This is a genomic window from Alloalcanivorax marinus (assembly GCF_016785095.1).
In the GTDB taxonomy this organism is placed as follows: Bacteria; Pseudomonadota; Gammaproteobacteria; order Pseudomonadales; family Alcanivoracaceae; genus Alloalcanivorax; species Alloalcanivorax marinus_A.
Genome location: NZ_JAEKJB010000002.1, coordinates 227,295 through 284,965 on the forward strand (window position 1 = coordinate 227,295; position 57,671 = coordinate 284,965).

A 57,671-nucleotide genomic window follows, 5' to 3' on the forward strand; every position below is an offset into this window, starting at 1 on the left:
CAACTACCGCCGCTTCGAACTGGAGGAGAGCCTGCGCCGCTGGTACGCCGTGGAGGACCTCACCGGCTGGAGCCTGCCGGAGGACTTCCGTCGCAACGGCGCCATTCACCACTGTTACGCGATTCGACATGCCGATGACTAAGACACCGGAGATGACTAAGACACCGGAAGTGACGCTCTACACCACCAAGGGATGCCATCTGTGCGAAAAAGCACGCGAGCTGGTGCTGACCGTCAACCCTGATACCCTCATTCACGAGGTGGACATCGCCGAGGATGATACCCTCATGGAGGAATACCAGACCTGGATACCGGTGCTCCGGCGCGGGCCTCTCAGGGAACTGGTCTGGCCCTTTGGGCTGCTCGAGGTGAACGCCATGTTGTCCGAATCCGGCAGCCCCCACAAAGCCTGAAAGGAGAGCCCCATGCCCATCGTCGACCCGGACCCGAAACGCCTGCCGGACATCCTCAAGAGCATTCCCGCCGACACCCCCATCGTCATGCTCAACCTGTTGCGCTTCCGCGACGTGGCCCGCTACAAGGACGGCGACGCCGATTACGACGGCCGCGAAGCCTACCGCCGCTACTCCAAGGTGGCGTTCCAGAAAGTCCAGGGCGTGGGCGGCGAGCTGGTCTGGTCCGGTGACACCCTGGCCGGCGTCATCGCCCCGGAAGAGGAGCACTGGGACGAAGTCCTGCTGGTGCGCTATCCCTCGATCCAGGCGTTCGCGAAAATGCTCGCCGACCCGGAGTACAAGGAAGCCACCAAACACCGCACCGCTGCCCTCGCCGAAGCCCGCCTGATCTGCAACCAAGAGAAATAGGCTATAAGCAAAGAACCAACCACTGCTTGCAGGTTATAAAAAAACCGCTACCATCCGGCCAATGCTGGACCACCAGACCGCTGGAGCCTTGGCCGCCCGATGACACCGGAAATGATCTATACCACGCTGGTGGTGCTCGCCGTGCTGGCGGCCCTGGCCAGCAACCGGGTGCCCGCCGAGGTCACCATGATGGCCGCCCTGGTGCTGGTGCTGGTGGGCGACGTGATCACCCCGGAGCAAGCCCTGGCCGGCTTCGCCAACCCGGGCCTGATGACCGTCGCCGTGCTCTACGTGGTGGCCGCCGCCCTGCGTGACACCGGCGCCATCTTCTGGGTCGCCCATAAGCTCCTCGGCCAGCCGAAAAGCGCCCTCGGCAGCCAGCTCCGCCTGATCGCGCCCACCTCCCTGCTCAGCGCCTTCCTCAACAACACCACCGTGGTGGCGATGATGATCCCGGCGGTGCAGGAATGGGCCCAGCGCCTGCGGCTCTCCGCCTCGCAGCTGCTGCTGCCGCTCAGCTACGCCGCCATCCTCGGCGGCACCTGCACCCTGATCGGCACCAGCACCAACCTGGTGGTCGACGGCATGATGCAGGAACGCGGCCTGGACGGCTTCCACATCTTCGATCTGGCCTGGGTCGGCGTGCCCCTGCTGATCGCCGGCAGCCTGTTCCTGCTGCTGTTTGGCCGTCGCCTGCTGCCCCACCGCCAGGGCATGGTCGAGCAGGTCGAGCGCGCCCGGGAATACCACGTGGAGGTGGTCCTCCCGGAGGGCAGCCCCCTGCACAACAAGACCATCCAGGACGCCGGCCTGCGCAACCTGACCCACGGCTACCTCACCGAAATCCAGCGCGGCGACAAGCTGTTCACCGCCGTTGGCCCGGACATGCTGCTCCAGGCCGGCGACCAGCTCGCCTTTATCGGCGCCCCGGACTGCGCCCGTGAACTGCAACGCATCAACGGTCTGGTCCCCGCCCACGGCGGCGCCCACAAGCTGCGCCTCAACAACCACCAGCGCTGCCTGGTGGAAGTGGTGATCGGCCCGGAATTCCCCGGCCTCAACCAGAGCGTCAAACAAGCCGGCTTCCGCACCCGCTACCAGGCCGCCATCCTCAGCATCAGCCGCGCCGGCCGTCGCCTGCCCGGCAAGGTCGGCGAGCAGATCCTGCGCGTCGGCGACACCCTGCTGCTGGAAACCGGCAACGCCTTCGTCGAGCAATACCGCTACCGCCGCGACTTCATGCTGGTCAGCCCGCTCAGCGACTCCACCCCGCCGGACTTCAGCAAGGCGCCGCTGGCCACCGCCATCCTGGTGGGCATGGTCGGCGTCAACGTGCTCGGCCTGCTGTCGGTGCTGGAAGCCGCCTTCATCGCCGCCGGCCTGCTGCTCGTCACCCGCTGCGTCACCGTCAACCGCGCGCGCATGAACGTCAGCGTCAACCTGCCCGTGCTGGTGGTCATCGGCGCCGCCTTCGCCCTCGGTACCGCCCTGGAAGAAAGCGGCACCGCCGGCTGGATCGTCGACGCCCTGATCGGGCAGGGCCTCGACAACCCCTGGCTGGCCCTGCTCGCCATCTACCTGATCACCGCCCTGTTCACCGAAGTAATCACCAACAACGCCGCCGCCGTCCTGGTCTTCCCCATCGCCAACGGCGTCGCCGCCCAACTCGGCGTCAGCCCGCTGCCCTACATCGTCGCCGTCATGTTCGCCGCCAGCGCCAGCTTCATGACCCCGCTCGGCTACCAGACCAACCTCATGGTCATGGGCCCCGGCGGCTACCGCTTCACCGACTACCTCAAGATCGGCGTACCCATGTCGATCCTGGCGGCGGCGGTCAGTACCACCCTGATCCCCCTGGTGTGGGCGTTTTGAGGCGCCCATTCATGTAGAATCCCCGCCCGGGAACGAAATCGAACACACAAGGAGACCACCATGTCGGACAGCCCCTACCAGAACCGCAAACACGACAGCAAAGCCCAGGTCGTCTGGCACCAGAGCAGCGTCGGCAAAGCCGACCGCGCCAAAGCCAAAGGCCAGGCCCCCAAATGCATCTGGCTCACCGGCCTGTCCGGCTCCGGCAAATCCACCCTCGCCAACGCCCTGGAAGTGGCCCTCACCGAGCAAGGCAAGCACACCTACCTGCTCGACGGCGACAACGTCCGCCACGGCCTCAACAAGAACCTGGGCATGAGCGACGAGGACCGTACCGAAAACATCCGCCGCGTCTCCGAAGTCGCCAAGCTCATGGTCGACGCCGGCCTGGTGGTGGTCACCGCCTTCATCAGCCCCTTCCGCGCCGACCGCGACGCCGCCCGTGCCCTCTTCGAGGACGGTGAATTCGTCGAAGTATTCGTCGACGCCCCCCTGGAAAAGTGCGAGGAGCGCGACCCCAAGGGCCTCTACAAGAAAGCCCGCGCCGGCGAGATCAAGGAATTCACCGGCATCGACAGCCCCTACGAAGCCCCGGCCAAGCCGGAAGTGGTGATCAACACCGCCGACAACGACATCGAAGCCTGCGTGAAGCAGCTGATCGCCGCGATTGGGGTGTGAATTGAAGGGCAGCCCCCTTCTAAAAGGCGCCAGTGTTTATCTGGCTGCAAGTGTACTTAGCTCGGCCATCCCGTTCCTGCTGCTGCCTATTCTTACGCGTCATCTGGAACCGGCTGAGTACGGTCAGGTAGCAGTTTTTCAAGTATGGATAGCATTCCTGTCGTCGCTGGTGCCGTTGGGTACGCACGGCGCCGCGACCAGGATGCATTATGACCACGATGATCCTGATCGCGCGATGGGGGAATTCATCGTTTCTTGCTTGCTCATCGGTGGCGCGATGGCGACTCTTCTTCTTATCGTGTCCCTTGTTCTGGGAAGTTGGCTGGAGAGGCTAATTGGATTGCCCCGGGTTTGGTTGATGGTCGGCGTACCGTACGCGTTTTCGCAGTTCGCTCTTCAGCTAAGGCTGGGGCAATGGCAGGTGCGTAGTCAGCCTCTACGCTACGGCAGTTTACAGATTACGCGGAGCTCGATTGATGTCGTGTTGTCCATAATACTGGTCGTGGTCCTGGGCTTTGGCGTTGCTGGCCGTATTGGCGGCGCGACGTTCGCCGTGGCGCTTTGCGGTCTGATTGGGTTGGCATGGTTGTACAGGGATGGTTTGATCAAATGGGCATGGCGCCCGGATTTGATCAAGGAAGCGCTTGATTTCGGCGTACCCCTGACCCCACACCTCCTCGGTGCATTCCTGCTGCTCATGGTCGATAGAGCCATCATCAGTTCCCGTCTAGGGCTTGATGCGGCGGGTTATTACCTGGTCGCGGCCCAGTTTGCTCTGGTGGTTGGTATTATCGCCGAAAGTATCAACAAGGCCTATGTACCCTGGCTGTTCGCTCGATTAAAACGTAATCTTGCCGCTGAAAAGGAGGCCATTGTCCGGATTACCTATGGCTATTACTGTTTGTTGGTTTTTGGCGTTGTTTGCACGTTCTTTTTCGGCGGACCAATCCTGAAGTTCATCGCGGGGGAGCAATACGCTCAGGCCTCGGTGGTGCTCCCTTGGTTGGTGATGGCCCAGGCTATACGTGGCATGTATTTCATGCAGACCAGCTACATTACCTACTCCAAACAAACGGGAGCATTGGCACGGATAACTATTCTTTGTGGTGGAATTAATGTCCTCTTAATGTTCAGTTTGATCGATCTTTATGGTTTGCGTGGGGCAGGTTGGGCAGCCTGTCTGAGCATGTTGATACAATGGCTTGTGACCTGGAGGGTCGGTCATCGTCTGACTCCCATGCCGTGGTTTGGTAAAGAATGATGATGGGATTGATTCGTGGTATTCGAGATTTTTTTCGCTTGCTGCAGCGACGTTTCCGGGAGTATCGCGTCGCCCGGCAATGCGGTTCTCACCTTGGGAGTATTCGGGTAGGTGGACCAACCAGCCTCACCGGTAATACTCATCTCGGCCAAAATGCCAATTTCAACGGGTTGAGAATCAATGGCAGAGGAAAGGTCGTAATTGGTGATAATTTTCATTCAGGCCGTGAATGCCTTTTTATCACCGATGTCCATAACTTTGATGGCGGTACCGCGATTCCTTACGACAACACCTATATCGTCAAGGACATTACCATCAAGGACAATGTATGGCTGGGAACACGGGTGATCGTGCTGGGTGGTGTCACCATTGGTGAAGGGGCCATCATCCAGGCGGGAAGTTGCGTGGTGTCGGACATCCCGGATTACGCTATTGCCGGAGGCCATCCCGCCCGTGTGTTCTCTCAGCGAGATCAGGAACACTACGATCGTTTAAAAAAGGAAGGGGCGTTCAACTAAGCACGTGAAAGGCGGTGCTTTTGCCTGTATCCGGAAAAAGGAAGAATTGCATGTTCGATAACGCATCCGTACTGGTTACCGGCGGCACCGGCTCGTTCGGTCACACCTTCGTGCCCATGCTGCTGGAGCGCTATAACCCACGTAGGGTGATCATCCTGTCCCGCGACGAGATGAAACAGTGGGAGATGGCCAAGAAATTCCAGGGCGACGACCGGGTCCGGTTCTTCATCGGTGACGTGCGGGACAGGGATCGCCTGTATCGGGCACTGGACGGTGTCGATTATGTGGTGCACGCCGCGGCCACCAAGATCGTGCCGACCGCCGAGTACAACCCCTTCGAGTGTGTCAAGACCAATGTCATGGGTGCCATGAACCTGATCGACGCTTGTATCGACAAGGGCGTCAAGCGGGTGGTGGCGCTGTCCACCGACAAGGCCAGCAGTCCGATCAATCTGTACGGCGCCACCAAGCTCACCTCCGATAAGCTGTTCGTGGCGGGGAACTCTTATGCCGGTGGGCACGAGACCCGTTTCGCGGTAGTACGCTACGGCAACGTGATGGGCTCCCGGGGCTCGGTGATCCCGTTCTTCATGTCGATCCGGGATCAGGGCACCCTGCCGATCACGGATGAGCGCATGACGCGCTTCATGATTTCCCTGGAGCAGGGCGTGGAGCTGGTCTGGCACGCTTTCGAGGACATGGAAGGTGGAGAGATCTATGTTAAGAAGATTCCCTCGATGAAGGTCACCGATCTGGCTCGTGTGGTGGCGCCCGAGGCCCGCCAGGAAGTGGTCGGCATCCGCCCCGGAGAGAAACTGCATGAGCAGATGATTGGTGCCGAGGATGCCTATTACACCTATGAATACCCGGAGCATTTCAAGATCCTGCCGGCTATCAATAACTGGGACAAGGATGCCAACCGCATCAAGCAGGGTAAGAAGGTGCCGGAAGGCTTTGTCTATTCCAGCGACAATAACCGCGAATGGATGAGCGACGATGAACTGCGTGCCTGGATCGACACCAATCGGGAAAAAATCGGGAGCATCTGAATGATTCCCTACGGCCGCCAGGATATTCGCCAGGCAGACCTTGACGCCGTGCGCGAGGTGCTGGAGTCCGACTTCCTTACCCAGGGGCCGGTGGTACCGCGCTTTGAGCAGGCCGTGGCCGACAAAGTGGGCGCCGCTCGCGCAGTGGCCGTGAACAGCGGCACTTCCGCCTTGCATCTGGCCTGCCTGGCCCTGGGTCTGGGGGAGGGCGACCGTCTCTGGACCAGCCCGATCACTTTCGTGGCGTCCGCCAATTGCGCACGCTACTGCGGCGCCGAAGTGGACTTCGTCGACATTGATCCGCGTACCTATAACCTCTCCGTGGCGGCGCTGGCGCGCAAGCTTGAGCAGGCCGAGCGGGACAACCGCCTGCCCAAGGTGGTGGTGCCGGTGCACCTGTGCGGCCAGTCCTGCGATATGGCCGGCATCGCCAAGCTCGCGGAGCGGTACGGGTTCCGGGTCATCGAGGATGCCTCCCACGCGGTGGGCGGTCGCTACAAGGGCGACTACATCGGTAACGGTCGCTACAGCGACATCACCGTGTTCAGTTTCCACCCGGTGAAAATCGTCACCAGCGCCGAGGGTGGTATGGCGCTCACCACCGACGCGGCGCTGGCCGACCGTATGACCCGGTTGCGCGAACATGGCATCACCCGCGACCCGCAAGCCATGGTCGGCGAGCCGGATGGCCCCTGGTATTACCAGCAAGTGGAGTTGGGGTTCAACTACCGCCTCACCGAGATACAGGCCGCTTTGGGGCTGTCGCAACTTGCCCGCTTGGATGAGTACGTGGCCCGTCGCGAGACGCTTGCGCAACGCTATGACGAGTTGCTCAAGGCATTGCCCCTGGAGCGCCCCTGGCAGCACCCGGACGCTGTTTCCGCCCGGCACCTTTATGTGATCCGGGTTCAAGCCGGGCGTCGCCGCGCCGTCTTCGAGTCCCTGCGCGCCGCTGGCATCGGCGTCAATGTGCATTATATTCCGGTACACACCCAACCCTATTACCGGGCCCTGGGTTTCAGCGCCGGCGACTTCCCGGAAGCGGAGCTTTATTACTCCGAGGCCATCAGCCTGCCCCTCTTTCCGACCCTTGAAGAAGCGGACCAGGGCCGGGTAGTGGCGGCGCTCAAGGAGGCGTTGTCGGCATGAGCGTGGCGATCATCCCGGCCCGGGGCGGTAGCAAGCGCATCCCCGGCAAGAACATCAAACCCTTCCAGGGCCGGCCGATGATCGCCTGGTCGATTCGCGCCGCCCTGGAAAGCGGCTGCTTCCAGCGGGTGATCGTCTCCACCGACGATGAAGGCATCGCCAAGGTGGCCCGGGAGTGGGGCGCCGAAACCCCGTTCATGCGTCCGCCGGAACTCGCCGACGACCACACCGGCACCTTGCCGGTGATTGCCCACGCCCTGGAATGGCTAACCGATCACGGCGAGACCGTGGAAACCGCCTGCTGCCTTTACGCCACCGCCCCATTCGTGCGCCCCGAGGACCTGCGCGCCGGGCGCGACCGTCTCGATCGGGGCGACGTGGACTATGCCTTCTCCGTCACCCGCTATGCCTTTCCGATTCAGCGCGCCTTGCGCGTCACCCCGCAAGGCCGGATAGGCATGTTTCAGCCGGAGCACTTCTCCACCCGCTCCCAGGACCTGGAAGAGGCCTGGCACGACGCCGGCCAGTTCTATTGGGGGCGAGCTCTTGCCTGGCGTGAGCAGCGTCCGCTGTTCAGCGAGGCGGCGGCGCCCATTGAACTGCCCCGCTACCGGGTCCAGGACATCGACACCCCGGAGGACTGGGAGCGTGCCGAGTGGCTGTTCAAAGCCATGCGAGCCGGTCATTCATGAAGGCCCTGTTTCGGGTCGACGCCGCGCCCCATATGGGGAGTGGCCATTTGATGCGGTGCATGACGTTGGCGATGGCCTGGCGCGCGCGGGGCACGGCCTGCCACTTCCTTTGCCGGTGCCAGCCGGGGTTCTCGAGCCGTCCGCTGGAAGAGGCCGGCTTTCCGGTGAGTATTTTGCCGGCGCCGGAGGAGAGTTCCTGGCTGGGTGTCAGTGAACAACAGGACGCGGCGGACAGCCTGCCCATCATCACCGACATCGCACCGGACTGGCTGGTGGTCGATCATTACGCTCTGTCCACGGATTGGGAAGTCCGTGCCCGAGACAACACCGACCGTTTGTTGGTCATCGATGATCTGGCGGACAGGCCCCATTGCTGCGATGTGCTGGTAGACCAGAACCTCGGTCGCGATCAGAGCGATTACCAGGCACTGTTGCCGTCTTCCTGCCAAGTGCTGACAGGGCCGGCCTATGCGATGCTTCGACCGGAGTTCGCTCTTAATCGATCCGCCAGCCTGGCGCGCCGCGCCGATTCCCGCTGTCGACACCTGCTGATCAGCATGGGGGGAAGTGATCCCGGCGGTGCCACTGGCCTTGTGCTTAAAGGATTGAAAGAGTGCCGTTTGCCGGATCTTGAGCGCATCACGGTGATCATGGGGAGCATGGCTCCGGGGCTGGAGCAGATTCGCCAACTGGGCAATTCCTTGCAGTGGCCGGTGGACATGGCGGTGAACGTCGCGGATATGGCAAGCCGAATGGCCACCGCTGATCTGGCCATTGGCGCCGCCGGAAGCTCCGCCTGGGAGCGTTGTGCCTTGGGACTGCCAACCGTGATGGTGATCCTGGCCGATAACCAGAGGGTAGGAGCCCGTGCCCTTGAAGAGAGTGGCGCCGCCGTCACCCTGGGCGGTGTTGACGACATTGCCGTTGACCTGCCTGCTTGCGTAGAGTCATTGCAGGCCCCGGAGCGCCTCCAGGCGATGAGCCGGAAGGCGGCGGCGGTAACGGATGGTTCAGGCGTGAATCGAGTCCTGGACACCCTAATCGGATCTTGATCTGTTACCACATTGCCATGGTCATCCTTACATGCGCCGACGCTATCACTAAGACATATGACCATGAGGGGTGTTGCGGCTCGTGACGGAGCGGGTTTGCTACGTGTCGCGACAACACTTTTCGCAGGAATGGGAGAAACCAATGAGCCAGGATGTTCTCATACGACCGCTTCAAGAGCAGGATATCGATGATGAGTATCTTTCATGGTTTGTGAATGAAGACGGCCATCTGGATTACTTCACTGGTTCTGGTCGGGTTTTTACAAAAAAAATGGTAGTGGACGACTTTCGAGAAGGGCTGGCGGGGAAAAATTGGTTCTATTATATGATAGAGAGTAAAGAAGGGGTCAGGATCGGCAATGTTAAAATTGGGCCTATTGATAAAAAAAATAAAACCTCCGACCTGGTGTGCCTTATTGGGAATCGGGGTTTCTTGGGAAGGGGTATTGCAAGTAAAGCGATAGCGATGGCAAATGAAATCGCGTTTGAGGAATATGATATTCGTCGGTTACAGGGTGGTATGTTCGAAGGAAATATAGGGTCTATTAAAGCCTACACCCGGGCGGGGTGGTTCATAGAGGCGCGGATGAGAGGTTACTACTGGATTGACGGTGTCTCTCAGGATCGGGTGTGTGTTGCATGCCTGAATCCGCGCTATTTCAATGATGTCGACGATAATCAAGGTAATTAAATGGGTCTGCCAACTGATAACCCGTCCATTACGATAAATGGGCGCCGAGTAGCGGAAGATGAATCCCCCTATATTATCGCCGAGCTGTCCGCTAACCATAACGGTAATTTGGAGAACGCCAAGCGCATCATAGAAGAGGCTGCTAATGCGGGCGCAGATGCAGTTAAACTTCAAACCTATCGAGCCGATACCATTACGTTGAATTGCGACAGTGATGCTTTCAGGATTAAGGGAGGGTTATGGGACGGTCGGACTCTATACGATCTTTACGAAGAAGCACATATGCCCTGGGAATGGCACGGGCCGCTATTCGATCATGCACGAAAATTTGATATTACCATCTTCAGCTCACCATTCGACACCACCGCCGTGGACTTGCTTGAGGACCTGGGCGCGCCGGCCTACAAGATCGCATCTTTCGAAGCGGTGGATCTGCCGCTGATCGAATACGTGGCGGCCACCGGCAAGCCAATGATCATTTCCACCGGCATGGCCGACGAAGAGGAAATCCGGGAAGCCATCGATGCCGCCCGGGGCGCCGGCTGCACCCAGTTGGCGGTGTTGCACTGCGTGAGCGGTTATCCGGCGCCGGCGGAGGACTATAACCTGCGTACCTTGGCGGATATGCGCGAGCGTTTCGGCCTGGTTACTGGCTTGTCCGATCACACCCTGGACAACACCACGGCCATCGCCAGCGTGGTATTGGGCGCCAGCCTGATCGAAAAACACTTCACCCTGGACCGCAGTGGCGGTGGCCCGGACGACAGTTTCTCCCTGGAACCCGCCGACCTGGCCGCCCTGTGCCGGGACAGCAAGACCGCCTGGCGCGCCCTGGGTGAGGTGGACTATGGGCGCAAGTCCAGCGAGCAGGGCAACGCGCAGTTCCGGCGCTCGTTGTATTTCGTGAAGCCCCTGCGCCGGGGCGATACCCTCACCGCCGACGCGGTGCGCAGTGTGCGCCCGGGCTATGGCCTGGCGCCCAAGCATCTCAAGGCTCTGCTCGGGCGAACCCTGAGCCGGGACGTGGACGCCAACACGCCGGTGGATTGGGACGCGGTGGAGCCTTGAGAGCCGCTCTTCGCGCCGCGCGGGCCGTGCTGCGCCAGGAACCGGAGTGCTGGCTGGCCTACCTGCACGGCCGTCAATTGGAGAATCTGCCCCACCTGACCCGCACTCCACCGCGTCAGGTCGGGGCCTGGCGGCGGGTGCTGCTGGCGCTGCGTTTCATGGTGCGTGATACCCGGCCCGGCGCCGGGCCCGCCGGCAGGGCACGCTATCTGTTCTATGCCGGTTCCGCCAATCAGGCCCACGCCCTGGAAGGCACCCTGACGGCACTGCGGCGGCGCGGCGAGGAGGTGGTGGCCCTGGGGCTGGGGCATCGCAGCGCTGGCGAAGCCTTTCCCTTCCGCCCGTTCAGCGTCACCGATCTGCTCGGCGGGCTGTGGTTGTTGGCGACCCGGCTGCCGGTCCTGTGGCGTCAGACCCGGGAAGCTCACCCTCTCACCCGGGCCTGGTATTTCGATTTGCTCTGCCGGTGCCCGATTCTGCTGGTGCATTTTCACCGGCTGCTGCGCCTGCACCGGCCGGCGGTGGTGGTCACATCCAACGATCACAGCGTGGACAATCGCTGCCTGCTGGCCATGGCTCACCAGTTGGGTATCGCCACGGTGTACTGCCAGCACGCTTCGGTGAGCCCGCTGTTTCCCGCGCTTAGGGTCAACGTGGCCCTGCTTGACGGCGCCGCCGCACTGGACACTTACCGTCGCTGCGCGGTCAACCGCCCGCCGGGTCCGTTCAGCGCGCCGCGTCCCTGTGTGTTTCTTACTGGCCAGAAGAAGGCGCTGCCCGCCCGGGCTTCGGGCCCGGGCATTGGCATCGCGGTGAATACCCTGGATGACACCACCCGGGTGCGGGCTCTGCTGGAAAGCCTGCGTGGCCGGCCGGTGATTCTGCGCTGGCACCCGCGCCAGGCAGCGGAGCAGGTGGCCGATTTCAAACGTATCCTGGCGGATACGGGGGGCGATTTCAGCGATCCGTCGGAACAGCCGGTAGGCGATTTTCTCTCCCGGCTGCGTGTTCTGATCGCCGGGGATTCGAGTATCCACCTGGAGGCCGCCCTGGCAGGCGTGCGCCCTCTGTATTATCCCATTACGCCCACCGATACTGACGACTACTACGGCTACGTGGCCGCCGGCGTGGCTAACCGGGCCCGAACCCCGGATGAACTGATCGCCTGGCTGGACCAGAATCGGTCACGGCCCGCCGTGGACGGCGACAGCCCGGTGCGCCATTACAGCCACACCTTCGGCACCGAATGGGAGGGCCGCGAGGGCGAGCTGGCCGCCGATATTCTCCAGACCATTCCGGACGCGGACCGTTACCCGGACCTGTTCGGTTACCAAGGCCCGCTCCGGTCCTGAGACCGGGTTCGTTGACTCCCCCCGACCGGCGCGGCATCTTGGCAAGCGCCATGACTCCTTACTCTTCGCGCCTTGCCGGCGATCCCGCCCGTTTGCTCCCGGTTCTTGTCGGGTGCCTTTGTTATGGCCTGCTGATGGGCGCGGCGAGCGCCGCGGTGCCTTCCCTGGAGCTGTGGAGTCAGGATGCCCGCTACCCGTTGGCGTCGTTGGAGCATTCCTCCGGTTTCGTGGCGGCGCCGCCCGGGGTGGCGCTGGCGGACGCTCCGGCCATCCCGCCGGAGGGGCGCGCATTCGGGCTGGCGCCGGATTTCCGTCAGCATCCTCGCTACTGGCTCTACACCCGTGTGGTGAACCGTTCCGAGCAGCGCGACTGGGTGCTGCACGTGAGCAACTTCGGCTTTCGCCAGCCCGGGGTGTTGCTGCTGGACGAGGACGGCGGGCGCCGGCGGCTCGGTTTCGAGCGTACCGGCCCGGGCGGCGATGCTCACATCAATGTGCTGGGGCGAGCGGTGGAGCTGACCCTGGCGCCGGGGCAGGCCCGGTCCCTGGTGGTGGAGCTGAGCGCGACGCATCCCACCTGGCATCCCTATGTCGCGGTGATGAGCGCGCCGGAGTATCAGAGTTGGAGTACCGGCTTGAACATCGCCTTCCTGGTGGCGGTGGGGGTGATTGTCGGTCTGGCGGCGTTGGCGGTGGTGTGCGGCGCGCTTAACGGTGAGCGTGCGTTTTTCTGGGGCGCGCTGTCGTCGTTGCTGATGCTGGCCTATTACCTGGAGCACAGCAGCCTGCCGGCGTTGCTGTGGCGCTCGGACTATCACAAGGGCGGACTGTTCTGGCTGCTGGTTTCCTCGGCGCTGCTGTCGCAGCTGGCATTCGCCGCCAGCTTTCTGCGCGTGGCGCGCGGGGGCGGCTGGTACCGGGCCTTTCTGGGCGCTGGGCTGCTCACCTTGGTGGTGGGGGCGCTGGCGTTGACGGTGCCGTTCGAGGCGCGGGTGTCCTTGTATGTCTTTAACTACGTGATTTTGGCGGTGGTGATCCTCGGTTCCGGCATCGCCCGGGTGCGTGCCGAGGGGCGCTATTACGTGATCTACCTGCTGGGCTGGTTCCCGCTGGTGCTGTCGCTGCTGCAGGTGGCCGTGGTGATCCAGGGATCGTCGGCGCCGGCTCGGGTGATCACCGAGTCCTACAAGATGGTGATCGTGCTCTACATTCAAATCCTGCACATGTTTCTGCACGCGATGGCGTTGATCCTGCGGGTGCGGGCGCTGCGCGAGGAGAAGCTGCGCGCGGAATTCCTGAGCCGGTCCAAATCCCGCTTCATTGCCCAGAGCAGCCACGATCTGAGCCAGCCGTTGCACGCCATGGGCCTGTTTCTGGGGCACCTGCGGCCCTATGTGCGCGATGCCGAGGGGCGCGGCATATTCCTGCGGCTGAAGGCCGCTCACCGGCGCATGAGCGGCTCATTCCAGTCGATCATGGATCTGGGCAAGCTGGAGGCCGGAGCGATCCGGCCGGTGTCCCGGGCGGTGCCGCTGGCCCCGCTGTTGCGGCGGCTGGCCGACGAGTACCGGCCATTGGCCGAGGACAAGGGCCTGCGGCTGCGCCTGCGTGCCCGCGCCGTCACCGTGCAAAGTGATCCTGAGTTGTTGGAGCGGATGCTGCGCAACCTGATCGGCAACGCCATTAAATACACCGACACCGGCGGTGTGCTGGTGGGCGTTCGCCAACGGCGGGGGCGGGTGGTGATCCAGGTATGGGACAGCGGGCGTGGCATCGGTGGCGATGCCCGCGAGCGGGTGTTCGACATCTATCAGCGTTCCGACCAGGGCGGCGGGGAAGAGGGCGCTGGCATCGGCCTGTCCATCGTCAAGCATCTTGCCGAGTTGCTGGATCATCCGCTGAGCCTGGTCTCGGCGCCGGGCCGGGGCAGTTGTTTCGCGGTGGCGTTGGCGCCGGCTTCCGCGCCGCCGGCCCGGCAGCCGGGGCCGGACCATGGCGCGCCTCGCGTGCTGCTGGTGATGGTGCCGGGCCCGGCCCGGGATACACTCGCCGCGCGCATGGAGCGGTGGGGCTGCCGGGTCACCACGGCGCTCTCCCTGACGTGCGCCCGGACGGCGCTGGCCGAGGGCGCGCCAGCGGCCCTGGTGCTGTGCGAGCCGGCTTGCCTGGATGGCAGTGTGTCCCTGCCCGGCGACCCGCTGGCGGTATGCCTGGGAGAGCCCGAGGGCGGTGTGCCGCCGGGCTGGCTGCTGCTGGACGCCGCGGCACCGCCGTCGCGGTTACGAGCGCTGCTTAACGCGGCGTTGCGTCGCGCCGACCCTCCGCCGACCGCGGGTGAGCCGGCCATGGGAGCAGCCGATGACGGTTAGCATACTGATCACCGAGGATCACGAGCTGTTCCGCGATGGGCTGAGACGGCTGGTGGAAGAGGCGGTGCCCGGTGCCCGGATCATCGAGGCCGGCGATTACGCCGCCGCCCGCGCCGCCCTGGCGGCCCATCCTGATCTGGATCTGCTGCTGCTGGACATGCAGATCCCGGGCACCCGGGGCCTGGACGGCCTCAAGGCGATCAAGGGTGACCATCCGGCGCTGCCGGTGGTGGTGATCTCCACGGTGGATCATCAGGCCAGCGTGCAGGGCATGCTGGCCGCCGGTGCCGACGGCTTCATCGGCAAGGCGGTGCCCAAAGCGGTCATGATCCAGGCCCTGCACGCCATCCTCGACGGTGAACTGGTGGTGCTCGGCGCCCGTGAGGTGGACCGCCCGGTGACCCTTTCGCCCCGCCAGTCCGCCACCCTGGAGCTGCTTGCTCTGGGCCTGCCGAACAAGGAAATCGCCACCCGGCTCGATATCGCCCCGGCCACCGTGCGCGAGTATGTCTCCGACCTGCTCGCCCTGTTCGAATGCGACAACCGCACCCAGGTCGTCCTCAAGGCCCGCCGCCTCGGCTTCATCCTCGACTGATCCCGCGATCGGCCCTTGCGAGCCCGACGTGCCGGTTCTACTCTCGACCGTGTGATCTGGAGATCTGTATGCGTTTGAGCGAAGAGCAACGGCAGCGAATTCAACAACTCGTGCAGGCGCACCTGGGCGGCGGCGTCGCTGTGTCGGTGTTTGGTTCGCGGGTGGATGATCGCCGTAGAGGGGGCGATCTGGATCTCTTCATCGAAGCCGACCGCACCGTATCTTTATTGCGGCGAGCCGCCCTTAAAATGGCATTGGAAGAGTCGTTGCGCTTGCCCGTGGACCTGGTTATCACGGAAGCCGGGAAGCCGTTGAGCTCGTTTCAGTCGCTGGCCAAGGCCCGCGCCAGACCCTTGCTGGAGGCTTCCTGATCATGAACGTCCTTGACGAAGAGCGGCGCCATCTATCCCACCTGTTGGAAGCGCTGCAACGTTGCGCCTATTTTCTTGATTACTCAGAGCGCAAGATGGCCTGGCCCCTGCTCGGGGCTGACCTGGCGGCGAAGCGTAAGGATACCGAGTTGTTCGAAACGTTGGCGGCCATCAATGAGCGCTTTGCCAAGCTCCAGGATACCTTGGCGGTGGCCATGCGACACACGGCTCTATTGATGAGCGAAGAGTCGGACAGTTTCCTTAAGGTGCTGTCGTTTTTCGAAAAGCTGGGCGTGCTGGAGTCCTCGGAGGAATGGCAACAGAGCCGCATGGCGCGGAATATCGCAGCCCACGACTACGAAACCAATTACGAAGCCATCGCCGAGCATTTCAATACCCTGGAATCACTGAGTGGCATGTTATTCCGAACCGCCCGTAATCTTGTCGCGCGGGCCGAGGCGGATTTGGGGATCCAACCCGCCACCGGCGACTTCACCCGGGAGTTCGAGCGCCTTTTTGATTAACACGGGCACTCCGCTTCAGTCGCGATGGGGTGTGGCGTCAGACGTCGCCAAGCATGATCTCCCAGGCGTCCTGCAGCTCGCGGATGGCGCGCTCATCATGGAAGATCGCGCCGTTGTGTTCGCGCAGGGCGTCACGCCAGTACTGGCGCAGGGCCGGGTCGCCGGCGATGCTCACCGCCAGCTCCACATAGTGCTCCGGGTCCCGGGCGATCAGGCCGGTCAGGCCCATGCGCCGGTACAGGCCGCCGGTGAAGGCGCCGCGCAGCAGTGGCGAGGGCAGGGTGATCAGTGGCAATGCCATGCCCAGGGCGTCGAAGCTGGTGTTGGCGCCGCTGTAGTGGGGCGGGTCCAGGGCCACGTCCACCACGTCCAGCAGGCCCAGGTAGCGCTCTCGGCTCTGCCGTGGCAGCAGGGTGACGCGCTCCGCCAGAGCGCCCAGGCGTCGTTGCAGGCGCCGGCGCAGGGGCGCGGTCTCGGCGCCTTCCAGGCTGCCGATCAGCAGCACCCGGCCGCGCCGGTCGCGTTCCAGGATGGCCGCCGCCAGCGGGTCGAAATCCGGGTGGATCTTGCGCGGGTTCTGCGCGCACAGATACAGACGCTCGCCGTCCGCCAGGCCGAAGTCGGCCCGCGTCATGGGCCGCTCCGGCGGCATCGGCGGCTCGGCCCAGGTGAACATATTGCCGGGCATGGTGAGCAGGGTTTCCCGGTACAGGTCCTGAGCGTTGTCCGGCTCCGCCAGGTCCGAGGACAAAAAGAAATCCATGCCCGGGATGGCGCTGGTCAGCGGCCAGGCCCAACTGGTGTATTGCAGGGGCGCCGGCCGGAACCAGGGCAGGAAGTAGTTGAACGAGTCCGAGCCCACCTCCCAGTGGTAAAGCAGATCCAGCCGCGCCGCGCGCAGTTGCCCGGCGGCCTCATCCACCCGCGGGTTGAGCGCTAGCCAGTGGAGGCCATCGTCGCCCAGCGCCGCCCGGGTCCGGTGGAGGGCAGGGCGGGTCACCGCCACCACGATCTCGAAGCGTTGCCGGTCCAGGCGCGGCAGCACCTCCCGCACGCTGCGGATAAAAATACCCTCGTGCCCATGGTTGACTACGAAGCCGATGCGTCGGCGCTCGCCGCCGGAGCGCGGCGCCGGCGGCTCGAAGGCCGGCAGGCGCGGCGCCAGCAGGTCGGCGTGGGCGGTTTTCAGGGCGCGGTCGGCGCGGCCCTGGTACATCAGGGTGGGCGGCGGCTCGGCGCCACTCAGGTGCAGCAGGGCCGGGTCCAGCTGGCCGGGCCGTTCCCGCCAGCGCCCCAGGGTGGCGGCGTAATCGTCCCGCCAGGCGTCGATGGCGGCGTTGTCGTCGAACACCTCCGGGCGCAGCAGGTCCGCGTGCAGGGCATGCCACCAGTGAGCCGGGCGCAATCCGGCCACGCGCCGGTAGGCCGTGGCGGCCTCGTCCACGCGGCCCTGGCGTTCCAGGGCCACGGCCAGGTTGAGATGAGCATCCGGGTAGTCCGGGTTCAGCGCCAGGGCGTCGCGCAGCGGTGCCTCCGCCTCGCCGGGGCGCAGCAGCAGAATCAGGGCGCTGGCCAGGTTGTTGAGGGTGCGGGGTTGGCGTGCTGGCGGCAGGTGCTGAAGCGCGCGCCGGTAACTGGCCACGGCGTCCTCTTCGCGGCCGCTGTCGAGCAGGGCGTTGGCCTGGTTATACCAGCCGTCGCCATGGTCCGGCTGGCGGCGCAGCGCCTCGCGGTACACCGCCAGAGCATCCTCCAGGCGGCCAGCGCCGCGCAGGGCCAGGGCCAGGTTGAAGCGCGCCACGGGCAGATCCGGCAGCCGCGCCACCGCGTTTTCCAGCACCGTCACCGCCTCGTCGAAGCGGCCCAGCCGGCGCAGAATCTCCCCGTGGTTGATCACCGCCGCCGGCACCTTGGGGTAGCGCGCCGCCAGCGGCGCCAGCAACGCCAGGGCCTCCTCAAGCCGGCCGGCGCCGGCGTGGTCCAGGGCGCGTTTGAGAATGTGTTCCGGGTTTTCGTTCATGGGCGGCCACTATACCGTCATCCGCGATTCCGCCGCCTCCCGAACAACACCAGAGCGAGCAGCGCAAGCAAACCGGTGGAACCACCGCCACCACCACCGCCGCCGCCATCCCCGGGCGCGTCTTCCACGCTCAGGGTGCGTGCCCGCAGCGTGGAAGGGCCACCATCCTCCTGGGCGAACCACACCACCGTGGCGGTGCCATCGCCGAGCACCACCTCGGTGTTCAGGGAATGATCCACCGCTTCCGGAATGGTGGAGGTCGCCACCACCGCCGCGCCGTCGTCCAGGGGCGCGCCATCGCGGAACGCCATCACCCGGCTTTCGCCGCCGTTTTCGTCGGGCAGGGCCTGGCTCCAGCCCACCACCACCAGGCCGTCGCCGTCGGAGGCCAGGGACGGCCCGCCGGTATCCAGGCCGCCGGTTGGCACCGCCAGCGTCTCGCCGGGGGTGCCGTCGGCGGCCCAGTGCCGGCCCTGCATGGTCAGGGTTTTGACATGGTCCGGCCACACCTCCTGGGACCACATCGCCAGGAAGCCGCCGTCCTCATCGGCGGCCAGGGCCGGCTGCCTCTGGTCCAGGCTGAGGCCCGCTTCGCTACCATCATCCAGGCGGAACGGCTCGGCCTCCAAAGCGGTACCGTTGAGATTGAATCGGCGCCCCAGAACCACATCGCCGCCGGCCGACGAAACATACGCGGACCAGGCCGCCATCAGGGTATCGCCTTGCAGCGCCAGGGCCGGGGCTCCGTTCTGCGCCTCGCCGAGAACGAAGAAGTCGCCCATCGCCGTGCCGTCCGCGTTGAACGCCAGCGCCCGGTATTCCGGCGCCGCGTCTTCGTGGTACCAGGCCAGCAGGAAGCGGCCGTCCGCGTCCATGGTGACGGCGGGCAGGCATTGGTCGCCACTGCCGGCGTTCACGTAATTCTGCTCGTCGGTCAGCGAGCCGTCCCCGGCGATCCGCGAATAGGACACAGCAATACAGTCGTCGTTCAGCGCGAGGGACCAGGCCGCCACCAGATCGCCGTCGTCGTCGGCGGCCAGAGCCGGGTCGCGCACGTCGATGGAGGAGGCGTTGCCCGCGTCCAACGACATCACATCGCCGAGCAGGTCGCCGTCGGCCTCAAAGCGCCCCAGTTTGATGATCTCGTGGTCTTCGTCATCGGCCTCGTACCACAGCACCGCGAAGCGACCGCCTGGCAGGGCCGCCACCTCGAAGTCCTCGATCTGGTAGCCCTCCGGCGCGGCGTACAAATCCACCGTTGGAGCGGCGTCGTCGAGCAGCGAAGCGGCGCCCACCGGCGCGCACAAAACGGCGGAGCACACCGCCACGGCCAGCGGCGTGCGCTGGAAATTCAAGTAAGACACGGAAATTCACCCCCGGAGTAAGGTTGCAAAAACACGCTTACTCTAGAACCGCCCCCGCGCCGGCAGTACCCGACAAATGTCGGGTGCATTGTTACAGGACATCCTGCGGATACCGCAAGCCATGCTTTGTCGTCCGTGAACGGCGAGTAGGATGAAAAGGTATATCCTGGAATTGTTGTCAATTGACAACAAAAGGGGAGAGAGCGATCCTTTGCAAGGAGGCGATGTGAGCCGGAAAAAGCACCCCAAGCGTGTATTGGAGCTTTCTGTTCGTTACGCGGAGCAGCATGGATGGCGTGTCAGGCCCACGGGAAAGAGCGCCCATGCCTGGGGCATTCTTGAATGTCCGAATAACGATGCCGGCTGCCGATGCGGAAGATTTTGCCGTGTCAGTATTTGGTCGACGCCGGCTAATCCGGAAGCGCATGCCCGGGCTTTACGCAGGGCCGTGGATGGTTGTCTGTACAGGCGGTCAGGAGCAGATGATGACGATGTATGAGTTTCAGGTGCATTTCGAGTTGCCATTGGAGCAGCCGGATTCCGAACAATGGCTGGATGCTCTCTTCGAAGCGGGATGCGACGATGCGATCGTGGGCTTGGCTCGGCCCGGCTATTTATCGTTGGATTTCAGCCGCGAAGGTGAGCAAGCCATGACGGTCGTTCATTCCGCCGTGCGGGATGTACAAACCGCGATCCCGGGGGCGCATCCACAATCCGTCGGCCCTGATCTGCTCAACCTGTCAGGCATCGCCGAGTGGTTATCAGACAATCGCATTGCCATCACGCGACAAGCAATGCGCAAGTATGCGTCGGGGGAGTTGCGCCGCTCTCGTTCACGCTTTCCGGCGCCGAGAGTCTTTGATTCCGTGCCCCTATGGCATGCCCATGATGTTCTGGCATGGATGGAACAGAACGGAAAATTAGTGAAGGCCGATCAAGCGGCGGTGAAAACGATGCTCGATCTTACCGGGGTCAGTAAAGCCATCAATGCAGCTGCGGAATTCCTGAGATTGCGGGCAGGAGATCCGGTGTTGGCGGAGCAGGCCTGGAACATCATGGAAATTCAGACGGCGTTACGGGCTCATTCGGCGGAAGGTTGACGCCCCGGCGGTTGCCATTGGTGGGCGCCGACGCCGGGGGCAAGAATCCGGCGGTAAGCAGGGGCGGCAGGGCGGTGGTGATATCGCTGCTGCCGCCACTGGCTCGTGTACGGTTCCGGGCCGCGACGATGCTACCGGCGGGTCCGCCGCCCCGCCATCAGCAACATCAGGCCAAACATCCCGAGGAAGTTAGCGCCGCCTCCACCGCCACCGCCACCGCCCGCTGCCGGATTCGAAGCGGCCTCCGGCAGCGTCAGCGAGCGTGCCCGGATGCTGTACTCCAGATCGGCGTTCTGTTCGTACCATACGGCGGTGGCGGTGCGGCCGTTAAGCACCACCTCCGTGTTCGGCGAGTAAAAATAATCCCCCTGGGTATAGGACCCGACGGTAACGGCGTCATCGCCCAGGCGTTGACCGTTCTGGAAAGCCGTGACCCGGCTGAATCCATCGGCGTGGTCGAGACGTGCGCTCCAGCCCGCGAGGATCAAGCCTTGCTCATTGGTGGCCAGTGAAGGGGCAACCGCGTTGCCGCCCAGGGTTTCCATACCATCGCCGCCTATATTGTCATCGCTGAACACGAGCTCCGCGCGGGCGGTACCGTCGGCGGCCCAGCGCTGGCCGTGCTGGCTGTCCACGAGCTCATCGTTGAGGGCTCGCGTCTGGTGCCACATGCCCAGGAATCCGCCGGCGGGGTCCTGAACAAGTACCGGTGAGGTTTGAATCACGGCGTGGTCCGGGGCGCCGTTATCCAGGCGGAAATTCGCGTTGCCCAGGGCGGTGCCGTTCTGATTGTAACGGCGTGCCATTACCGGGTAGTCCGGCCCGACATCCGCGGTCCAGGCCACAGCCAGGGTGTCGTCCCGCAAGGCGAGAGCTAACCCTGGAAAGATGGCGAGCGCTGGCGCCACCTCGAAGGACGGGGCGATGGTGGAGCCGTCGGCATTGAACGTCTGGACCACGTACGCCGGAGAGTTGGTGGCTGATTCATGGCGCCAGCCGAATGCGTAGCGACCATCGTCGTCCATTGTGACCCGAACCTGGCAGTCACTTCCGGAGCCGGCATCATGGGACAGGGACTGTGGACTTGCGATGGTGTCGTCGGCGTCGACGCGAGTGTAGCCCAGAGTGCCGCAGCCGCCATCGTTGAAATCCCAGGCCACGACAAGGTCGCCGTCGTTGTCGGCGGCCACCACCGGGTTGTTTGGACCGCCGCTAGAGGACGGAGAACCGGACAACAGTTCCAGGACGTCGCCCTCGGCGTTGCCGTCGGCGTCAAAGCGAGCAAGCCGCACGTGGTAAAGGCTCGTGTCGCTGTCGTACTCGGACCAGACCAGCGCGAACAGGCCGTCGGGCAGGCCGGCCACGTCGAAGCCATTAATGCTGATGGCCTCGGTCGGGGCGTACAGCTCCACCATCGGCGAGGCGTCGTCGAGCAAGGAAGCGGCGCCTGCGGGCGTGGACAAAACGGCGGCGCCCACCGCCAGGGCCAGCGGCGTGCGTGAAAACACGGGCAGTGACATGAGAATCCCCCTCAGGATCAGTGTTGTTATGAGCGGGGGATGGTGGCAATAAATTGCACAGGTAGCGGTTAACCGGCGCACGGTTTTGGGGCGCCTTGGTGAGATCGCGACTGAAGCGGAACGCCGCCCGGCCGCTCCTACAACAGTAGATCGCGGTAGGAGCGGCTTCAGTCGCGATGGCCCGGCGAGCGCCGGGCCGGGAGGGGGTTACCGTCGAACGCGGCGGCGTAGGGCAAGCAGGCCCAGGCCGAGCAGGCTGAGCAGGCCGGTGGTGCCGCCACCGCCGCCACCGCCGGAGCCGCCGTCATCGGAGCCGCCGTCGTCACCGCCGCCACCTTGGGCGTCGGACACATTCAGCGAACGGGCTTCCAGGGTCTGCCCGTCGGCGCCGTACCAGGCCACCAGGGCGGCGGTGCCATTGAGGGCGACGCGGGGCGCGCCGTCGGTGCCCAGAGCGGCCAGGTCGGCGAACTCCCAGTCCAATTCACCCAGGCGCTGGCCGTTGGCGTCGAAGGCGATGGCCCCGGCCTCGGGTGCCTGGCCGGCGGGCTGGTAGCTCCATACCGCCACCATCTGGCCGGCCGCGTTGGTGGCCACGCCGGGCTTGCTGAAACCTTCCTCCGCCTCGGCGGCCAGCAGCAGAGCGTCACCGGCGCTGCCGTCGGCGGCCCAGCGCTGGGCGCGCAGGGAATAAGCCTCGCCCGCCTCGGCGTCCGGAGCATGCTGGCGCCAGGCGCCCACGAAGCCGCCTTCCCGATCCCGGGCAATGATGGCGCCGGATTGGATCACGCCGTCGCCGAAGTCGGCGTCGTTGTCCAGGGCCATATTGCTGTACTGGTCGCTGCTCAGGTTGATGGATGAGTTGCGCAACAACTGGGTCTGCCCGCCGTTGTGAAAGGCGATGGCCACGGCGCCTTCGCCCTGCAGGCTGGCATGGCCCAGCCGTACCCCGTTGGTGGAGGCGTAGCGGTAGACCTGGTCGCTGATCGGGGTGCCGTCCGCCATGTAGGGGCGCAGGCCCAGTTGCTCCATGGGCTGGCCGCTCACGACGCTGGTCCAGGTCACCAGGAAGTCGCCGTCATCGTCCATGGCCACGTCCAGGGCGCAGGCCCCCATGACGTAATTCTGGTAAGGCACCGCCGGCTCCGCCACGGCGTCGTCCGCGCTTACCCGGGTGAAATGCAGGCCACCGCCGCATTCCTCGGGGAACTGCGAGGTACTGCTGCTCTCCCAGCCCACCACCAGATTGCCGCTCTGGTCGGCGGCCACGGAGGGGCGGCCCATGCTGCGCGAGCTGGCCTGTTCATGGACCAGGAAGGCATCGTCCAGCGGCAGGCCTTCGTCGTCGTAGCGGCGGGCCATCAAGCGATCCTGGGCGCTGTCGTCGTGCTCGGCCCACACCGCCACGAAGCCGTCCGGCGTGGCGGCCAGGTCGAAGCCGGTGAAGGTAACACTGCCACTCAGAGCGCGCAGGGTGAGGGTATCGTCGGTGGCGCCGCCGGCCGGTGCCGCCAACACCAAGGAGACCGCCGCGGCCAGAGGCGCGCGCCGGAAGTAAGGCAAGGACATGAGAGTTCCCCGAAACAAACATATATCGTTGCGGGAGCCGCGATCCTTGCCCCCGCGCGAGGACAAGACGTTACCGTGAATCCGCCGATCGCGCGGTTAACCGGCGCACGCTTCCGGGGACCCCAGCATGCGCCGGATCAAAACGGTTACCTGGGCGAGCGCCTGATCCTCACTCATCTCCCCATGGGGGTTATACCAGTACGCCATGCGGTCGCACTGGCTGAGCACGGCCAGGGTCACCACCTTGGGGCTGACGGGACCGTCGTCGGGTACGTAGTCGCGTACCAGATCCTGCACCTGATGGCGGTAGCCCGCCATGCGCTCGCTAAAATGGCGAGCGGCGTCGTCGGGAAGGAACATGCGCGCGAACTGAGGGTCGATCAGGCGGTCGTTGGCGCGGGCGATGAGCCGGTGGCGCATCTTATAGCGCGCATGGCGGTCGATCACCGTGAAAAGGCGTGATCCCCGGGGCACCGCCTCAATCCCATCGAGAATATAGGAGAAAAAATCGTCCATCCCCAGATCGATGGCTCCGACCAGGAGCGCTTCCTTGGAGGGGTAATAGTTATAGAGCGTGGGCGCCTTGAGACCGACCCAACTGGCCAGTGTGCGCATGTTGAGATTCTCGTAGCCCCGCTCCGCGAACAGGGCGATGGCGGCCACCAGAATACGGCTTTGCATGGTGCCGCCGCCCGCGCGCCGGGAGACCTCTTCAAGATCCTTCTCGATGTTCTCGCCCAGGTAATGCGGGGTGCCGCTGTCCTCGGGCAGCCGCGCGCCGTTGCGCGAGCGTCGTGTCGTGGTTCGTGTCATGGCGCCATTCTTGGTGAATTCGTGGTAAAAATCCACGCTAGGCTGTTTTTCGCGGACGATGGCGGGAAAGCGATAGCAGTTCCCCCATGATGCCGCGCCGGAAGGTCAGCACACACAGCACGAACACGATCCCCATGATCATCATCACCGATTCTCCCAGGGTGGAGAACCAGGCGAAGCCGGTCAGGCTGGCCAAACCCGCTCCCAGGGCACCCATCTTGTTTTCCAGGGTAACCAGTGCCAGGGCGCCCACCACGGGGCCGGAAAGGGTGCCCAGCCCGCCCACCAGGGTCATCAGCAATGCGTGGCCGGAGGTCATCCAATGCACGTCGGAAAGCGTGACGAAACCCAGGCTGATCGCCTTGAGCGCGCCGGCCAGGCCGGTCAGCGCGGCGGACAGGGTAAACACGATCAGTTTGTAATGGTTCGGATGGTAGCCCAGCGACACCGCCCGGGGTTCATTGTCCTTGATCGCCTGCAGGGCCTGCCCGAATGGCGAGTACACCACGCGGGCGATAAACAAGAAGGCGGCCACCGAGATGACCAGCACCGTGTAGTACATGGTCAGATCGTCGTGCAGGTCAAGCAGTCCGAACAGCCGGCCCCGATCAATGCCCTGCAGCCCGTCCTCGCCCCCGGTCTGTGGTAACTGCACGCACAAAAAGTAGACCATCTGCGCCAACGCCAGGGTGATCATGGTGAAGTAGATACCCGAGCGACGGATTGATATGAAGCCCATCACCACGCCCAACAGCGCGCCGCTGCCGAGGCCGGCGAGCAACGCCAGCTCCGGGGAAAGCTGCCACATCTTGACCCCGTAGCCAGCCACGTAACCGCCCACCCCAAGAAAAGCCGCGTGGCCCAGGGAGGCCAGACCGGTGTAGCCAAGCAGTAGATGGAAGGCACAGGCAAACAGCGCATAGCACAGTAGCTTTGTGCCCAGCACCGGGTACAGGCCAGCCCACGGCGCCACCACCAAGGCGAACAACAACATCGCGTAACCGCAAGTGCGCAGGGAAGGGAAAGCGCTCATTCGCCACCTCCAAATAATCCGTTCGGGCGCACCATGAGCACCAGCACCATGACCAGGAACATCACCATCGAGGAAGCCTCCGGGTAGTACACCTTGGTCAACGCCTCCACCAGCCCCAGGCCGATGCCGGTAACCACGGTGCCGAGAATCGAGCCCATGCCGCCGATCACCACCACCGCGAATACGATTACGATCAGGGTTTGGCCGGTCAGCGCGGAAACCTGCATTACCGGCGCCGCGAGCACGCCGGCGAAAGCGGCCAGCGCCACCCCGAAGCCGAATGTCAGGCTCACCATCATTGGTACGTTGACGCCGAACGCCTCCACCAGGCTGGCGTTCTCAGTGGCGGCGCGCAGGTAGGCGCCAAGCCGGGTCCGTTCAATCATGAACCAGGTAGCGCCACACACCAGCAGGGAAGCGACAATCACCCACAACCGATAATTGGGCAGCATCAGGAAGCCGAGGTTGGTGACGCCGGCGATGGGCGGCGGGCCGTAGGGGCGCCCGGATACCCCATAAGCGGACCGTACCGCTCCTTCGATGATCAGCGTCAGCCCGAGGGTAAGCAGCAGACCGTAGAGATAATCCAGGTGGTAAACGCGGCGCAGAAACAACCGCTCCAGCAGGATACCGAACGCGCCGACGATCAACGGCGCCATAACCAGCATCACCCAGTAATTGATGTTGAAATAGTGTAGCCCGGCCCAACTCAGCAGGGCACCGAGCATGAACATGGCACCATGAGTGAAATTGATCACGTGCAACATGCCGAAGATTACCGCCAGCCCCAGGCTAAGCACGGCATAGAAGCAGCCATTCACCAGGCCGATCATCAGTTGCGCCATCAACGCCGTGATGGGCACGCCGAACAGGTCCATAGCGTTACCTTGTTATCGTTATCGGGTCAGACACTGAGCAGCCGGGAGACCCGGTCCGCCTGGTCCTCGAGTTGCACCGGCGTCAATGTCTCGATGATGCGCCCGTGCTCCATGAACAGAAGCCGGTCGCACAGCGCGGCGGCGAAATGAAAGTTCTGTTCCACCAGAAGAATGGTGTAGCCACGCGAACGCAGTGCCCGGATCGCCTCACCCAAGGTGTCCACGATCACCGGTGCCAGCCCTTCGGAGATTTCATCGAGCAATAACAGCTTTGCCCCGGTGCGCAGGATGCGTGCCAGCGCCAGCATCTGTTGCTCGCCGCCGGACAGTGCCTTGCCGGGGCTGTGTCGCCGCTCCGCCAGGTTGGGGAAAAGCTGGTAAATTTCGTCCAGAGACAACCCGGGCGAGCCGTTGTCGAACAGCGGCGGCAGTTTCAGGTTTTCCTCGCAGGACAGGCTGGCGAAGATGCCGCGTTCTTCCGGGCAATAGCCGATCCCGTGTCGTGCGATGCGGTAGGTGGGTTGGCCCAGGGTTTCCTCGCCGAACACCCGGATCGAACCCTGGCGGCGGCCGGTGAGCCCGAGAATGGCGCGCAAAGTCGTGGTGCGCCCGGCGCCGTTGCGTCCCAGCAGGGTTACCGCCTCACCGGGCAGCACCTGGAAGTCCACGCCTTGCAACACCAGGGACTCGCCGTACCAGGCGCGCACATTGTCCAATACCAAAGCCGGTGTGCCGCTCATGCCGCCGCGCCCCCTTGCCGTCCGCCGCCCAGATAGGCACGGGTGACCTCCTCGTTGCGGGACACCTGGTGGTAATCGCCGCTGGCAATCACCCGACCGCGCTGCAATACCGTCAGGGTATCGGCGATGCTCGCCACCACTTTCATGTTGTGCTCCACCATCAGCACGGTACGGCCCGCGGATACCGTCTTGATCAGCGAGGTGACACGCTCCACGTCCTCGTAGCCCATGCCCTGGGTGGGTTCGTCGAGCAGCATCAGCACCGGGTCCATGGCCAGAGTGGTTGCCAGTTCCAGGGCGCGTTTGCGCCCATAGGGCAGGGCGCCGGCGGCTTCGTCAGCCAGCGTCGCCAAGCCCACCTGGTCGAGCAGGGTCAACGCTTCCTCATTGAGCCGGTCGAGCACCCGCGCGCTACGCCAGAAATGAAACGAAACCCCCAGCTTGCGTTGCAGAGCCAGCCGCACGTTGTCGAGCACGCTGAGCCCGCCAAACACCGCCGAAATCTGAAACGAGCGCACCATGCCGCGCCGGGCCACCGCCTTGGCGGGAAGGTTGGATACCGGCTCGCCGTTGAAGTGGATTTCCCCGGCACTGGGTTCGATAAAGCGCGTCAAAAGGTTGAACAGGGTGGTCTTGCCGGCCCCGTTGGGGCCGATCAGTGCATGGATATGCCCGGATTGCACCGCCAGGTCCACGCCGTCCACTGCGGTGAAGCCCTTGAAGCTTTTGCGTAATCCCCGGGTCTCCAGAACCGGGGCGCTCATGCCCCGCCCCCGGTGACCAGCGAGCAGCGGGACTCGGACAATGGCTGGTAGGCCCGTTCGGCGGGGATGGTTTCCAGCCGGCGGTAGTAATCCCAGGGGCCGCTGGATTGAGCTGGCGTTTTCACCTGGTACAGATACACATCGTGGATCATCTGCCCGTCGGCGCGCACTCGTCCGTTACGCGCGAACATATCGTTGATCTCCCGGCCATGCAGATCGGCGAGCACTGCTTCGGCATTATCGCTGCCAAGGGTCTGCACGCTGGTCAGGTACTGGGTAATCGCCGAGTAGGTGGCGGCATTGAGCATGTTGGGCTTGTTGCCGGTCTTCTCCTGGAAACGGGCGCTCCAGGCTCGCGACGGCTCATCCTGGTCCCAATAGAAGCCCTCCACCAACAACATGCCCTGGGTGGTGGCCAGCCCCAGGGCGTGCACGTCGGTCATGCTCGCCGACAGGCCAACGATCTTCTGCTGCTGGTTGATGCCGAACTCATTGGCCACGCGGATCGCATTGTGCAGGTCGGCGCCGGCGTTGGCGATGCCGATCACCTGGGCACCGGAGCTTTGTGCCTGCAGCATGAAGGACGCGAAGTCCGAGGCGCCCATCGGATGGTGAAGCGAGCCCAGCACCTTACCCCCGGCACCCTCCACCGCCTTGGTGGCGTCGTATTCGATGGCCTTGCCCAGGGCGTAGTCCACCGTCACGAAGTACCAGGTCTTGTAACCCTGGTCGGTGAGGGTGCGCCCCAGGCTGTTGGCCAGGGAGTAGGTGTCCCAGGCGTAGAACACGGTATTGGGTGAGCACTGCTCATTATTGATCGCCGTCGAGCCGGAGCCGGTGACCATAAGCACCCGGTTCTTGTCCCGCGTCACCTCGGACACTGCCAGGGCCACCGCCGAATTGATCACATCGGTGATCATGTCCACGCCCTGGGTGTCATACCATTCTCGCGCGCGGCTGGCGGCCACGTCGGTTTTGTTCTGATGATCGGCGGTTACCAGCTCCACCTTGAAGTCCGGCTCATGGGCGGCGACGAAGTCATCCACGGCCATACGGGCCGCCGTGACCGCGCCTTCGCCACTGAGATCGGAGAAGATCCCGGACATATCCGACAGAACGCCGATCTTCACCGTGCCATCGGAAATTTCGGCCGCGCTGGCGCCGCTAGACAGCAGGACCAGCCCCAAAAGACCATGAAGAATTGAATTGCGCATGATGCTTCCTCGTTATTGTTGTGATGATGGTGTTAACCGACGGCGCGCACCGGGGCGCCGACCACTTTGGCGGCCCAGTCGCCAATGGCTTTCAGGGTGGTTTCCGTCTCCGGCAGGAACGGGAATAGTGGGTACACATGCACGGAGTCCCGTACCGGCAGCATGGTTACCTCCATGCCGGCTTCCCGCGCCCGGTCCAGCAGCCGTGTGCTGTCGCTGTACAGGGATTCTCCTTCCACCGCCGACAGGAACAGTGGCGGCAGGTCGCGCAAATCCCCGAACAATGGTGATACCAGAGGGTCGCGTGGCTCATGGGCCTGAAAATAGGACGCCGCCATCAAAGCCAGGGTGTCGCGGTTGGCGGCCGGGTCCTCACCAGCGAATTCCTTGATGCTCGGGCCGGACAGCGTCAGGTCGGTGAACGGGCAGATCGCCACGATCCCCGCCGGCAGCGGATCGCCAGCCATCTTCAACGCCAGCGCCAGGGCCAGCGCCAGGCCGCCACCGGAGGATTCGCCGCTCACGATCAACCGTGACGGCGCCACCCCGGCGCGGACCAACCCGCGGTAGGCATCCATGGCGTCGTCCAGCGCGGCCGGGTAGGGCGCCTCCGGTGCCAGCCGGTAGTCCACCGTCAGGCATTCACCGCCCACCGCCTGGGCCAGCCGTCCCGCGTATTCCAGGGAGCTCCGGGCCGAGCCGAGCATGTAGCCGCCGCCGTGGAAGTGCAGCACCACGGGACCTTCTTCGCTTGCCGCCGTGTTCGCGTCGCGCACCCGGAATGCCGGTACGCCGCCCAGCTCAGCCTCTTCCACCCGGGTGCTTTCCGGCACCGGGAAATGAGTGGTCAGGAAGCGGTCGTAACCCTCGCGCATGCCGTCATGGCCGCGCGCCACATCCTCCGCGGTAAATGCCCCTTTCCAAAGATCGAAGGCGCGCTGGCTCTCCGCCCGTGCCATGCGCTTGGCTTCACGGGTGGCGGACAATCCCAACACCTCGCCGGCCGGGCGCTCGACCTCCTCAAGCACGTTGTACTCCCACACGAACGACCAGGTCGCTTCCGCCATCGGATCAATGTGCTGCATGCCTTTCCAGCGTCCGTTCCGGGCCTTGATCCGTTCCGGGTCGGACTCATGCACCATCTTCACCATCGCCCGCGCGCCGGACTGAACCCGGGTGGTACGCGGGCGGCGCCGCTGCTCGTATTCCCGCAGCCCGGCGAGCGGATCATCACGATGGCGCTCCAGCATGGTGGCCAGCACCCAGGCATCCTCCATGCCCTGGCAGGCGCCCTGCGCCAGGAACGGCACCATCGGATGGGCGGCATCCCCCATCAGGCTTACCCGCCCCTCGGTCCAGCGATCAATCGGGTCGCGGTAGAACATGCCAGTGATAAAGGCGCTGTCGATCTGGTCCATCATCGCTTGGGCGCGCGGTTCCAGGTCCGAGAACGAAGCCCGCAACTCATCGATGTCGCCGCTTTCCGTCCAGGATTCCCGGTGCACCTCTCCGGACGGTACCGAAGCCAGAATGCTGTAAAGCTTGCCGGGCCGGATCCAGTAAGTGATCAGAGTGCGCCCGGGGCCGAACCAGTAGTTACCCCGCTCCGGCAGATCAATGCCTTCCAGCTTCTCGGCGGGAATCAGTGCCCGCCACATCAGGATGTTGGAAAACTGGACGTCGTCGTCGCCAAACAACTGCTGGCGGATCACGGAATGAATGCCGTCGGCGCCGATCAGCACATCGCCACGCAGGGTCTCGCCATCTTCCAACCGCACGGTGACGCCGCCCTCGTCCTGCTCGAACCCGGCGCAGCGGCTGCCCAGGCGAAGCCGTTCAGAGGGCAGGGCGTTGGCCAGTATCTCGATGAGATCGGCGCGATGGACGTTGTACAGCGGTGCGCCCCAGCGACGTGTACCCGCGTCACCCAGAGGGGCCACCCAAAGCAGCTTGCCGTTACCGATATCACGCATATCGAACGATCCCGGCACCACCGAGATGTCCGCCACGGCCTTCTCAAGCCCCAGTTCCCGCAGCACCACCGAGCCATTGGCGGCAATCTGAATACCCGCGCCAATCTCGGTGAGGCGGGGTGCCTGCTCGATGATGGTCGCGTCGATGCCCTTGTGGCGCAGGGCGATGGCGGCGGTCAAACCGGCGATGCCGGCACCCACGATCAGGACGTGCATGGTGCGTCTCCCTTGTTGTTGTCCTTATCAATTCGCTACGAACGAATGTTCGTACGTGCCTCGGGGAGTGTTGATCCAACGGTCTGAAAGTGTCAATAGAATTTGTGCGACCGGATAGTCACACAAAAAAAAGCGCCGGTGGGGACCGGCGCTGGGAATCCGAAGTCACAACCCGAGTTCCCCCCAAGGGTGTGATTCGGTGGCTTAGCGGATTTGCACTATTGCAGCCCTGGCAGTGTGACGCCATTCGCAATTTTCATTGTTTTCTGTCCCCTTTTTAAGAAAAAGGAATGAGAGCGAGGGCGAATTTGTTCCACATTATGGGACTCGGGGGGTTTTTAGCCCGTTATCGGGCGTTCTCCCTAGGGCTTGTTCTCAGCTCATGCCAACCCGGGTTACCGGTCCAGAATTCGCTCCCCGCGCCAATCGGCAAAAACCACCCCGAAACGGCGAAAAGCCCGCCTTTAAAACCGCCGAATAGAGAAAAAAGCATTAGGTTAAAATAAGAGTTTAAGCCGACCTTCGTCTCCCCTGAATGGGGGCTGCCAAAAGGTCAACGTCTGTGTTTTCATGCACTTAGCGGCCCGCCGGTTATCATGGCGTTACCATTGAAGAGTATTCATATGTGATATTGATCACATAAACAAAGTGCACTAGCATCGAGGCATCTTTTACGGGGGGCCGTAAAACAATGTTTACACATTTGAACGTGGATACGGGAGAATTCGCGAACCGTTCGCGTTATTCTTTCACGGTCACTTCACGGTCATGAATCATCGCCAAGATGGCGTCCTGCCATCGTTCCCGGCATGGCTCGTGAACGGCATAAAGGAACCGCCTGGTGAGACACCCGGGCAGCCACCCAACTATGGAAGTAGGGTATGAATGACTCAGCCTGGTACGTGGTGCAGTGCCGCGCCAACCAGAATTTCCGCGCCCAGGAAAACCTGGAAAACCAAGGCTTCACCTGCTTCCAGCCCCGGCTCCGCGTGGAAAAACTCCACGCCGGCCGCCGCACCCACCGCACCGAACCCCTGTTTCCCGGTTATCTGTTCATCCGCTTCGAGGAATACGGCCCCAGCTGGCACACCGTGCGCTCCACGCGCGGCGTCAACAAGCTGGTGGCGTTCGGCGAGCGGCCGGCGCGGGTGCCCGGCAAGGTGGTGGATGCATTAATGCAAAACAGCCGGGCCCGGGAGCAGGGCAGCGACGCCGAGCCGGCGATCCGTCCCGGCGACCGGTTGCGCATCGAGCGCGGCCCCTTCGCCAACCTGGAAGCCACCTTCCACGGTTACAAAGGCGAAGAGAGAGCCATCGTTCTGCTGGACATGCTGCACAAGCAGCACCGGCTCAACCTGGCCCTCAAGGACGTGCGGCCCCTGGCGGCGCACGCCTGACAACCGGCGCGGCCGCTGCCGCGCCCACGGATGGATCACCGTTCTCGGGGAACAGACGGCAAACCCCGTGGCGGTAGCGTGCCCGAACGGCGGGGGGCTGCTATGCTCTCGCGCCAGAGTCATATTGGGGAACGAAAGGAATGCGCATTACCGTATTCGGCACCGGCTACGTGGGCCTGGTGACCGGAACCTGCCTGGCGGACGCCGGCCACGACGTACTCTGCGTGGACGTGGACCCGGCCAAGGTGGAAGCCCTCAAGCAGGGCCAGGTGCCCATCCATGAGCCCGGCCTGGCGCCCATGGTGGCCCGCAACCTCCGCGAAGGCCGCCTGAACTTCACCACCGATGCCGAAGCCGGCGTCGCTTTCGGTGGCCTGCAGTTCATCGCCGTGGGCACGCCTCCGGACGAGGACGGCTCCGCGGATCTGCGCTATGTGCTTACCGTGGCCGCCACCATCGGCCGTCACCTGGACGGCTACAAACTGGTGATCAACAAGTCCACCGTGCCCGTGGGTACCGTGGACAAGGTGCGCGCGACCATCGCCGCCGAGCTTGAGCAACGGGGCCGGGACACCGAATTCGACGTCTGCTCCAACCCGGAATTCCTCAAGGAAGGCGCCGCCATCGAGGACTTCACCCGGGGCGCGCGCATCGTGGTGGGCACCGACTCACCCCGGGTCCGCGAACTGATGCGCGAATGCTACGGCCCCTATAACTGGAATCACGACAAGCTGATCTTCATGGACCCGCGCTCCGCGGAGCTCACCAAATACGCCGCCAACGCCATGCTGGCCACCAAGATCAGCTTCATGAACGAAATGGCCAACCTGGCCGAACGGCTCGATGCCGACATCGAACACGTGCGCCTGGGCATCGGCTCCGACCCGCGCATCGGTTACCACTTTATCTACCCGGGCTGCGGCTACGGCGGCTCCTGCTTCCCCAAGGATGTACAGGCCCTGGCCCGCACCGCCCGGGACGTGGGCTACGACGCCCACATCCTGGCCGCCGTGGACGCCGTCAACCAGCGCCAGAAAACGACCCTCTACGACAAGCTGGCCGCCGCTTTCGACGGCGACCTGGCCGGTCGCACCGTGGCCGTATGGGGCCTGGCTTTCAAGCCCAACACCGACGACATGCGCGAAGCCCCCAGCCGGGTGCTCATGGAAGCGGTATGGGCCGCCGGTGGTAAGGTGCGCGCCTACGACCCGGAAGCCGGCCGCGAATGCCGCCGCCTTTATGGCGACCGCGACGACCTGGAGATCGTGGCGCACCGCCATGATGCCCTCGACGGCGCCGACGCCCTGGTGATCTGCACCGAATGGAAGGAATTCCGGGTGGCGGATTTCGCCACCATCAAGAAATTGCTTATCACGCCGATACTGGTGGACGGGCGCAACCTGTACGAGCCCAAGGCGGCCCGCGAAGCCGGTCTGCTCTATTACGCCATTGGCCGTGGCGAGCGCCCGGGCGCGGCACTGTGTCGCAATTCGGTAACCGGCGTGTAAAATGCGTCGTTTTGCAGTACCCGAACCGCTAAATTGAACACGCCGCCGTCCCCGGCCGCGAACGCACAAAACGCAAAAAAGGAACAGACAGCGCAGTGCCTACACCCCCCAAGACACTGAAGCACCTGGCCCTGGTCACCCTGTTGAGCCTGGCCGCCGTTCTGTCGCTGGCAGCCAAGGCCACCGCCGCCCCCTGGGTGGAAACCGGCGACCTGCGCGCCCGCCACCACATCGAGGCGCTCTCCGCCCTGGGCTGCTTCGAAGGGCTCACGCTCACCTGGCCGGTGAACTGGTCCGCCGTGGCCCGTGGCCTCAACGGCGCCAGCGAAGCCTGCCAGGCCAGCGACCACGCCGCCTGGCTGCGCGCCCGGCTGGACCGCGCCAAAAACCAGGGCCGCACCGCCACGGTGAGCCTGGGCGGCGCCAACGACGAGCCCCTGTTCCGCCACTACGGCGAGCAGCCCCGTGGCGAGGCCGAGGCCTCGGCGGCGGTGACCGTCACCGGCCGGCGCTTCGCCGCCCGCGTGCGTGCCCAATACGTGGACAACGACCGCGAAGACCGGGAAGCCCGCCTGGACGGCAGCTACGTGGCCGGCCGCTTCGGCAACTGGCAGCTCGGCGCCGGCGCCATCGACCGCTGGTGGGGCCCCGGTTGGCAAAGCTCCCTGGCCTGGTCCAACAACGCCCGCCCGGTGGGCGGCGTCTGGTTCGCCCGGCAAACCCCCTACGCGCCGGAGTCCCGCTGGCTGTCCTGGATCGGCCCCTGGGACCTGCAAGGCTTCATTGGCCAGTTGGAACAGGACCGCGCCGTGCCCGACACCAAGCTGGTGGGCGGCCGCTTTACCTTCCGCCCGGCGGGCTTTCTGCAGATCGGCCTGACCCGACTGTTCCAGTGGGGCGGCGAGGGCCGCCCGGAAAGCTGGGACTCCTTCGGCGATGCCCTGGCCGGTAAGGACAATGGCCAGACCTCCGGCTTCGCCGATGGCCAGGACCCCAGCAACCAGGTGGCCGGCCTGGACTTCCGCGCCAGTTTTCCGGTGTTCGGCGTGCCCACCGGCCTGTATGGTCAGGCCATGGGCGAGGACGAAGCCGGCGGCCTGCCGTCCAAGTTCTCCACCCAACTCGGCGTGGACGTGCTCACCGGCCTGGGGGAGGGCAGCCAGCGCTTCTTCCTGGAAGGCAGCGACACCGTGGCCGGCCGCACCTTCAGCGACGCCCGCTACAACACCGCCTATGAACACGGCACTTACAAAAGCGGCTTCCGCTATTACGGCCGCAACCTGGCCACCACCTACGAAGGCGACGCCCGCACGCTGACCCTGGGCGGCCAGCAGTTTTTCCGCAACGGGGTGGTGATGACCGCCTCCGTCACCGCCGCCACCCTCAACGCCAAGGGCGGCAAGCGAGCGGAAATCGCCGACGGCGGCGCCGAGATCCTGCAGGCCAGCGACGAACAGGACGTGGTGGTCACCGAGCTGCGCCTGGAACACGGTTTGCTGGGTGGCCGCATGAGCTGGTCCGTGGCCGCCTCCGACGACACCATCGACACCTTCGATGGTGAACGAGAACAAGTGACCGCCATGGCGCGGTGGCAACGCACCTTCGCCTGGTAACCAACAGAGTCAGTTCCCGATCTATGAAAACAATCAAACTGCCCATTGCCCTCGCCGGGCTCATTGCCCTCAGTGGCTGCGCCTTCGCCCCGGGGCCGCACTACTCCAACTCCCCGGGCTGGTTCAGCGAGGATGAAGGCGCCGACGCGGCGGCCCTGCCCGACGTGGTGGAAGTACACCAGATCAGCACCGCGGTGCTCACCAACCCGGCGCAACAGTCCCGCCAGGCGCCGGACCCCACCCTGATGCAGGAGCCGGACAAGTACGATTACGAAGTGGGCCCCGGCGACGTACTGCAGATCACCATCTGGGACCATCCGGAACTGACCATCCCCGCCGGCTCCATGCGCAGCGCCCAGGAAGCCGGCAACTGGGTGCACAACGACGGCACCATCTTTTACCCCTACGTGGGCAAGATCCAGGTGGCCGGCATGCGCGTCACCGAGATCCGCGATGTAATCGCCGACCGCATCGCCGAATACATCGAGAACCCCCAGGTGGATGTCTCCGTGGCCGCCTTCCGCAGCCAGCGCCTGTACGTCACCGGCGCGGTCACCCAGCCGGGTGCCTTCCCGGTGACCAATGTGCCCACCCGCTTGCTGGACGCGGTGAACGCCGCCGGCGGCCTCAGTGAGCAGGCCAACTGGAGCAACGTCACCCTGAGCCGGGACGGCAAGGAATACACCCTGAGCCTGCGCGCCATCTACGAAAGCGGCGACAAGAGCCAGAACGTGCTGCTCAAGCCCGGCGACGTGGTGCACGTGGCCCGCAACGACGACAACAAGGTGTTCGTGCTGGGCGAGGTGATGGAGCCCCAGCCCATCCCCATGACGCGCACCGGCCTGAGCCTGGCCGAGGCGCTCTCCGCCAGCGGCGGCTTCATGAAGCAAACCGCCGACGCCTCCGGCATCTTCGTGATGCGCCGGGCGCCGGAGGGCAGCGGGCATCTGATCGATGTCTACCAGCTCAATGCCAAGAACGCCGCAGCCCTGGTGCTGGCGGACAACTTCCCGCTCAATCAACGTGACATCGTGTACGTGACCACAGCGCCCATCGCGCGTTGGAACCGCGTGATCCAGAACATTCTCCCGACGGCACAAACGATCTATTTTGGCGCCCTGGCGGAGGATCGGATCAGAGACCAGGATCGCTAATGTTTGAAAGAATCCTGGTGGTCTGCGACGGCAACATCTGCCGCAGCCCCACCGTGGCGGCCATGCTTCAGGCCGCCCGGCCGGAAAAAACCGTGGAATCCGCCGGCCTGGTGGGCCTGGAAGGCCACGACATGGACGCCACCGCCCGCGAGGTGGCCCAGGCCAACGGCCTGACGTGCCCACCCCACAAGGCGCGCAAGCTGGAGAGCCTGCACTGCCGCGAAGCGGAGCTGATCCTGGTGATGGAGGCCCGGCAACGGGACCGCATCATCCAGCGGTTCCCGGAAGCCAGCGGCAAAACCTTCCTGCTCAGCCATTGGAACGGCGGGCAGGACATCCCCGACCCCTACCGACGGGGCAGGGAAGTGTTCGAGCGGATTTATCCGATGATGAGCCAGGCCGTGGAAGGCTGGCTGCGGAAAGTATAATGACGAGGAAAAGCAGGGTATGAGTGACCAGCAAGGCACTAATAAGCGGCTCAACGTAATGGATGACGAGATTGATCTGCAGCGTCTTTTCGCTCTGTTGGTGGACAATGTTTGGTTGATTCTGGGCACGACTCTGCTCGCGTTATTTTTGGGGCTGATTTATGCGTATGTAGCTACGCCTATCTACAAGGCTGATTCCTTGCTGCAGGTAGAGAAGAAACAAGCTGGGTTACCCGGTTTCGAAGAACTCAGTGAAATGTTCGCTGAGGAATCTTCCTCGCAGGCAGAAATTCAGATTATTCGTTCGCGTTTGGTATTGGGGCAGGTTGTAGACCAATTCAATATGATTGTTGAGGTCACCCCTGATCGTTTACCTCTAGTCGGCCGGCTCGGCCAGCCTGAGGCTGCGCCGGAATTTGCGCCCCAACCTTTGTTTGCAGGCTACCGAGATAGTGAAACCTTCATTACAGTAGAAAGCTTTAATGTCCCAAAAAAATGGCAGGGTAAACCCTTCACACTTAAAGCGACGGAGAACGGCGAAGCTGCTCTCTATCATGAAGGTGACCTCGTTGCTCGCGGAGCACCCGAACAACCGCTGGTAAGCGAAGATGGTCGAGTTCGGCTTGTGCTTGGCCAGTGGCAGCTTGGCAAGGAAGCACTCATCGTGGTTCGCCAGAATCGGCTTACCGCGATCAACAACCTGCGTGCTCGCTTGAGTGTGGCCGAGCAAGGGCGGGATACGGGGATTATCAACCTTAGTCTGACAGGCCCGAGCCCAGAGCGTATTCGTAAGGTCCTGGATGCCGTGGCCCAGACTTACCAGACGCAGAACATCCAGCGCAATGCCGCCGAGGCTGAGAAAAGCCTGGAGTTTTTGGACGAGCAGTTACCGGAAATCAAAGAAAAGCTTACTACTGCGGAAGAGCAACTCAACAAGTACAGGCTAAAAAGTGAGTCCGTGGACCTGAGCCTGGAAACCCAGTCGGTTCTTGAGCGGTTGGTAGGCATTGAAGCCAAACTGAATGAACTGAAGATTAAAGAGAGCGAGATTTCAGCTCGCTTTACTCAATCCCACCCGGCCTACCGCACGTTGCTCCAACAACGACAATCTTTGCTGCAGGAAAAGAAACAAATCGAATCGCAGATTAAAAACCTTCCGGAGACCCAGCAGGAAGTGCTGCGTATGATGCGTGATGTGGAGGTCAATCAGCAGATTTATGTGGGCTTGCTCAATAAGGTCCAAGAACTACGTATTATGAAAGCCAGTACGGTAGGTAATGTCCGCATCATTGATGACGCTCTTGTACAGCCAGAGCCGGTAAAACCCAAGACCGGGCTTCTTGCTGCGCTTTCGGCGCTACTCGGGTTGATGGGGGCCGTAGGTTACGTACTTCTACATGCGGCGTTGCATCGCGGCATTCAAAGCCCGGATCAACTTGAGGAGCAGGGCATCCCAGTATACGCGGCGATCCCACTTTCAGAGCATCAGCAGAAGCTTGATCGTTTGGTGGCTCTGATGCGTCGTCGCCGACGTGGGCGACATGAGGCCATACCGCTCCTGGCAGTGGATGATCCGGCGGACCTCGCCGTGGAAGCACTGCGAAGTCTGCGAACGAGCCTCCACTTCGCCATGCTGGAAGCGGAAAACAAAATTATGATGATTTCCGGCCCCAGTCCGCAGGTGGGTAAGTCCTTTGTCAGTGCGAACCTGGCAGCCGTGTTGGCACAGGTGGGGCAGAAGGTCATCGTGGTGGACGCGGACATGCGCAAGGGCCACTTACACCGCTACTTTGATAACCAAAACGATCGGGGGCTCTCCGACTGGTTGGCTGGGCAGGCCGACGAAAACCAGATTATCTATAACACCAAGGTTGAGAATCTGCACTTCATCCCGCGAGGGCAGGTGCCGCCCAACCCTGCGGAACTGCTTATGCATCCACGTTTCAAAGAACTTATGGAGCATCTTTCCGGGCAATATGACTTGGTACTGGTGGATACTCCACCGATTTTGGCCGTTACCGACGCCGCTATTATTGGGCAGCTTGCCGGTACCAGCTTGATCGTCACCCGCTTCGGCCAGAATTCTGTTAAAGAAGTGGATGTAACGTTCAACCGTTTCGAGCAGAACAAGGTTGAAATCAAAGGAGCTATCCTCAACTGCATCGAAAGGCGAGCCAGCAACGAGTACGGCTACTACAACTACAAATACGAAAGCACTAGCTAAGGTCTGTGCCACCCGTGTGCTTAAGCGCACGGGTGGCACATCCGTACATCTCCGTTCGACACGCACATCAATATCCCGCCTGGAAAACCAAACAGGAGCGGCTTCAGCCGCGATCAAAGCCATACAATTATTTCTGCAATTATCCATGCATCCAAATGGCGATTCTGTCGCCGTGAACGACGAAATGGCAGCAAGGACGTATGACTAAGAAAATACTGAGTATTTTCGGCACCCGCCCCGAAGCGATTAAAATGGCCCCTGTGGTCAAACAACTGGAAGCCGACCCCCGTTTCGACAGCCGTCTTTGCGTGACGGCACAGCATAGGGAAATGCTGGATCAGGTACTTAGGCTGTTCGAACTGACGCCACACCATGATTTGGACGTCATGGCGCCTGGACAGGATCTGTATGACATAACCTCCCGTATGCTACTGGGGTTGAGAGAGGTCATCCAGAAAGAAGCGCCGGATATGGTCTTGGTACACGGAGATACGACTACGACATTATCGGCCTCCTTGGCTGCATTCTACCAGAAAGTGCCGATAGGCCACGTGGAGGCAGGGTTACGTACGGGTAATCTCATGTCTCCGTGGCCGGAGGAGGCGAATCGTAAGCTAACAGGCAATCTGGCGCGGCTACATTTCGCTCCCACCAATACGGCGCGACAGTCACTGCTGGCGGAAGGCGTTAGCGATGACAGTATCAGAGTAACTGGTAACACCGTTATTGATGCGTTGCTGTGGGTGAAGGAACGAATCGAAAATGACACGGGATTACGTGCGAATTTGAAAGGCCAATTGCCCTATGGTAAAGACCGCCCTTTGATTCTTATCACGGGACACCGCCGTGAAAGTTTCGGAGGCGGATTCGAGCGTATCTGTGAGGCAATCGCGAAATTGGCGGAAGTACACCCTGACAAAGAATTTGTTTATCCGGTGCATTTAAATCCAAACGTTCAAGAGCCAGTCAATAGGCTGTTAAAAGGGCAGGGTAATGTCCATCTGATTGCACCACAAGACTACCTTCCCTTTGTTTGGTTGATGATGAACGCACGCCTGATTCTCACCGACTCTGGGGGAATCCAGGAGGAAGCACCTTCACTAGGCAAGCCTGTGCTGGTGATGCGGGATACGACGGAGCGGCCGGATGCTGTTGCAGCTGGAACCGTTAAGTTAGTCGGTACAAAGAGTGAGGAGGTATTTAATGAGGCAAATAATCTCCTCATTGATGAAGACGCATGGCAAATCATGAGTCGTGCGCATAATCCTTATGGTGATGGTACGGCGTCGGCTAAAATTGCAGATTTTATTGCGCAAACGTCGTTTTAACGTGTAACGCTTAGCTCTTTGTGGATTAAGTGCTCACGATCTTGAAAAAATCTGAACTCTATTCTAGGGAAAGGACCATATGAATTTTGACACCATTTGTGTAGTAGGCCTCGGTTATATTGGTCTGCCCACCGCAACCATGTTTGCTTCACGGCGTAAGAAAGTTATTGGTGTGGATATTAATCAATATGCCGTTGATACGATCAATCGTGGTGAAATTCATATAGTAGAGCCGGAGTTAGACATAGCGGTACATGCAGCCGTCAAAGAGGGGTATTTAATGGCAACAACTCAGCCAGCCCCCGCTGATGCGTTTTTGGTTGCAGTTCCAACTCCATTTAAAGAAGGAGAGGAAGAAAGTGAAACGCCTACGCCCGATTTAAGCTATATACAATCAGCGGCAAGTGCAATCGCACCAGTTCTAGAGCGAGGGAATTTGGTTATCCTAGAGTCTACATCACCTGTTGGCGCAACCGAAAAGATGGCGGCTTGGTTGGCTGAGGCGAGGCCTGATTTAACCTTCCCGCAGCAAGAGGGTGAGGCAGCGGAGATTATGGTGGCACACTGCCCGGAACGCGTGCTTCCTGGGCGAGTCATGTATGAGCTTATTGAGAATGATCGAATTATCGGCGGGATGAACAACAAAAGCAGCTCCGCTGCTTGTGATCTGTATAAAATTTTTGTTCGAGGGGAGTGTATTGTAAGTAATGCTCGGACAGCTGAAATGGCAAAATTGACAGAAAATGCATTTAGGGATGTAAATATCGCATTTGCCAATGAGCTTTCCATGATCTGTGAAGAAGCCGATATTGATGTCTGGGAGTTAATACGGCTTGCTAACCGCCATCCTCGTGTAAATATACTCCAGCCAGGTGTGGGAGTCGGGGGGCATTGTATCGCAGTAGATCCGTGGTTTATCGTAAGTGGGTATCCAGAAAAAGCAAGAATAATAAAGTCAGCAAGAGAGGTTAATAACCGTAAAACCCAATGGTTTTTTGATAAAATCCAGAAAGAAGCGGAGAAAATTAAGTCAAAAGACCGAGGTAAGGAGGTTGATGTATGTGTGTTCGGCTTGGCATTTAAGCCAGACATTGATGATACTAGGGAAAGCCCGGCTTTGAGGTTGGCCGAAATGATCTCCGGATTAGACGGTGTGAATGTTTTTGCCGTTGATCCCCACGTAATGACCGCCCCTAAAGCAGTCAGCTTGATTTCATGGGAAGACTTTGAGCGTATGGGGGTAGATATTTCTGTCGTCGCTGTGGCACATAAGTGTTTTGTTGGGAAGGCAGAAAATATATCCGGAAGAAGCGGGCTGACAATTATGGGTTGCAACATCTAATCTGGTATGTCATGAAAGAGATATTTAAGTATATTTTATGGAATAGTGTATCTAGAAAAAGATATGTGACCGATATCTATCAATTTAGAAATAGGTACAGGCTTGAGCCTTGGAGAAATAAAGATTATCAATTCATTCATGTCCCAAAATGCGCGGGGACAAGTGTGGCTAAAGCAATTGGGCTTCCAGATCCCGGGCATTTTACATTTGACCAATTGAAAAATGCACAAATTACGACGGAGAGTAATGTTAACTTCGTGGTAGTCAGAAATCCGTTGGCGAGGCTTGTTTCAACCTTTAAATATGCTAAAAAGGCCCAGCAAAAAAATGGTTGGAATCCTTTGAGCTGGGTTGCGCAATATAGTGATTTTGATGATTTTATTTGTACAGGGCTTGATGAGTCCGATTTGGAAAAGAATTATTTCTTCTGGACTAGTAGCACATATATTAGTGGGTGCCCGGAAGAGGCGTTGGAAATAATTGACTTCGATAGGGTCGAAGATGGCTTTAGAGAAGTCATGGAGCTGCTTAATCTAGGAGGGCTTTCTTTACCAAAGGAAAATGTTTCAAAAAAAGAAAAAGTATGCCCATCAAGAAAGGCTCAAGATAAGATATTCTCTTTATATAAAGATGATTATACTGCTTTCCCGGAAAGGCTGGGGGTGTGCTGGAAATGAATGTTGAGACCCAGTTGGTGCTTCTGAATTTCATTTTTTGGATTTTGCCGGTGTTTTATTTTAAGGGGCTTTCTAGAATTGTATTCTTGGCAACTTCTTTAATATTTTCAGGAAGCTATTGGGCTCTTTCGGCGTTAAAAATATTTTTTGACGGACAATATCAAACATCCGTAGTGCAAGACTATGTTAACTCAAGCTTGTTATACAGTTGTTTTGCGGCATTTTTCTTTTATTTTTCGGCCATTCTTGTTAGTCCGCGCCGGACTATATTGAATAATTCCGAATTTTCTCGGCTCATTGACCTTAATGTAATTTTACCAAGGTTTAATTTTTATTCTGTCCTCAAGTTCGCCAGCCTGGCGATCGCCTTTTATTCCTTCTGGGAAGCCCAAAAGATCATTGGGGTCGCAGGCAGGCGGTATTTTATTGATGAAATTGCCCCTTTTTGGCATGTAACTCTTATGCCTATAAATGGGATTATTTTGATGGTTTGTGCGGTTTATGACTTTAAAGAAGAAAGGCGAGGGGGGAGGGGTTGGGGGGCGTGGTTTACATTCATTCTTTGTCTTTTCCATGTGGTTTTAGTTGGGTTTGATGGAAGCCGAAGAGATGCTTTTCTTCCGATCGTTGGGTATGCAATTAGCTTTTTATTTTTATACCAAAAGAAAATAGATATGGGCTCGCGGATTAAAGAAAAGAAGCCCCTTTTCTTTGCTATATGCCTCGTTCTGATATCGTCATTCCTTAGTTTGAACCGTGGTTTTTTGGTTGGCTGGACATTTATCTCAAGTTTTGACTTCGATTTACTTAATGCTATAGAAAAAACAGCCTCTTATGTCTTCGCTGCGATGCCCACACTCCATGTTAATACAAATATGCTAGCGTACATTGATTTGAACGGAGTTCAGGGCGCCGATTCATATGTTTATGGTTTGATGAATACGTTGTTTCCGCATTTTATCTTTGGTGAATATATATTTGGCCAGCCGCTTGTGTTGCGGATACAAGATGAGCTGGGTTGGGTCGGATTTGACTTTGGTTTTATGGCAGAGGCTATATACGCTGGTGGGTTACCTGCGGTTTGTTTGGTTCATTTTTCTCTTGGACTTGTGATGGGTGGGATTTTGCGTGGCTTAAAAAGGGGTAAGTTAATATGTCTTGCTCTTCTAATAGGAATTATATTTGGCATGGTGAATTCACTGAGGTCGGATTTCATGAATTTCATGAAATCATTTCTTTACTCTGCGTTCTTGCTTTATATCGTATTTAATGTCGCCACCGTTAGGTATAAGAAGGTGATGTGCTCAAAGAAAGGAATCAATCGAGATGAGAAAGCGAGTCCTGTTTAATTTTGTTCCGGTTTCGATTGGTGGCGGGCTTCAAAATACGCTTAGTTTCTTGAGTACGGCCAAGAAGAGCAGTAAATTAAACTTTGATTTTGTGGTTGCTTGCCGACACCACTCTAAAATAGAAAGTTACTGTCGGGATAATGAAATTCCTTACGTCAGCGTTGGGAATGGCCTTTTGCATCGATTGTGTTTTGAGGTTTTTGGCGGGGCATTCCTTGCTAAGAGGTTAAAAGTTGATTTGGTTTTTAGTTTGTTTGGTGGTAGCCCGTATTTAATGTATGGGGTGGCCAAAAAAGTTTGTGGGTTTGCTTATTCGAATATCATTGAGTCAGATGTTGATTTTTGGTGGTTTTGTTCGGGGAAAGATAAATTAGTAAAGAGGTCAATTGATTTTTTTCGTCTTAGATCATTTGGAAATGCTGACTTTGTCATAATGGAGACAGACAGGCTTGCTCGGCTGGCAAAAGAGGGCGCCTTTAAAGATACACAGGTATCGGTTGTGCATATGGCTCCCTCAAGTCTTATCGTCCATAAAGACGTCGATAGAATTAAAGAAATATCTGAAAAGGATGAATTTTCCATTCTTTATTTGTGCGGTCCCCACAAGAATAAAAGAATAAAGAGCTTGGCAGCCGTTTTTCAATGTCTACATGCGGATGGTTTCCTGGTGAGCCTTATTACGACCCTGCCTGAGAATTGTTCAGTATTTATGGAAGTCAAAGACGAATTTCGTCGGTTGGGAGTTGAGCATGCGCTAAAAAATATAGGCCCAATATCCCCTGATTCTCTGAATGAAGTTTTTGACGCCGTGGATGGGGTTGTTAACGTCGCGTTACTAGAAAGCTTTAGCAATAATTGGGTTGAAGCTTGGGCTGCATCATTACCCTTGTTTTCTACGGACGCGGGATGGGCGAAAGACTCATGCGGAGATGCGGCGGTTTATATAAATGTCGATAAACCAGAGGATGCGGCGAATAGGATTAGGGGAACTTATTCGTCGATAAGTGAAATGGAAAAAATCGTAGGTTCAGGGAAGGAGATGCTGAGTTTTTTGCCGACACCCGAGGAAAAGTTCGAGCGTTACAGAATGATTATTGAAAAATGCTTAAAGGAAACGGCATGAAATACTCCCTTGTTTCCTTGGTCGAATATTTTTCTTGGTTGGTTTTCAAGATGCCCAGGATGAGGGTTTTTAATAAAATAAAATCCTGTTATCTGTGTCTTCTTTTTGGTGCCGAAATTGGCCGCAGGCCAGTATTTTATCCTGGTATTTGGATTTTTACTGGAAGAAACTTAAAGGTTGGTGATGATGTCGATTTTGCGACGGGCACACTTATAACTACGGATGGTGGTGTTTCCATTGGGGATCGTGTATTGATTGGCTACGGATCAAAAATATTGTCTTCAAACCATGTTATTCCGCATGGTCGGTCTCCTATATTTTATGCTGGACACGAAAAAAAACCAGTCTCTATCGGGGATGATGTTTGGATCGGTGCTAATTGCATTGTGCTTCCTGGCGTAACAATTGGCGAAGGCGCGGTATTGGCTGCGGGAAGCGTTGTGACGAAAGATGTGCCTCCCTATGCCATTGTTGGTGGGGTCCCTTCTAAAGTAATCCGGATTCGAGATTAGCAATGAGGCAAGTATTCCAAGATTTATCCAACGGCACGACCTGCCTAATCGACTCTCCTGCGCCGGATTTGGTCTCCGGAAAAGTCGTGATTAATACCTCGGCATCTTTAATATCAGCTGGAACTGAGCGTATGCTTGTTGATTTTGGGCGGGCATCGTATTTGGAAAAAGCGCGCCAGCAGCCAGAAAAAGTGAAGATGGTAATAGAGAAAATTCAAACCGATGGATTTTTTACGACGGTTGATGCGGTTAAGTCTAAGCTGGCTCAGCCGCTTGCGCTAGGATACTGTAATGTTGGCGTGGTTCGGAAAGTAAAAGATAGTGCGCACTTTCTCAAAAAAGGTGACCGTGTTGTATCTAATGGCCCGCACGCGGACATTGTGCGCGTAAGTAAGAATCTTTGCGCACGAGTTCCGAATAACGTGAGTGATGAAGAAGCTTCATTTACCGTTGTTGCGAGTATAGGTTTGCAGGGGATTCGGCTGGCTAAGCCCTCATTGGGTGAGGCCTTTGTCGTAACCGGTGTTGGTTTGATTGGATTGCTTACTGTCCAGTTATTGCGTGCTCATGGTTGCCGGGTTCTTGCTATCGATTTTGATGATTCAAAGCTGGCATTAGCGGCTCAATTTGGAGCCGAAGTGTGCAATCCTGGTAGGGGTCAAGACCCCGTGGCAGCGGGGATGGCATTCAGCCGTGGCAACGGAGTGGATGGCGTTATCATCACTGCTTCGACGAAGCAGAGTGATCCGGTAACTCAGGCCGCCCGGATGAGCCGCAAACGCGGTCGTATCGTGCTTGTTGGTGTGACGGGGTTGGAGCTTAACCGTGCTGACTTCTATGAAAAGGAGCTTTCTTTCCAGGTATCGTGTTCCTATGGCCCTGGGCGTTACGATCCTTCCTATGAAGAGCAAGGTATAGACTACCCCCTTGGTTTCGTGCGTTGGACGGAGCAGCGTAATTTTGAAGCCGTACTGGATATGATGGCCAGCGGGCAGCTCGATGTTAAGCCCTTGATCACTCATCGGTTTGAATTCGAAGACGCACCCAAAGCATATGATCTTCTGACTACGGATAAGTCAGCGCTTGGTATCATTCTGAAGTATTCCAGCGATGTTGAGAGCCGGAATATCCGTTCTGTTTCGCTTCCAGGGGCAGCGACCATTGACCCTGATAAGCCGGTTGTCGGATTTATCGGCGCTGGGAATTACGCGTCCCGAATGCTGATTCCTGCATTCAAGGATGCAGGGGCACAGCTGCACAGCATCTCGACCTCGGGAGGGGTTAATGGCGTTATTCACGGTGAGAAAGCCGGGTTTTCTCATGCAACCACCGATACCGCCGGGATGCTGGCCAATCCAGAGATCAATACGGTCGCTATCGTAACGCGTCATAATTCTCATGCGAATTTCGTCGCTTCGGCGCTCGATGCAGGAAAGCATGTTTTCGTGGAAAAACCCCTGGCGGTCAACCGGGCCGATCTTGAATGTGTTGAGAAAGCATATCGGGACAAAGGGGAAAAGGCGCCATTACTAATGGTTGGTTTCAACCGTCGCTTCGCCCCTCAGGTCCAGAAGATGAAATCCCTTCTGGCGCCGGTTTCCGAGCCCAAATCGTTTATTATGACGATGAACGCAGGCGCGATTCCCGCTGATCATTGGACTCAGGATGTCGAAGTCGGCGGTGGCAGGATCATCGGTGAGGCCTGCCACTTTATCGATTTGATGCGGTTCCTGGCAGGGTCCGAGATCGTTTCCGTGCAGGCCCGCAGAATGGGCGATACACCGGGGGTACCGGTTACCGAAGATAAAGCCGCGATCACACTGGGTTTTGCTGATGGCTCCTTCGGTACCATCCACTACTTGGCGAATGGTGCGGCCAGTTTTCCCAAAGAGCGGGTTGAAGTATTCGCTGCAGGCAAGGTTCTGCAGTTGGATAACTTCAGGAAGCTGAAGGGGTTCGGCTGGTCTGGGTTTAGGAAGATGAACCTCTGGCGTCAGGACAAAGGCCAGAAGGCATGTGCCCAAGCTTTCCTGTCGGCGATTGAGTCCGGGGGCAGTGCCCCAATAGCAGTCAGCGAGTTGTTCGAGGTGGCAGCGGTCACCCTTGATGTGGTTGATCAGCTAAGAAGCCAATGAGGTCTTTATCTCTTAAGACCGGGACTGCATGGAGGCTGGGCGCCGCTAATATCTGGCGTGCGTTGTTTTACCGGCTTGGGCTTCGGCTCGGCTGGAATCCGGTGAAAAGAATAGCGGCGGAGCAGCCGACCGCTCCCTTTTTCTGGGCCAGCTCTTCTTGTACGCCACTGGATAATGCCTTGGCGGATGACCGGATGGCCGTCACCGCGTTCGGCCTGCCTGCAGGCCTTGATGTTACGCAGGGGCCGCCTGACTGGCACAAAAGTGTCATTACCGGAGGCGTTGCGCCGACTGTTCCATGGTGGCAAATCCCAGACTTTGTTGATGGCTTGGGCGATATAAAAGGCGTCTGGGAGGCATCCCGCTTTGATTGGCTGCTCGCGTTAGCGCGACTAGCGGAGCAGGGCGATGGCGGGTCGCTGGATCGCATCAACACTTGGCTGCAGGACTGGTGTGAGCAGAATCCGCCTTATCTGGGTGCCAACTGGAAATGTGGCCAGGAAGCGTCCATCCGTGTCATGCATCTTGCTATGAGCGCCCGTCTTCTTGGCCAGGTGAGGGCGCCGGCTCAGGGGCTTATCGCGTTGCTCCGTGCTCATTTGAAGCGTATCGCTCCGACCATACAGTACGCTATCGCTCAAGATAACAACCACGGTACATCGGAGGCGGCGGCGCTCTTTATCGGAGGGAGCTGGTTGGTGGCGTTATCCGAGGAGGATCGGGATGCTCACCGTTGGATGAGGCAGGGCCGCAAGTGGTTGGAAAATCGGGCCAAGCGCTTGATCGAAGAGGACGGCTCCTTCAGTCAGTATTCCATTAACTATCACCGCGTCATGTTGGACACTTATTCCATGGCGGAGATTTGGCGTCGAGCGCTGGAGCTGCCGGAGTTTTCGGGAGGATTGGTGCGGAAGCTGAAGTTGGCCACCGCCTGGTTGGGGAATATGGTTTCCCCGGATGGGGGGGATACACCAAATCTTGGCGCCAACGACGGCGCCCGTTTGCTTCCCTTGGCGGATACGGACTATCGGGATGTCCGGCCATCCGTCCAGCTCGCCTCGGTGTTGTTTGCCGGTAAGCTCGCTTATTCAAAGCCCGGCCCGTACGACCAGCCTCTTCACATATTGAAGTTGCAGTTACCGTCAGCCTCTGCGTCCTATTCTGAGTCTCGTCAGTACGACCAGGGTGGCTACGTGGTCCTGCGTAAGCAGCAAACCATGGCTTTGTTCCGTTATCCGCGTTTTCGTTTTAGGCCAGGCCAGTCGGATCTCTTGCATGTGGATTTCTGGCGTGGCGGGCTTAACGTCCTCAGAGATGCGGGTTCATACAGCTATAACTGTGATGAGCCGTGGCAAAGCTATTTCCCGAGCTCGGAGGCGCATAATACGGTTCAGTTTGATGGTCGCGATTCGATGCCCCGGCTTAGTCGTTTTTTATTTGGCGCCTGGCCGAAGGCGAGGGCGGTGGTGCCCCTTTTCGATGAGCAAGGTCAGCTTCGGGCCGATGCAGGGTATTGTGACTGGAAAGGGGTGGATCATCATCGAAGCGTGTCGTTGGCGGACAATAGCTTAACCATCCTGGATGAGATCAGCGGCTTCGAAAAAGCGGCGGTTTTGCGTTGGCGTCTGGCCCCCGGCGAATGGCATTGGGAATCGAACGGCGACGGCGATGTCTGCTTGCTAGGGCATGGGTGCCGGTTGCGGGTCAAGGCTAGCCAAACATTCGTGCGTTGTGAGCTGGTTGAGGGTTGGGAGTCTCGCTATTACTCGCGAAAAACACCTCTGCCAGTTTTGGAAGTGGAAGTGGCTGACTCCGGGAAGCTGATTACTGAGTTGACTTTTTGATATGCGCGTTTTGTATTTTCACCAGCATTTTTCCACCCCCAAAGGCTCCACGGGTATACGTTCCTATGAGATGGCGCGGAGGCTGATCAAAGCCGGCCACGAAGTGACCATGGTTTGTGGTTCTTATGGCGGTGGAAACACCGGGCTGGAATCTTCATTCCGGCGTGGCCGCCGGGAAGGCGTTGTGGATGGCATCAGCATTATCGAGTTTGATCTTGCCTATTCCAACAGTGATGGCTTTCTTAAGCGGTCGCTTATGTTCCTTCTCTTTGCTCTGCGGAGCATATGGGTGGCCATGACCCGGCAATACGACGTGGTTTTTGCCACCACAACGCCTCTGACAGCAGGGATACCTGGTATCTTCGCCCGCTGGCTGCGGGGCAAGGCTTTTGTGTTTGAAGTGCGTGATTTGTGGCCGGAGCTGCCCAAGGCCATGGGGGTGATCAAGAACCCGGTTGTGCTCTGGCTGATGTCTGTTCTTGAGTGGTGTTCATACCATTCCGCGCATCGCTTGGTGGCATTGGCCCCCGGCATGGCCGAGGGTATAGAGAGCCGTGGCATCCCGAAGGAACGCATTGCCATGATTCCTAATGGCTGTGATTTCGATATTTTCGCCGATGCGACTAACCCGTGGCGGCCCGAAGGCGTAGCTGAGGCGGATTTCCTGGCGATTTTCACTGGTACCCACGGCATGGCTAACGGCCTGGGCGCTGTCCTGGACGTTGCCGCCGAGCTGAAATCCCGTGGCCGCGATGATATCAAGCTGGCGTTGGTGGGGGACGGCAAGCTGAAGCCTGAGTTGGTGGATCGCGCCAGGCGTGAAGGCCTCTCAAATGTGGTCTTTCACGATCCGGTTGATAAGCAGCGTTTGGCGGGTTTGATGGCAGGGGCCGATGTCGGGCTTCAAATTCTGGCGAACGTGCCCGCCTTTTACTTTGGCACCTCTCCAAATAAATTCTTTGACTACATTTCCGCAGGGCTGCCCGTCATTAACAACTATCCGGGCTGGTTGGAGCGGCTTTTGGAAGAATCCGGGGCAGGTGTTGCGGTGCCCCCTGATAATGCCGGAGCCTTTGCGGATGCCCTGATAGACCTTGCGGATCATCGGGACAGGCTGCCTGCAATGTCTCGGGCCGCCTCGGAGCTGGGCCAGCAGCGTTTTGACCGCGATGCGTTGGGCGGCACTTTTGTGGGCTGGCTGGAGGAGACTTTCGCTACTAACCGGTCTCAGCCGATGAAGCGCGCTTTTGACTTTTTGGCCTCGGTGGCGGCTTTGGTGCTGCTGGCTCCCATCTTACTGGTGCTGGCGATAATGGTGCGCTGGAAGCTTGGCGGACCAGTCCTGTTCACGCAGGAGCGTCCGGGGTTGGACGGTCGCTCCTTCAAAATGATGAAGTTTCGCACCATGACCGACGAACGGGACGAGAATGGCGAGTTGCTGCCGGACGAAAAGCGGCTCACGCCCTTGGGGCGCTTTCTCCGTTCCACCAGCCTGGATGAACTGCCGGAGCTCTTCAACGTGCTCAAGGGCGACATGAGCCTGGTTGGCCCCCGCCCGTTGTTGATGGAGTACCTGCCGTTGTATTCGGAGCGCCAGGCCCGGCGCCATGAGGTGCGCCCAGGCATTACCGGTTGGGCTCAGATCAATGGCCGTAACGCGCTCTCCTGGGAGGAGAAGTTCGAGCTGGACGTTTGGTATGTTGAGAACCGGACTCTCTGGCTTGATATCAAGATCCTGTTTCTTACCGTCCTCAAGGTGATCAAGCGGGACGGTATCAGCCACGGCGGCGAGGCCACCATGCCCCGCTTTACTGGCTCTTCCGGCGAAGAGCGCTGCGATTCGGACCCTGGCGTATGAAACGACTCGCGATCCTTGGAGCCAGCGGCCACGGGAAGGTGGTCGCCGATGCGGCTCTTTGTGCTGGCTGGGATGAAGTGTGCTTCTTTGATGACGCTTGGCCCCGGCTTAGCCGTAATGGCCCCTGGTCCGTCGAGGGCGCGTTCTCTGGGATGCTGGGCGGGTGCGGCCCTTCGTTTCAGGCGGCGGTGGTGGGGATTGGCCACAACGCCACACGCCTGGCCAAGATGTCGGCGTTAAGGGAGGCGGGTATTCCTTTGGTCACGGTGGTTCATCCGTCAGCGGTGATCAGTGCCCACGCTCACCTGGGCGAGGGCTGCATGGTGTTCGCCGGTGCGGTGGTTAACGTGGACACTCGGATCGCTGCCGGATGCATTCTGAATACCGGTGCGACCGTCGACCACGATTGTTGCTTGGAAGAGGGCGTGCACATTAGCCCGGGTGCGAACCTCGCCGGTGGTGTGACGGTGGGCGCCGGCTCCTGGGTGGGTATTGGCGCCAGTGTTCGCCAGGGCGTCACGATTGGGCGGAATGTCATGGTCGGCGCAGGGGCGGCGGTGGTCTCTAATATTCCGGATGACGTCACCGTGGTCGGTGTGCCGGCCAGGGTTTTGTAGAGGTCTTGGAACGCTATCGCTATGCCAATGAATTTGGATTATGCGCTCTCAGGAGTAACCATGATACTTCTGATCCTTCTTATATCCGTTGTTTTTATGATCAGTACGGAAATTAAATCGGTTCAAGTTCAGAGGGGCATTCTTTGAGCCGAATCAAGACGTTTATGCGTACCGGGCTGAGGCGAATGCGTGGAGAAATGGGGCAAGCCCTTATGCGCACTTTCGTGGCCCGTGCGATCGCAGCTTTGGGCGCGTTGGCGCTGGCACTGGTGATTGGCCGGCTTTATGGGCCGGACGGCATGGGGGTGTACGCCCTAGCGTATGGCTTCCTCTTGGGCGTGGGCACCCTGGCCCGGATGGGTATGGATAATGGTTTGATGCGTTATGTTGGCCAGGATCCTGGAAGCCATCGCGTGCCGGTGTATTTGCGCTGGGCGCTACAGCGTACTTTGGTGCTTAGCGTGGTGGCCGGTGCGTTGATTTGGTTGCTGCGGTATCGGTTGGAGGGGGTATTTGAAGCGCCGGGTTTGGCGGCGGTCCTGGTCGGCATTGTTCTAGCGGCACCGCCCTATGCGTTCGGCTTTTTATTCTCCGGATTTTTCAAGGGTATCCGCAAGCCCGCCACAGCGAGTTTGCTGGAGAATGGGTCTGTGGCACTGGTGGCGGGGGCTCTGATTCTTGCCTATGGCCTTTGGTTTGGCGGTAATCAACTTGTAGTGATTGGCTACGCTTATGCCATTGCTGCCTGGCTGGTTGCCCTGCAAGGAGGGCTACAGGCTTGGTTGTGGTGCCGTCGGCAGCCCTGGTGGGGACGGGGCCAGATGATGGACGATATCCACGTAGCGGTATCACGGAGCCAGTTTATGGCAGTATCCCGGGCTTTTTTTGTCACCGGGCTCGCGAATTTCATGCAGTCGGTTCTGGGGTTGATGATTGCAGGTTGGTTATTGACCAGCGCGGAGTTGGGGTTGTTCAAATCATCTCAGCAGACCGCAACGTTGATTGGTTTTATCCTGATTGTGATCAATGCCATCTTCCCTCCGCGTTTCGCGGCCCTGTATTACCGTGGCGAACTGAGCGCTCTGGGTAGGCTGGCGCGGCAAGGGGCTTTGTTGGGCTTGGTGATCGCCGCGCCCTTATTGGTACTTTGCCTGGTGGCCCCAGGCTGGGTGCTCGGTTGGTTTGGCGATGAGTTTCGACAGGGAGCTAACCTTTTGCGCATTATCGCCCTGGCGCAATTGGTGAATGTAGCCACTGGCTCGGTGGGCTTTCTGCTCAACATGACCGGCCACGAGCGGCTGATGCGTAATATCGCTCTTTTGTGCAATAGCCTCGGGCTGGCTGGCTTCTTCCTGCTGCCTCAACTGTTTGGTGCACTTGGGGCCGCTCTCGCTTTGGCGTTCGTTCTGGTCACTCAGAATCTCATCGCTTTGTTCTTTGTCTGGCGCAGGCTGGGTATCTGGACCCTTCCGGGGCCTAACTTGCTTCACAGGTTGGGGGTGCACGGTGGCCGCTAGATTTGTGCACTCAAAGGGATGCTCCTGTGCCAAGGCTGCGGTCGCTGAGTGCCGAAGTTCAAAAGATCTGATGGATGCTGGAAAAAATTACTGGCCGGGAACTTTCACTCCCGACCAGTAACCTTAGTAATCCTAAAAGGCAAAGGTTGAGGCGATGAAAGCCCCCGTAAGAGCTCGTATAACCTCAGCTGGGTCTATTAGGATTTTGAGCCTGATGGATATCATGTTTTATCCCGTAAAGACGGTGCCCCGATTATCTTCAGAGGCCCCGAAGGTTGATCGTTACCGCCCGCTGGCGGCGCGGGTAGGAGCGGGTGCGGCTCCTTAATGGAGATCGGCCAGATATTGTAGGGACGGGCTTAGCTGCGCACCCAGTTAGGCACCGCCATACACTCCCTGGTGAGATCAACCAGTATTTACTTGGATCGTTCGTGAGCGTTGGGGTTCCCCCAGACCATTTGGAAGCTTTGCATATCAGCTCGGCGCGAAAATTTGCCAGTGGGAAAGGTTGGGGCGGCGCCGGGGGGAGGTCGTTAGCTGATATCTTACATGGATTGCATTCTTTCGCTGACAGACATCGGGCGGCTTAGGTGGCAGCTTGGCCTCCGGGAATCTGGCACGGGGGTTAGCGGGGATGCCCGACACATCACGACACACCAATACCATCCATCATCACGGCGGTGCCCAGGGCGTTACCGGCTCCTGCCATGAGTTGGTGCTGGGGCCGGATGCCAGCCTGCTGATCGATTGTGGCCTGTTCCAGGGCGAGGATGCGGCGCCGCGCGGCGGGGCGGACCAACTGGCCATTGAGTTCGATGTGAGCCGTGTGGTCGCGCTGGTGGTGACCCATGTGCACATCGACCATGTGGGCCGTATTCCCTGGCTGCTGGCCGCTGGCTTCGAGGGGCCGATTCTGTGCAGTGAGCCTTCGGCGCGGTTGCTGCCCATCGTGCTGGAGGATGCCTTCAAGCTGAGCCTGAGCCGCCAGACGGAGGCGGTGGAGCGCTACCTGAAGGTGGTTCGCGGCCGGCTGGTCCCGTTGCCCTATGACATCTGGTACCCGGTGCCGGGCGGGGACGGCGCCTGTGTGCGGCTGCAACGGGCCGGGCATATTCTTGGCTCCGCCTATGTGGAGTGCGAGGTGGCGGGCCACCGCACCGTGTTCTCCGGCGATCTGGGCGCGCCCCATGCGCCGTTGCTGGAGCCGCCGGTGCCGCCGGAGCGCTGCGATACCCTGGTGATCGAGAGCACTTACGGGGATCGCCAGCATGAAGACCGGGCCGGCCGCCGCCGGCGTTTGGCGGCGGTGATCCGGCGTGCCCTGGAAGACCAGGGCACCGTGCTGATCCCGGCGTTCAGCCTGGGGCGCACCCAGGAGTTGTTGTACGAGCTGGAGACCCTGATCGAGGCCCACGGCGACCAGGAGGCGGCGGACGGTTTGCCCTGGAACGCGTTGCCGGTGATTCTGGATTCGCCCCTGGCGCGCCGCTTTACCCGGGTGTACCGGGCTCTGGCGCGCTTCTGGCCGCAGGAGGCGAGGGCGCGCCGGGAAGCCGGGCGCCGGCCACTGGCCTTCGAGCAGCGGCTTACCGTGGACGACCACGCCGCCCACCAGCGCATGGTGCGCCACCTGGCGGAGAGCCGCCGCCCGGCCATCGTGATCGCCGCCAGCGGCATGTGCACCGGCGGGCGGATCGTCAATTACCTCAAGGCGATGCTTGGCGACCCGCGCCACAATGTGCTGTTCGTGGGCTACCAGGCCGCCGGCACCCCGGGGCGCGATATCCAGATTCATGGTCCCCGGGGTGGCTATGTGGAGCTGGACGGCGAGCGCCACGTTATCCGCGCCGGCATCGAGACCCTGGGCGGCTACTCCGCCCACGCCGACCAGGCCGGCCTGGTGGACTTCGTCACCGGCATGGCGCGGTGGCCCGAGCAGGTGCGCATCGTCCACGGCGAGCCCCACGCCCGCCGCGCCCTCGCCGCCGCCCTCAAGCACCGCTACCAGCAAAAAGGCCGCCCGTTGCGTACCACCCCGTGATTTGGCGTGGGCTGGCATTCCCGTTACACTTTGGAGTGTAACTTGAGGAGTCGATATGGAAGCGACCACTAAAGACCTGCGTTTGCGCACCAAAACCCTGATTGCCGCGACGGACCGGGGGGAGGAGGTCATCATTACCTACCGGGGTAAGCCCCGTGCCAGGCTCGTTCCCCTCGGTGAGGAGGCCGAAGGCGCTGCTCGTCCGGAAGTGCGTGAGGGCGAAGCGCCGGCCTATCGAGCCGAACGTAATCCGGCTTTCGGGCTATGGCGGGACCGTGATGAACCGGGCCTCGCGCCTGATGAAAACGCGGTGGATGCCTATGTCAGACGAGTGCGTCGCCCCAGGGAGTTTTGATGAGGCTGGTCGATACGGACGTCCTGATTTGGAATCTGCGCGGAAATGAAGCGGCGGCACGTCTGCTGGATGGTGGCGAGCCTTTCATTGTGTCGGCCGTCAGCTATATGGAATTGTTGCAGGGGCTGCGTGACAACCAGGAACTGCGGACGCTGCGCCGTGCACTCCGGTTCTGGGGGGCGGACCTTCTGCATCTGAATGAGGAAATATCCGCCAGAGCGATGTTCTTGGTGGAGGAGTACGCTCTGAGCCATAACATGCAAATGGCGGATGCGCTGATCGCGGCGGGGGCTCTGTATCTCGGCGTGCCATTGGTGACGGCGAACGACCGTCATTACCGGCACATCAAGGAATTGGAGATCCTGGTTTTCCGCCCCCGGCAGTAAGCCTTCCTTCAACGATCCATGGTACGCCGAACCCGGGGGAAGTTTTGCTCCTGCCGTTATCGCCCCACCGCCTTATCAGGGCCTACATATCGTGTCGTTGTTGGCTGACGTCGATCCAGGGTGCCGGCTGACATCGCTTTCTTTTCATCCCGGCCACACTGCCTCCAGAACAAATACGGAGGCCCCATGGATGATCACGACACCAGTTACCGGTTGCTGTTTTCCCATGCCGAGATGGTGCGCGACCTGCTCACAGGCTTCGTGCCCGAGGAATGGGTTGCCGAGCTGAATCTCGATTCCCTGGAAAAGATGAACGGCAGTTATGTCAGCGATGACCTGCGTAGCCGTCACAGCGATGCGATCTGGCGAGTGCGGTGGGGACATGACTGGATCTATATCTACCTGCTGCTGGAGTTCCAGTCGACGGTGGATCGGTTCATGGCGGTGCGCATTCTGAGTTACACCGGCTTGTTGTATCAGGATTTGATCCGCCGCCAAGAGCTGGATGACACACGAGAGCTGCCGCCGGTATTTCCCATTGTGCTGTACAACGGTGAGGCGCGTTGGCGAGCGCCAACATGCGTTTCGCAACTGGCCCAGCCCGGTCCCGCGGCCTTGGCCGAATATCAGCCGGACCAGGCATTTTTGCTTATCGACGAAGGTACCTTCGATATGGACAGGCTGGCGCCGTTGAATAACCTGGTGGCGGCACTATTCCGGCTTGAGCACCATCGCTCACTGGCGGAGGTGCCGGAGGTCCTCGGACTTTTGGTAAACTGGCTGGACAAGCCCGAGCAAGAAGGCTTGAGGCGAGGTTTCGTGGAGTGGTTGCGCCGCCGGTTGCGTCATTGGGCGCCTGGCGCGAATCTACCCGAGATTCATGATCTTCAGGAGGCCCGAGACATGGCCAGAGACACCGTTCAGGAATGGAAAGACGAACACCTCCAGGCCGGCATGGAGCAAGGCTCCACCAATGAAGCTCGCGCCATTTTGC

The 57,671-nt window shown here is 60.3% G+C and carries 50 protein-coding genes and 1 pseudogene (2 of these 51 cut by a window edge); 40 read left to right on the forward strand and 11 right to left on the reverse strand.

Going from position 1 to position 57,671, the window contains the following annotated elements; translation table 11 throughout:
- The 18 genes from rlmKL to JF515_RS02900 all read left to right on the forward strand — a co-directional run.
- Window positions 1-142 carry the 3' end of a bifunctional 23S rRNA (guanine(2069)-N(7))-methyltransferase RlmK/23S rRNA (guanine(2445)-N(2))-methyltransferase RlmL gene (gene rlmKL, locus JF515_RS02815; protein ID WP_203100790.1) on the forward strand. 1,970 nt of this gene lie to the left of the window's left edge, so only the last 142 of its 2,112 coding nucleotides appear in the window; its start codon lies off the left edge, out of view; its stop codon occupies window positions 140-142.
- A gap of 10 nt (window positions 143-152) precedes the next feature.
- A complete protein-coding gene (locus JF515_RS02820) occupies window positions 153-413 on the forward strand; it encodes a glutaredoxin family protein (protein ID WP_203100792.1) in 261 nt (86 codons plus the stop codon).
- A gap of 12 nt (window positions 414-425) precedes the next feature.
- Entirely contained in the window at window positions 426-824 is a 399-nt protein-coding gene (locus JF515_RS02825) for a DUF1330 domain-containing protein (RefSeq protein ID WP_203100799.1), read from the forward strand.
- Window positions 825-923: 99 nt separating this feature from the next.
- On the forward strand, window positions 924-2,696 hold the full coding sequence (locus JF515_RS02830) for an SLC13 family permease (protein ID WP_203100801.1): 1,773 nt from the start codon (window positions 924-926) through the stop codon (window positions 2,694-2,696).
- 60 nt (window positions 2,697-2,756) lie between these two features.
- Window positions 2,757-3,374, forward strand: a complete 618-nt coding sequence (cysC, locus tag JF515_RS02835) for an adenylyl-sulfate kinase (protein ID WP_203100803.1) — start codon at window positions 2,757-2,759, stop codon at window positions 3,372-3,374.
- 1 nt (window position 3,375) lies between these two features.
- Window positions 3,376-4,635: a lipopolysaccharide biosynthesis protein gene (locus JF515_RS02840; RefSeq protein ID WP_203100811.1), complete on the forward strand. Its 1,260-nt coding sequence runs from the start codon at window positions 3,376-3,378 to the stop codon at window positions 4,633-4,635.
- Window positions 4,632-5,153 (forward strand): acyltransferase, encoded by a 522-nt coding sequence (locus JF515_RS02845; protein WP_203100813.1) that lies wholly within the window; start codon window positions 4,632-4,634, stop codon window positions 5,151-5,153. The genes JF515_RS02840 and JF515_RS02845 overlap by 4 nt, the downstream gene beginning before the upstream one ends.
- A gap of 50 nt (window positions 5,154-5,203) precedes the next feature.
- Window positions 5,204-6,202, forward strand: coding sequence for a UDP-N-acetylglucosamine 4,6-dehydratase (inverting) (gene pseB, locus JF515_RS02850; protein WP_203100822.1), 999 nt, complete (start codon window positions 5,204-5,206; stop codon window positions 6,200-6,202).
- Window positions 6,203-7,351, forward strand: a complete 1,149-nt coding sequence (pseC, locus tag JF515_RS02855) for a UDP-4-amino-4,6-dideoxy-N-acetyl-beta-L-altrosamine transaminase (protein WP_203100831.1) — start codon at window positions 6,203-6,205, stop codon at window positions 7,349-7,351.
- Window positions 7,348-8,043: a pseudaminic acid cytidylyltransferase gene (pseF, locus tag JF515_RS02860; protein WP_203100833.1), complete on the forward strand. Its 696-nt coding sequence runs from the start codon at window positions 7,348-7,350 to the stop codon at window positions 8,041-8,043. Before pseC ends, pseF begins: the two co-directional genes overlap by 4 nt.
- Window positions 8,040-9,095 (forward strand): UDP-2,4-diacetamido-2,4,6-trideoxy-beta-L-altropyranose hydrolase, encoded by a 1,056-nt coding sequence (pseG, locus tag JF515_RS02865; protein ID WP_203100835.1) that lies wholly within the window; start codon window positions 8,040-8,042, stop codon window positions 9,093-9,095. The genes pseF and pseG overlap by 4 nt, the downstream gene beginning before the upstream one ends.
- Window positions 9,096-9,237: 142 nt before the next feature.
- On the forward strand, window positions 9,238-9,786 hold the full coding sequence (locus tag JF515_RS02870; protein WP_203100837.1) for a GNAT family N-acetyltransferase: 549 nt from the start codon (window positions 9,238-9,240) through the stop codon (window positions 9,784-9,786).
- Window positions 9,787-10,854, forward strand: coding sequence for a pseudaminic acid synthase (gene pseI, locus JF515_RS02875; protein WP_203100838.1), 1,068 nt, complete (start codon window positions 9,787-9,789; stop codon window positions 10,852-10,854).
- The gene (locus tag JF515_RS02880) at window positions 10,851-12,206 is read left to right on the forward strand and encodes a hypothetical protein (protein WP_203100840.1); all 1,356 of its coding nucleotides are present in this window, start codon (window positions 10,851-10,853) and stop codon (window positions 12,204-12,206) included. The genes pseI and JF515_RS02880 overlap by 4 nt, the downstream gene beginning before the upstream one ends.
- Before the next feature lie 134 nt (window positions 12,207-12,340).
- On the forward strand, window positions 12,341-14,575 hold the full coding sequence (locus JF515_RS02885) for a sensor histidine kinase (RefSeq protein WP_203100842.1): 2,235 nt from the start codon (window positions 12,341-12,343) through the stop codon (window positions 14,573-14,575).
- Window positions 14,565-15,170, forward strand: a complete 606-nt coding sequence (locus tag JF515_RS02890; protein WP_203100844.1) for a response regulator — start codon at window positions 14,565-14,567, stop codon at window positions 15,168-15,170. Before JF515_RS02885 ends, JF515_RS02890 begins: the two co-directional genes overlap by 11 nt.
- A 68-nt stretch (window positions 15,171-15,238) precedes the next feature.
- A complete protein-coding gene (locus tag JF515_RS02895) occupies window positions 15,239-15,541 on the forward strand; it encodes a nucleotidyltransferase domain-containing protein (RefSeq protein ID WP_203100846.1) in 303 nt (100 codons plus the stop codon).
- A 2-nt stretch (window positions 15,542-15,543) separates the two neighbouring features.
- Window positions 15,544-16,065 carry a hypothetical protein gene (locus JF515_RS02900; RefSeq protein ID WP_238400807.1) on the forward strand — a complete coding sequence of 174 codons (522 nt, stop codon included), beginning with the start codon at window positions 15,544-15,546 and terminating at the stop codon, window positions 16,063-16,065.
- 37 nt (window positions 16,066-16,102) lie between these two features.
- On the opposite strand, the gene JF515_RS02905 is transcribed toward JF515_RS02900, so the two are convergent.
- Window positions 16,103-18,085 carry a tetratricopeptide repeat protein gene (locus JF515_RS02905; protein ID WP_203100848.1) on the reverse strand — a complete coding sequence of 661 codons (1,983 nt, stop codon included), beginning with the start codon at window positions 18,083-18,085 and terminating at the stop codon, window positions 16,103-16,105.
- 17 nt (window positions 18,086-18,102) lie between these two features.
- The gene (locus JF515_RS02910; protein WP_203100850.1) at window positions 18,103-19,449 is read right to left on the reverse strand and encodes a GlyGly-CTERM sorting domain-containing protein; all 1,347 of its coding nucleotides are present in this window, start codon (window positions 19,447-19,449) and stop codon (window positions 18,103-18,105) included.
- A 323-nt stretch (window positions 19,450-19,772) separates the two neighbouring features.
- On the opposite strand from JF515_RS02910, the gene JF515_RS02915 reads away from it, so the two are divergent.
- Window positions 19,773-20,549, forward strand: a complete 777-nt coding sequence (locus JF515_RS02915) for a hypothetical protein (protein ID WP_203100852.1) — start codon at window positions 19,773-19,775, stop codon at window positions 20,547-20,549.
- Between the two features lie 131 nt (window positions 20,550-20,680).
- On the opposite strand, the gene JF515_RS02920 is transcribed toward JF515_RS02915, so the two are convergent.
- The 9 genes from JF515_RS02920 to JF515_RS02960 form a co-directional block, all read right to left on the reverse strand.
- The gene (locus JF515_RS02920) at window positions 20,681-22,069 is read right to left on the reverse strand and encodes a hypothetical protein (protein WP_203100854.1); all 1,389 of its coding nucleotides are present in this window, start codon (window positions 22,067-22,069) and stop codon (window positions 20,681-20,683) included.
- A 207-nt stretch (window positions 22,070-22,276) separates the two neighbouring features.
- Window positions 22,277-23,638 (reverse strand): GlyGly-CTERM sorting domain-containing protein, encoded by a 1,362-nt coding sequence (locus tag JF515_RS02925; protein WP_203100856.1) that lies wholly within the window; start codon window positions 23,636-23,638, stop codon window positions 22,277-22,279.
- 96 nt (window positions 23,639-23,734) lie between these two features.
- Entirely contained in the window at window positions 23,735-24,451 is a 717-nt protein-coding gene (locus JF515_RS02930; protein WP_203100859.1) for a TetR/AcrR family transcriptional regulator, read from the reverse strand.
- Between the two features lie 37 nt (window positions 24,452-24,488).
- On the reverse strand, window positions 24,489-25,484 hold the full coding sequence (locus JF515_RS02935; protein WP_203100861.1) for a branched-chain amino acid ABC transporter permease: 996 nt from the start codon (window positions 25,482-25,484) through the stop codon (window positions 24,489-24,491).
- The gene (locus JF515_RS02940; protein ID WP_203100863.1) at window positions 25,481-26,362 is read right to left on the reverse strand and encodes a branched-chain amino acid ABC transporter permease; all 882 of its coding nucleotides are present in this window, start codon (window positions 26,360-26,362) and stop codon (window positions 25,481-25,483) included. The genes JF515_RS02935 and JF515_RS02940 overlap by 4 nt, the downstream gene beginning before the upstream one ends.
- A 26-nt stretch (window positions 26,363-26,388) precedes the next feature.
- On the reverse strand, window positions 26,389-27,102 hold the full coding sequence (locus JF515_RS02945; RefSeq protein WP_203100865.1) for an ABC transporter ATP-binding protein: 714 nt from the start codon (window positions 27,100-27,102) through the stop codon (window positions 26,389-26,391).
- Complete coding sequence (locus tag JF515_RS02950) at window positions 27,099-27,866, reverse strand: ABC transporter ATP-binding protein (RefSeq protein ID WP_203100867.1); 768 nt, start codon at window positions 27,864-27,866, stop codon at window positions 27,099-27,101. The genes JF515_RS02945 and JF515_RS02950 overlap by 4 nt, the downstream gene beginning before the upstream one ends.
- On the reverse strand, window positions 27,863-29,080 hold the full coding sequence (locus JF515_RS02955) for an ABC transporter substrate-binding protein (protein WP_203100870.1): 1,218 nt from the start codon (window positions 29,078-29,080) through the stop codon (window positions 27,863-27,865). The genes JF515_RS02950 and JF515_RS02955 overlap by 4 nt, the downstream gene beginning before the upstream one ends.
- 32 nt (window positions 29,081-29,112) lie before the next feature.
- Window positions 29,113-31,269 (reverse strand): alpha/beta hydrolase fold domain-containing protein, encoded by a 2,157-nt coding sequence (locus JF515_RS02960; RefSeq protein WP_203100872.1) that lies wholly within the window; start codon window positions 31,267-31,269, stop codon window positions 29,113-29,115.
- Window positions 31,270-32,150: 881 nt separating this feature from the next.
- On the opposite strand from JF515_RS02960, the gene rfaH reads away from it, so the two are divergent.
- The 21 genes and pseudogenes from rfaH to JF515_RS03065 form a co-directional block, all read left to right on the forward strand.
- Entirely contained in the window at window positions 32,151-32,666 is a 516-nt protein-coding gene (gene rfaH, locus JF515_RS02965) for a transcription/translation regulatory transformer protein RfaH (protein ID WP_203100874.1), read from the forward strand.
- A gap of 140 nt (window positions 32,667-32,806) precedes the next feature.
- Window positions 32,807-34,174: a UDP-glucose dehydrogenase family protein gene (locus tag JF515_RS02970; RefSeq protein ID WP_203100876.1), complete on the forward strand. Its 1,368-nt coding sequence runs from the start codon at window positions 32,807-32,809 to the stop codon at window positions 34,172-34,174.
- A gap of 95 nt (window positions 34,175-34,269) precedes the next feature.
- Window positions 34,270-35,787 (forward strand): capsule assembly Wzi family protein, encoded by a 1,518-nt coding sequence (locus tag JF515_RS02975; protein WP_338015161.1) that lies wholly within the window; start codon window positions 34,270-34,272, stop codon window positions 35,785-35,787.
- A gap of 23 nt (window positions 35,788-35,810) precedes the next feature.
- Window positions 35,811-36,941 (forward strand): polysaccharide export protein, encoded by a 1,131-nt coding sequence (locus JF515_RS02980; protein WP_203100878.1) that lies wholly within the window; start codon window positions 35,811-35,813, stop codon window positions 36,939-36,941.
- Window positions 36,941-37,369, forward strand: coding sequence for a low molecular weight protein-tyrosine-phosphatase (locus tag JF515_RS02985; RefSeq protein ID WP_203100880.1), 429 nt, complete (start codon window positions 36,941-36,943; stop codon window positions 37,367-37,369). The genes JF515_RS02980 and JF515_RS02985 overlap by 1 nt, the downstream gene beginning before the upstream one ends.
- Window positions 37,370-37,388: 19 nt before the next feature.
- Entirely contained in the window at window positions 37,389-39,593 is a 2,205-nt protein-coding gene (locus tag JF515_RS02990; RefSeq protein ID WP_238400808.1) for a polysaccharide biosynthesis tyrosine autokinase, read from the forward strand.
- Between the two features lie 200 nt (window positions 39,594-39,793).
- On the forward strand, window positions 39,794-40,921 hold the full coding sequence (gene wecB, locus JF515_RS02995) for a non-hydrolyzing UDP-N-acetylglucosamine 2-epimerase (protein WP_203100882.1): 1,128 nt from the start codon (window positions 39,794-39,796) through the stop codon (window positions 40,919-40,921).
- 79 nt (window positions 40,922-41,000) lie between these two features.
- The gene (gene wecC / locus JF515_RS03000; RefSeq protein ID WP_203100884.1) at window positions 41,001-42,263 is read left to right on the forward strand and encodes a UDP-N-acetyl-D-mannosamine dehydrogenase; all 1,263 of its coding nucleotides are present in this window, start codon (window positions 41,001-41,003) and stop codon (window positions 42,261-42,263) included.
- An 11-nt stretch (window positions 42,264-42,274) separates the two neighbouring features.
- Entirely contained in the window at window positions 42,275-42,940 is a 666-nt protein-coding gene (locus JF515_RS03005) for a sulfotransferase family 2 domain-containing protein (protein WP_203100886.1), read from the forward strand.
- On the forward strand, window positions 42,937-44,289 hold the full coding sequence (locus JF515_RS03010) for a hypothetical protein (RefSeq protein ID WP_203100888.1): 1,353 nt from the start codon (window positions 42,937-42,939) through the stop codon (window positions 44,287-44,289). The genes JF515_RS03005 and JF515_RS03010 overlap by 4 nt, the downstream gene beginning before the upstream one ends.
- Entirely contained in the window at window positions 44,267-45,412 is a 1,146-nt protein-coding gene (locus JF515_RS03015) for a glycosyltransferase (protein WP_203100890.1), read from the forward strand. Before JF515_RS03010 ends, JF515_RS03015 begins: the two co-directional genes overlap by 23 nt.
- A 350-nt stretch (window positions 45,413-45,762) precedes the next feature.
- Window positions 45,763-45,918, forward strand: a pseudogene (locus tag JF515_RS19725) (DapH/DapD/GlmU-related protein); the annotation flags it as partial.
- 8 nt (window positions 45,919-45,926) lie between these two features.
- Window positions 45,927-48,059 (forward strand): bi-domain-containing oxidoreductase, encoded by a 2,133-nt coding sequence (locus JF515_RS03025; protein ID WP_203100893.1) that lies wholly within the window; start codon window positions 45,927-45,929, stop codon window positions 48,057-48,059.
- A gap of 101 nt (window positions 48,060-48,160) precedes the next feature.
- Window positions 48,161-49,903 carry a heparinase II/III domain-containing protein gene (locus JF515_RS03030; protein ID WP_203100894.1) on the forward strand — a complete coding sequence of 581 codons (1,743 nt, stop codon included), beginning with the start codon at window positions 48,161-48,163 and terminating at the stop codon, window positions 49,901-49,903.
- A 1-nt stretch (window position 49,904) separates the two neighbouring features.
- Complete coding sequence (locus JF515_RS19565; protein WP_203100895.1) at window positions 49,905-51,761, forward strand: sugar transferase; 1,857 nt, start codon at window positions 49,905-49,907, stop codon at window positions 51,759-51,761.
- Window positions 51,758-52,378: an acetyltransferase gene (locus JF515_RS03040; protein WP_203100896.1), complete on the forward strand. Its 621-nt coding sequence runs from the start codon at window positions 51,758-51,760 to the stop codon at window positions 52,376-52,378. Before JF515_RS19565 ends, JF515_RS03040 begins: the two co-directional genes overlap by 4 nt.
- A 212-nt stretch (window positions 52,379-52,590) precedes the next feature.
- Window positions 52,591-53,895 (forward strand): lipopolysaccharide biosynthesis protein, encoded by a 1,305-nt coding sequence (locus tag JF515_RS03045; RefSeq protein WP_203100897.1) that lies wholly within the window; start codon window positions 52,591-52,593, stop codon window positions 53,893-53,895.
- A gap of 634 nt (window positions 53,896-54,529) precedes the next feature.
- The gene (locus JF515_RS03050) at window positions 54,530-55,936 is read left to right on the forward strand and encodes an MBL fold metallo-hydrolase (protein ID WP_203100898.1); all 1,407 of its coding nucleotides are present in this window, start codon (window positions 54,530-54,532) and stop codon (window positions 55,934-55,936) included.
- 55 nt (window positions 55,937-55,991) lie between these two features.
- On the forward strand, window positions 55,992-56,291 hold the full coding sequence (locus tag JF515_RS03055) for a type II toxin-antitoxin system Phd/YefM family antitoxin (protein WP_203100899.1): 300 nt from the start codon (window positions 55,992-55,994) through the stop codon (window positions 56,289-56,291).
- The gene (locus tag JF515_RS03060) at window positions 56,291-56,677 is read left to right on the forward strand and encodes a type II toxin-antitoxin system VapC family toxin (protein ID WP_203100901.1); all 387 of its coding nucleotides are present in this window, start codon (window positions 56,291-56,293) and stop codon (window positions 56,675-56,677) included. The genes JF515_RS03055 and JF515_RS03060 overlap by 1 nt, the downstream gene beginning before the upstream one ends.
- 186 nt (window positions 56,678-56,863) lie before the next feature.
- Window positions 56,864-57,671, forward strand: partial view of an Rpn family recombination-promoting nuclease/putative transposase gene (locus JF515_RS03065; RefSeq protein ID WP_203100903.1) — the 5' portion only. It continues 137 nt past the right edge of the window; 808 of the gene's 945 nt are visible here — the first part of the coding sequence; the start codon lies at window positions 56,864-56,866; its stop codon lies beyond the right edge, outside the window.

What these genes read in the sequence shown, in the direction of transcription:
- JF515_RS02820 (WP_203100792.1), top strand. Translation starts at nt 153, where the DNA reads ATGACTAAGACACCGGAAGTGACGCTCTACACCACCAAGGGATGCCAT.
- JF515_RS02825 (WP_203100799.1), top strand. Translation starts at nt 426, where the DNA reads ATGCCCATCGTCGACCCGGACCCGAAACGCCTGCCGGACATCCTCAAG.
- JF515_RS02830 (WP_203100801.1), top strand. Translation starts at nt 924, where the DNA reads ATGACACCGGAAATGATCTATACCACGCTGGTGGTGCTCGCCGTGCTG.
- cysC (WP_203100803.1), top strand. Translation starts at nt 2,757, where the DNA reads ATGTCGGACAGCCCCTACCAGAACCGCAAACACGACAGCAAAGCCCAG.
- JF515_RS02845 (WP_203100813.1), top strand. Translation starts at nt 4,632, where the DNA reads ATGATGATGGGATTGATTCGTGGTATTCGAGATTTTTTTCGCTTGCTG.
- pseB (WP_203100822.1), top strand. Translation starts at nt 5,204, where the DNA reads ATGTTCGATAACGCATCCGTACTGGTTACCGGCGGCACCGGCTCGTTC.
- pseC (WP_203100831.1), top strand. Translation starts at nt 6,203, where the DNA reads ATGATTCCCTACGGCCGCCAGGATATTCGCCAGGCAGACCTTGACGCC.
- pseF (WP_203100833.1), top strand. Translation starts at nt 7,348, where the DNA reads ATGAGCGTGGCGATCATCCCGGCCCGGGGCGGTAGCAAGCGCATCCCC.
- pseG (WP_203100835.1), top strand. Translation starts at nt 8,040, where the DNA reads ATGAAGGCCCTGTTTCGGGTCGACGCCGCGCCCCATATGGGGAGTGGC.
- JF515_RS02870 (WP_203100837.1), top strand. Translation starts at nt 9,238, where the DNA reads ATGAGCCAGGATGTTCTCATACGACCGCTTCAAGAGCAGGATATCGAT.
- pseI (WP_203100838.1), top strand. Translation starts at nt 9,787, where the DNA reads ATGGGTCTGCCAACTGATAACCCGTCCATTACGATAAATGGGCGCCGA.
- JF515_RS02885 (WP_203100842.1), top strand. Translation starts at nt 12,341, where the DNA reads ATGGGCGCGGCGAGCGCCGCGGTGCCTTCCCTGGAGCTGTGGAGTCAG.
- JF515_RS02890 (WP_203100844.1), top strand. Translation starts at nt 14,565, where the DNA reads ATGACGGTTAGCATACTGATCACCGAGGATCACGAGCTGTTCCGCGAT.
- JF515_RS02895 (WP_203100846.1), top strand. Translation starts at nt 15,239, where the DNA reads ATGCGTTTGAGCGAAGAGCAACGGCAGCGAATTCAACAACTCGTGCAG.
- JF515_RS02900 (WP_238400807.1), top strand. Translation starts at nt 15,544, where the DNA reads ATGAACGTCCTTGACGAAGAGCGGCGCCATCTATCCCACCTGTTGGAA.
- JF515_RS02905 (WP_203100848.1), bottom strand. Translation starts at nt 18,085, where the DNA reads ATGAACGAAAACCCGGAACACATTCTCAAACGCGCCCTGGACCACGCC.
- JF515_RS02915 (WP_203100852.1), top strand. Translation starts at nt 19,773, where the DNA reads ATGCCTGGGGCATTCTTGAATGTCCGAATAACGATGCCGGCTGCCGAT.
- JF515_RS02920 (WP_203100854.1), bottom strand. Translation starts at nt 22,069, where the DNA reads ATGTCACTGCCCGTGTTTTCACGCACGCCGCTGGCCCTGGCGGTGGGC.
- JF515_RS02925 (WP_203100856.1), bottom strand. Translation starts at nt 23,638, where the DNA reads ATGTCCTTGCCTTACTTCCGGCGCGCGCCTCTGGCCGCGGCGGTCTCC.
- JF515_RS02930 (WP_203100859.1), bottom strand. Translation starts at nt 24,451, where the DNA reads ATGACACGAACCACGACACGACGCTCGCGCAACGGCGCGCGGCTGCCC.
- JF515_RS02935 (WP_203100861.1), bottom strand. Translation starts at nt 25,484, where the DNA reads ATGAGCGCTTTCCCTTCCCTGCGCACTTGCGGTTACGCGATGTTGTTG.
- JF515_RS02940 (WP_203100863.1), bottom strand. Translation starts at nt 26,362, where the DNA reads ATGGACCTGTTCGGCGTGCCCATCACGGCGTTGATGGCGCAACTGATG.
- JF515_RS02945 (WP_203100865.1), bottom strand. Translation starts at nt 27,102, where the DNA reads ATGAGCGGCACACCGGCTTTGGTATTGGACAATGTGCGCGCCTGGTAC.
- JF515_RS02950 (WP_203100867.1), bottom strand. Translation starts at nt 27,866, where the DNA reads ATGAGCGCCCCGGTTCTGGAGACCCGGGGATTACGCAAAAGCTTCAAG.
- JF515_RS02955 (WP_203100870.1), bottom strand. Translation starts at nt 29,080, where the DNA reads ATGCGCAATTCAATTCTTCATGGTCTTTTGGGGCTGGTCCTGCTGTCT.
- JF515_RS02960 (WP_203100872.1), bottom strand. Translation starts at nt 31,269, where the DNA reads ATGCACGTCCTGATCGTGGGTGCCGGCATCGCCGGTTTGACCGCCGCC.
- rfaH (WP_203100874.1), top strand. Translation starts at nt 32,151, where the DNA reads ATGAATGACTCAGCCTGGTACGTGGTGCAGTGCCGCGCCAACCAGAAT.
- JF515_RS02970 (WP_203100876.1), top strand. Translation starts at nt 32,807, where the DNA reads ATGCGCATTACCGTATTCGGCACCGGCTACGTGGGCCTGGTGACCGGA.
- JF515_RS02980 (WP_203100878.1), top strand. Translation starts at nt 35,811, where the DNA reads ATGAAAACAATCAAACTGCCCATTGCCCTCGCCGGGCTCATTGCCCTC.
- JF515_RS02985 (WP_203100880.1), top strand. Translation starts at nt 36,941, where the DNA reads ATGTTTGAAAGAATCCTGGTGGTCTGCGACGGCAACATCTGCCGCAGC.
- JF515_RS02990 (WP_238400808.1), top strand. Translation starts at nt 37,389, where the DNA reads ATGAGTGACCAGCAAGGCACTAATAAGCGGCTCAACGTAATGGATGAC.
- wecB (WP_203100882.1), top strand. Translation starts at nt 39,794, where the DNA reads ATGACTAAGAAAATACTGAGTATTTTCGGCACCCGCCCCGAAGCGATT.
- wecC (WP_203100884.1), top strand. Translation starts at nt 41,001, where the DNA reads ATGAATTTTGACACCATTTGTGTAGTAGGCCTCGGTTATATTGGTCTG.
- JF515_RS03005 (WP_203100886.1), top strand. Translation starts at nt 42,275, where the DNA reads ATGAAAGAGATATTTAAGTATATTTTATGGAATAGTGTATCTAGAAAA.
- JF515_RS03010 (WP_203100888.1), top strand. Translation starts at nt 42,937, where the DNA reads ATGAATGTTGAGACCCAGTTGGTGCTTCTGAATTTCATTTTTTGGATT.
- JF515_RS03015 (WP_203100890.1), top strand. Translation starts at nt 44,267, where the DNA reads ATGAGAAAGCGAGTCCTGTTTAATTTTGTTCCGGTTTCGATTGGTGGC.
- JF515_RS03025 (WP_203100893.1), top strand. Translation starts at nt 45,927, where the DNA reads ATGAGGCAAGTATTCCAAGATTTATCCAACGGCACGACCTGCCTAATC.
- JF515_RS19565 (WP_203100895.1), top strand. Translation starts at nt 49,905, where the DNA reads ATGCGCGTTTTGTATTTTCACCAGCATTTTTCCACCCCCAAAGGCTCC.
- JF515_RS03040 (WP_203100896.1), top strand. Translation starts at nt 51,758, where the DNA reads ATGAAACGACTCGCGATCCTTGGAGCCAGCGGCCACGGGAAGGTGGTC.
- JF515_RS03045 (WP_203100897.1), top strand. Translation starts at nt 52,591, where the DNA reads ATGCGCACTTTCGTGGCCCGTGCGATCGCAGCTTTGGGCGCGTTGGCG.
- JF515_RS03050 (WP_203100898.1), top strand. Translation starts at nt 54,530, where the DNA reads ATGCCCGACACATCACGACACACCAATACCATCCATCATCACGGCGGT.
- JF515_RS03055 (WP_203100899.1), top strand. Translation starts at nt 55,992, where the DNA reads ATGGAAGCGACCACTAAAGACCTGCGTTTGCGCACCAAAACCCTGATT.
- JF515_RS03060 (WP_203100901.1), top strand. Translation starts at nt 56,291, where the DNA reads ATGAGGCTGGTCGATACGGACGTCCTGATTTGGAATCTGCGCGGAAAT.